This window comes from Paenibacillus sp. NN59 (assembly GCF_057597225.1).
Map to the genome: position 1 here is coordinate 3,979,067 of NZ_CP199678.1, position 57,671 is coordinate 4,036,737.

General features: G+C 46.0%; 47 protein-coding genes and 1 other annotated feature (2 of these 48 running past the window's edge). Of the genes, 8 read left to right on the top strand and 39 right to left on the bottom strand.

What is annotated here, in order from left to right; translation table 11 throughout:
- The 22 genes from gyrA to leuC form a co-directional block, all read right to left on the bottom strand.
- A protein-coding gene (gene gyrA / locus ACT89M_RS17440; RefSeq protein ID WP_308723378.1) for a DNA gyrase subunit A crosses the window boundary here: on the bottom strand, window positions 1-549 show its 5' portion. Its footprint begins 1,914 nt before the window's first position; only the first 549 of its 2,463 coding nucleotides appear in the window; it begins with the start codon at window positions 547-549; the stop codon falls past the left edge of the window.
- 12 nt (window positions 550-561) lie between these two features.
- The gene (parE, locus tag ACT89M_RS17445) at window positions 562-2,541 is read right to left on the bottom strand and encodes a DNA topoisomerase IV subunit B (protein ID WP_090917064.1); all 1,980 of its coding nucleotides are present in this window, start codon (window positions 2,539-2,541) and stop codon (window positions 562-564) included.
- A gap of 76 nt (window positions 2,542-2,617) precedes the next feature.
- The gene (locus ACT89M_RS17450; RefSeq protein WP_090917066.1) at window positions 2,618-3,607 is read right to left on the bottom strand and encodes an ABC transporter permease; all 990 of its coding nucleotides are present in this window, start codon (window positions 3,605-3,607) and stop codon (window positions 2,618-2,620) included.
- A complete protein-coding gene (locus ACT89M_RS17455) occupies window positions 3,600-4,565 on the bottom strand; it encodes an ABC transporter ATP-binding protein (protein ID WP_154890573.1) in 966 nt (321 codons plus the stop codon). The genes ACT89M_RS17450 and ACT89M_RS17455 overlap by 8 nt, the downstream gene beginning before the upstream one ends.
- Window positions 4,566-5,441: a GDSL-type esterase/lipase family protein gene (locus ACT89M_RS17460; RefSeq protein ID WP_154890574.1), complete on the bottom strand. Its 876-nt coding sequence runs from the start codon at window positions 5,439-5,441 to the stop codon at window positions 4,566-4,568. It lies immediately after the preceding gene.
- A 240-nt stretch (window positions 5,442-5,681) separates the two neighbouring features.
- Window positions 5,682-6,410, bottom strand: coding sequence for a CAP domain-containing protein (locus ACT89M_RS17465; RefSeq protein WP_260510802.1), 729 nt, complete (start codon window positions 6,408-6,410; stop codon window positions 5,682-5,684).
- A gap of 290 nt (window positions 6,411-6,700) precedes the next feature.
- Complete coding sequence (locus tag ACT89M_RS17470) at window positions 6,701-7,159, bottom strand: GNAT family N-acetyltransferase (protein ID WP_090917074.1); 459 nt, start codon at window positions 7,157-7,159, stop codon at window positions 6,701-6,703.
- A complete protein-coding gene (gene purT, locus ACT89M_RS17475) occupies window positions 7,149-8,336 on the bottom strand; it encodes a formate-dependent phosphoribosylglycinamide formyltransferase (protein WP_145331682.1) in 1,188 nt (395 codons plus the stop codon). Before purT ends, ACT89M_RS17470 begins: the two co-directional genes overlap by 11 nt.
- Before the next feature lie 238 nt (window positions 8,337-8,574).
- Window positions 8,575-9,612 (bottom strand): NAD(P)/FAD-dependent oxidoreductase, encoded by a 1,038-nt coding sequence (locus ACT89M_RS17480; RefSeq protein WP_308723379.1) that lies wholly within the window; start codon window positions 9,610-9,612, stop codon window positions 8,575-8,577.
- 70 nt (window positions 9,613-9,682) lie between these two features.
- Window positions 9,683-10,684, bottom strand: a complete 1,002-nt coding sequence (locus ACT89M_RS17485) for an ABC transporter substrate-binding protein (RefSeq protein ID WP_154983643.1) — start codon at window positions 10,682-10,684, stop codon at window positions 9,683-9,685.
- 130 nt (window positions 10,685-10,814) lie between these two features.
- The gene (locus tag ACT89M_RS17490; protein ID WP_308723380.1) at window positions 10,815-12,476 is read right to left on the bottom strand and encodes an AraC family transcriptional regulator; all 1,662 of its coding nucleotides are present in this window, start codon (window positions 12,474-12,476) and stop codon (window positions 10,815-10,817) included.
- 248 nt (window positions 12,477-12,724) lie between these two features.
- A complete protein-coding gene (locus tag ACT89M_RS17495; RefSeq protein ID WP_308723381.1) occupies window positions 12,725-14,575 on the bottom strand; it encodes an ABC transporter ATP-binding protein in 1,851 nt (616 codons plus the stop codon).
- Window positions 14,572-16,344, bottom strand: coding sequence for an ABC transporter ATP-binding protein (locus ACT89M_RS17500; protein ID WP_090917085.1), 1,773 nt, complete (start codon window positions 16,342-16,344; stop codon window positions 14,572-14,574). Before ACT89M_RS17500 ends, ACT89M_RS17495 begins: the two co-directional genes overlap by 4 nt.
- Window positions 16,345-16,733: 389 nt before the next feature.
- Complete coding sequence (locus ACT89M_RS17505; RefSeq protein WP_441342910.1) at window positions 16,734-20,405, bottom strand: dynamin family protein; 3,672 nt, start codon at window positions 20,403-20,405, stop codon at window positions 16,734-16,736.
- A 440-nt stretch (window positions 20,406-20,845) separates the two neighbouring features.
- The gene (locus ACT89M_RS17510) at window positions 20,846-21,118 is read right to left on the bottom strand and encodes an NAD/NADP transhydrogenase alpha subunit (protein ID WP_090917088.1); all 273 of its coding nucleotides are present in this window, start codon (window positions 21,116-21,118) and stop codon (window positions 20,846-20,848) included.
- A gap of 20 nt (window positions 21,119-21,138) precedes the next feature.
- The gene (nth, locus tag ACT89M_RS17515) at window positions 21,139-21,837 is read right to left on the bottom strand and encodes an endonuclease III (protein WP_090917090.1); all 699 of its coding nucleotides are present in this window, start codon (window positions 21,835-21,837) and stop codon (window positions 21,139-21,141) included.
- Between the two features lie 163 nt (window positions 21,838-22,000).
- Entirely contained in the window at window positions 22,001-24,739 is a 2,739-nt protein-coding gene (locus tag ACT89M_RS17520; RefSeq protein WP_154890580.1) for an S-layer homology domain-containing protein, read from the bottom strand.
- A 71-nt stretch (window positions 24,740-24,810) separates the two neighbouring features.
- Window positions 24,811-25,506: a GerMN domain-containing protein gene (locus tag ACT89M_RS17525; RefSeq protein WP_154983645.1), complete on the bottom strand. Its 696-nt coding sequence runs from the start codon at window positions 25,504-25,506 to the stop codon at window positions 24,811-24,813.
- Between the two features lie 37 nt (window positions 25,507-25,543).
- Window positions 25,544-26,950: an N-acetylmuramoyl-L-alanine amidase family protein gene (locus ACT89M_RS17530; RefSeq protein WP_154983646.1), complete on the bottom strand. Its 1,407-nt coding sequence runs from the start codon at window positions 26,948-26,950 to the stop codon at window positions 25,544-25,546.
- 259 nt (window positions 26,951-27,209) lie between these two features.
- Window positions 27,210-28,616, bottom strand: a complete 1,407-nt coding sequence (locus tag ACT89M_RS17535; RefSeq protein WP_154957549.1) for an N-acetylmuramoyl-L-alanine amidase family protein — start codon at window positions 28,614-28,616, stop codon at window positions 27,210-27,212.
- A 234-nt stretch (window positions 28,617-28,850) separates the two neighbouring features.
- Window positions 28,851-29,453: a 3-isopropylmalate dehydratase small subunit gene (leuD, locus tag ACT89M_RS17540; RefSeq protein WP_090917100.1), complete on the bottom strand. Its 603-nt coding sequence runs from the start codon at window positions 29,451-29,453 to the stop codon at window positions 28,851-28,853.
- Between the two features lie 31 nt (window positions 29,454-29,484).
- Window positions 29,485-30,906, bottom strand: coding sequence for a 3-isopropylmalate dehydratase large subunit (leuC, locus tag ACT89M_RS17545; protein ID WP_090917102.1), 1,422 nt, complete (start codon window positions 30,904-30,906; stop codon window positions 29,485-29,487).
- A 369-nt stretch (window positions 30,907-31,275) separates the two neighbouring features.
- On the opposite strand from leuC, the gene ACT89M_RS17550 reads away from it, so the two are divergent.
- Window positions 31,276-32,196: a LysR family transcriptional regulator gene (locus ACT89M_RS17550; RefSeq protein ID WP_154957550.1), complete on the top strand. Its 921-nt coding sequence runs from the start codon at window positions 31,276-31,278 to the stop codon at window positions 32,194-32,196.
- A gap of 369 nt (window positions 32,197-32,565) precedes the next feature.
- On the opposite strand, the gene ACT89M_RS17555 is transcribed toward ACT89M_RS17550, so the two are convergent.
- The 4 genes from ACT89M_RS17555 to ACT89M_RS17570 all read right to left on the bottom strand — a co-directional run bounded on the left by ACT89M_RS17555 (window position 32,566) and on the right by ACT89M_RS17570 (window position 36,590).
- Entirely contained in the window at window positions 32,566-32,748 is a 183-nt protein-coding gene (locus ACT89M_RS17555) for a hypothetical protein (protein WP_090917106.1), read from the bottom strand.
- A gap of 89 nt (window positions 32,749-32,837) precedes the next feature.
- Entirely contained in the window at window positions 32,838-33,653 is an 816-nt protein-coding gene (locus ACT89M_RS17560) for a carbon-nitrogen family hydrolase (RefSeq protein ID WP_154890583.1), read from the bottom strand.
- A 68-nt stretch (window positions 33,654-33,721) separates the two neighbouring features.
- Window positions 33,722-35,347 (bottom strand): ABC transporter substrate-binding protein, encoded by a 1,626-nt coding sequence (locus ACT89M_RS17565; protein WP_186812255.1) that lies wholly within the window; start codon window positions 35,345-35,347, stop codon window positions 33,722-33,724.
- Between the two features lie 214 nt (window positions 35,348-35,561).
- Window positions 35,562-36,590, bottom strand: a complete 1,029-nt coding sequence (locus ACT89M_RS17570; protein WP_154983648.1) for an ABC transporter substrate-binding protein — start codon at window positions 36,588-36,590, stop codon at window positions 35,562-35,564.
- A 242-nt stretch (window positions 36,591-36,832) separates the two neighbouring features.
- Between ACT89M_RS17570 and ACT89M_RS17575 the strand changes: the two genes are divergently transcribed.
- The 7 genes from ACT89M_RS17575 to ACT89M_RS17605 all read left to right on the top strand — a co-directional run bounded on the left by ACT89M_RS17575 (window position 36,833) and on the right by ACT89M_RS17605 (window position 44,243).
- Window positions 36,833-38,041: a pyridoxal phosphate-dependent aminotransferase gene (locus tag ACT89M_RS17575; protein WP_308723383.1), complete on the top strand. Its 1,209-nt coding sequence runs from the start codon at window positions 36,833-36,835 to the stop codon at window positions 38,039-38,041.
- Between the two features lie 74 nt (window positions 38,042-38,115).
- Window positions 38,116-38,335, top strand: a binding site (T-box leader).
- 81 nt (window positions 38,336-38,416) lie between these two features.
- A complete protein-coding gene (gene proB / locus ACT89M_RS17580) occupies window positions 38,417-39,520 on the top strand; it encodes a glutamate 5-kinase (protein ID WP_253493513.1) in 1,104 nt (367 codons plus the stop codon).
- A 25-nt stretch (window positions 39,521-39,545) separates the two neighbouring features.
- Entirely contained in the window at window positions 39,546-40,793 is a 1,248-nt protein-coding gene (locus tag ACT89M_RS17585; RefSeq protein ID WP_308723384.1) for a glutamate-5-semialdehyde dehydrogenase, read from the top strand.
- 37 nt (window positions 40,794-40,830) lie between these two features.
- Entirely contained in the window at window positions 40,831-41,697 is an 867-nt protein-coding gene (gene proC / locus ACT89M_RS17590) for a pyrroline-5-carboxylate reductase (protein WP_186811616.1), read from the top strand.
- Window positions 41,690-42,913 (top strand): 2,3-diketo-5-methylthiopentyl-1-phosphate enolase, encoded by a 1,224-nt coding sequence (locus ACT89M_RS17595; protein WP_186812256.1) that lies wholly within the window; start codon window positions 41,690-41,692, stop codon window positions 42,911-42,913. The genes proC and ACT89M_RS17595 overlap by 8 nt, the downstream gene beginning before the upstream one ends.
- Window positions 42,910-43,587 carry a 2-hydroxy-3-keto-5-methylthiopentenyl-1-phosphate phosphatase gene (locus ACT89M_RS17600; protein ID WP_253493501.1) on the top strand — a complete coding sequence of 226 codons (678 nt, stop codon included), beginning with the start codon at window positions 42,910-42,912 and terminating at the stop codon, window positions 43,585-43,587. The genes ACT89M_RS17595 and ACT89M_RS17600 overlap by 4 nt, the downstream gene beginning before the upstream one ends.
- 2 nt (window positions 43,588-43,589) lie before the next feature.
- On the top strand, window positions 43,590-44,243 hold the full coding sequence (locus ACT89M_RS17605; RefSeq protein ID WP_154983654.1) for a methylthioribulose 1-phosphate dehydratase: 654 nt from the start codon (window positions 43,590-43,592) through the stop codon (window positions 44,241-44,243).
- Window positions 44,244-44,320: 77 nt separating this feature from the next.
- On the opposite strand, the gene ACT89M_RS17610 is transcribed toward ACT89M_RS17605, so the two are convergent.
- The 13 genes from ACT89M_RS17610 to dinG form a co-directional block, all read right to left on the bottom strand.
- The gene (locus ACT89M_RS17610) at window positions 44,321-45,646 is read right to left on the bottom strand and encodes a multi-tm2 domain protein (RefSeq protein ID WP_487344767.1); all 1,326 of its coding nucleotides are present in this window, start codon (window positions 45,644-45,646) and stop codon (window positions 44,321-44,323) included.
- A 37-nt stretch (window positions 45,647-45,683) separates the two neighbouring features.
- A complete protein-coding gene (locus ACT89M_RS17615; RefSeq protein ID WP_154890594.1) occupies window positions 45,684-46,136 on the bottom strand; it encodes a hypothetical protein in 453 nt (150 codons plus the stop codon).
- Complete coding sequence (locus ACT89M_RS17620) at window positions 46,129-46,629, bottom strand: RNA polymerase sigma factor (protein WP_090917132.1); 501 nt, start codon at window positions 46,627-46,629, stop codon at window positions 46,129-46,131. The genes ACT89M_RS17615 and ACT89M_RS17620 overlap by 8 nt, the downstream gene beginning before the upstream one ends.
- 307 nt (window positions 46,630-46,936) lie before the next feature.
- Window positions 46,937-47,641 carry a DnaD domain-containing protein gene (locus ACT89M_RS17625; protein WP_090917134.1) on the bottom strand — a complete coding sequence of 235 codons (705 nt, stop codon included), beginning with the start codon at window positions 47,639-47,641 and terminating at the stop codon, window positions 46,937-46,939.
- A 20-nt stretch (window positions 47,642-47,661) separates the two neighbouring features.
- Window positions 47,662-48,957, bottom strand: coding sequence for an asparagine--tRNA ligase (asnS, locus tag ACT89M_RS17630; RefSeq protein ID WP_090917136.1), 1,296 nt, complete (start codon window positions 48,955-48,957; stop codon window positions 47,662-47,664).
- A gap of 102 nt (window positions 48,958-49,059) precedes the next feature.
- Window positions 49,060-50,265 carry an acetate/propionate family kinase gene (locus tag ACT89M_RS17635; protein WP_154890595.1) on the bottom strand — a complete coding sequence of 402 codons (1,206 nt, stop codon included), beginning with the start codon at window positions 50,263-50,265 and terminating at the stop codon, window positions 49,060-49,062.
- Window positions 50,262-51,134, bottom strand: a complete 873-nt coding sequence (locus ACT89M_RS17640; RefSeq protein ID WP_123066052.1) for a 3-hydroxyacyl-CoA dehydrogenase family protein — start codon at window positions 51,132-51,134, stop codon at window positions 50,262-50,264. Before ACT89M_RS17640 ends, ACT89M_RS17635 begins: the two co-directional genes overlap by 4 nt.
- A gap of 133 nt (window positions 51,135-51,267) precedes the next feature.
- Window positions 51,268-52,770, bottom strand: coding sequence for an AAA family ATPase (locus tag ACT89M_RS17645; RefSeq protein WP_154890596.1), 1,503 nt, complete (start codon window positions 52,768-52,770; stop codon window positions 51,268-51,270).
- Window positions 52,763-53,290 carry a hypothetical protein gene (locus ACT89M_RS17650; RefSeq protein ID WP_154890597.1) on the bottom strand — a complete coding sequence of 176 codons (528 nt, stop codon included), beginning with the start codon at window positions 53,288-53,290 and terminating at the stop codon, window positions 52,763-52,765. The genes ACT89M_RS17645 and ACT89M_RS17650 overlap by 8 nt, the downstream gene beginning before the upstream one ends.
- Window positions 53,291-53,623: 333 nt before the next feature.
- A complete protein-coding gene (locus tag ACT89M_RS17655) occupies window positions 53,624-54,154 on the bottom strand; it encodes a DUF5590 domain-containing protein (RefSeq protein ID WP_154890598.1) in 531 nt (176 codons plus the stop codon).
- Window positions 54,155-54,198: 44 nt separating this feature from the next.
- Window positions 54,199-55,506, bottom strand: a complete 1,308-nt coding sequence (locus ACT89M_RS17660; RefSeq protein WP_154890599.1) for an amidohydrolase — start codon at window positions 55,504-55,506, stop codon at window positions 54,199-54,201.
- Window positions 55,490-56,146, bottom strand: a complete 657-nt coding sequence (locus tag ACT89M_RS17665) for a redox-sensing transcriptional repressor Rex (protein ID WP_154890600.1) — start codon at window positions 56,144-56,146, stop codon at window positions 55,490-55,492. Before ACT89M_RS17665 ends, ACT89M_RS17660 begins: the two co-directional genes overlap by 17 nt.
- A 218-nt stretch (window positions 56,147-56,364) precedes the next feature.
- Window positions 56,365-57,671, bottom strand: partial view of an ATP-dependent DNA helicase DinG gene (gene dinG / locus ACT89M_RS17670; RefSeq protein ID WP_154890601.1) — the final stretch only. The gene runs 1,555 nt beyond the window's last position; the window shows 1,307 of its 2,862 coding nt (coding positions 1,556-2,862); its start codon lies beyond the right edge, outside the window; its stop codon occupies window positions 56,365-56,367.

Consider the following 57,671-nt stretch of genomic DNA (forward strand, 5'->3'; position numbering starts at 1 on the left):
CGGTGGAATCTCGGTTGCAAAACCGGAAGAAATTCCGCTTACCCCATTGACCAGCAGGTTGGGATAACGGGAAGGTAACACAACCGGTTCCTTGGCTGTATTATCAAAGTTATCTTTAAACAACACGGTGCGTTTCTCAATATCACGAAGCATCTCCATTGCAATAGATGACAAACGAGCCTCTGTATAACGCATAGCTGCAGCCGGATCATCGTCTTGTGAGCCCCAGTTACCGTGTCCGTCTACAAGCATATGGCCCATTTTCCATGGCTGTGCCATTCGTACCATACCTTCATAGATCGAGGAGTCACCATGAGGGTGATAATTACCCATAACGTCTCCTACCGTTTTGGCAGATTTACGATATGGCTTCTCCGGTGTATTGCCCGAGTCGTACATGGCGTAAAGAATACGCCGCTGTACTGGCTTTAATCCATCCCGCACATCGGGAATCGCTCGATCCTGAATAATATATTTGGAGTAGCGACCAAAACGGTCACCAACGACCTCTTCAAGAAAGGCCGGCATAAATTGTTCTGATAGACTCATTCCAAGCACCTTCTATTCTTCGTACTCTGTAAAGTCGACATTCTCTACAATCCAGCGTTTGCGTGGATCCACTTTGTCACCCATCAATGTAGATACACGACGCTCTGCTTTGGCTGCATCCACAATCTCCACTTTCAACATAGCGCGTGTCTCCGGGTTCATCGTTGTTTCCCACAGTTGATCCGGGTTCATCTCACCAAGTCCTTTATAACGCTGTAATTCGACATTATTTCCGAACTCTTTCATATAATTCGCAAGTTCTTCGTCCGTCCAGGCATATCTTACCGTTGCCATTTTGCCGGATTTACGAGTGAGTTTATATAAAGGCGGTTGCGCAATATATACTTTCCCTGCATCAATTAACGGTTTCATGTAACGGTAAAAGAACGTAAGTAGCAACACCTGGATATGTGCGCCATCCGTATCTGCATCCGTCATGATAATGATTTTGGAATAATTGCTGTCCTCTACGGCAAACTCCGTTCCGATTCCTGCGCCTATTGCTGCTGTAATTGCACGATACTCTTCATTTTTCAAAATATCCGCAAGCTTTGATTTTTCCGGATTCAACGGTTTTCCCTTTAACGGCAGAATCGCCTGTATTTTGGAATCCCGTCCTTGCTTGGCTGAACCACCTGCAGAGTCACCTTCCACAATAAACAATTCATTGCGTGTAAAATCTTTCGATTGCGCAGGCGTCAGCTTGCCATTCAAGTTAGAACTTTCACTGCGCTTTTTCCCTGTTCGCATCTCGTCACGGGCTTTCCGCGCGGCTTCTCTCGCTTTGGACGCCTGCACTGCTTTGCGAATCAAGGTCTGTGCGACCTGCGGGTTCTCTTCCAGAAAACGTTGAATATTTTCGGAGACCACTGAATCAACTGCACTTCGAGCAGAAGCACTTCCGAGCTGATCTTTGGTCTGACCGACAAATTCCACTTCAGACATTTTGACGCTAATTACCGCCATCATGCCTTCACGCAGATCATTACCTTCCAGATTTTTATCTTTTTCCTTGATCATGCTGGTACGCCGAGCGTAGTCGTTCATTACACGGGTATAGGCTGCCCTGAATCCGGTCTCATGCGTTCCTCCACCACGGGTCGGGATCGAATTGACAAAGGAAGCAAGTGTTTCTGTATAACCCGCATTATACTGGATTGCCACTTCTACCTCGATATCGTCCTTATCTGCGTAGAAGTGTATAACGTCATGAAGTACATCTTTATTTTCGTTCAAAAACTCAACAAACTGGCTCGCGCCGCCCTCGTACATATATTCATCCTGGTTGCCTGAACGTTCGTCCTTAAGCACAATTTTGAGACCCGAGTTCAGGAAAGCAATCTCCTGAAGGCGTTCTGCCAGTGTATCATAATTCAACTGAATTCCATTCTGAAAAACGCGAATATCCGGTTTAAACGTAACTTTGGTGCCTGTGCGATTGGTATTACCCAATACTTCAAGACCAGTCACGGGTTCTCCTACATGTTCGACGCCTTTTTTGTCCTGCCAATATTCAAAACGTTGACGATGGATCTTACCATCACGGAAAATTTCGACTTCAAGCCACTCTGACAATGCGTTGGTGACCGAAGCCCCTACACCGTGCAGACCACCTGATTTTTTATATCCTGATCCACCGAACTTACCGCCTGCGTGCAAAATCGTAAACACGACCTGGGGAGTGGGAATCCCTGTTTTATGTATACCTGTCGGAATTCCCCTTCCGTTATCCTGAACTGTAATAGAACCGTCCTTATGCAGCGTGATATCGATTTTGGAGCAGAATTTGGCTAGGTGCTCATCGACAGCGTTGTCTACGATCTCCCATACCAAATGATGTAGACCTGAAGTACTGGTGCTGCCGATGTACATCCCCGGCCTTTTCCGAACCGCTACCAGTCCTTCAAGTACTTGAATGTCGTCCGCGTCGTAGCCCGAGGCGCCCTGTCCTCCGCCTGTCGAACCTGCCGACATATCGATTTGCTCGACCATTCATGCTCCCCCTTCTTAACTTGAAACTACAAAAATGCCTGAAATGCAAACAGATGTTTTCTTATCCTTGTCCATTTTAATTCAAGATATCCCGTTTCGTAAAGACAAGGAATGATACAATGAGTGATGCAACGCCCCAAACACTAAGCACAATAAGGGAAAATCCAAGGTTCATGCCTTCAATTGGTGGCAATCCGCCAGACAAATAATCAGGCAGTTCCAGGTTCACCATAAACAAATACTTCGCTGTTTCCCACGAAGCTGCCATGTTGGTTAGAATCGTTCCAGCGATCAGCGCAGCCATCATAATTACGATACTTGCCGCTGTACTGCGAACAAGAACCGATACCATAAACGCCAGCATCGCCACGATGATACTTACAAACCAGATCAAACCTGCTTGCATCAGCATGTACTGCCATTGACTTACCGCATGTACGGCAGACATATCCACTTCGGTGCCAACCACTTTGAATCCAGTGAAGACAGGCATGCCGAAACCTTTGTAACCAAAAACGGCCCCGGATATCCCGTAACAGATCACATAAGCAGAAACGACGATGATCGAAACAAACATGATCAATGTGATCAGTTTGCTTAGAAGCACTTTCCACCGTCTAACGGGGCGAGTCAGCAACATTTTGATCGTGCCTGTTGTCCGTTCTCCTGACACCAGGTCTGAAGCAATTGCCATAATCAAAAGCGGGATAAACAATCCAACGGCATTGTTCATAAATTCCCTTGTAAACGTCACACCGCCTGGTTCTTTGGGATTAATGTTATTTTCCAGATAGTATTGCATCTGCTGGATATAGACGGTTCTATACTTTTTGTATTCCTCGGGAACCCGATCACTGCCTAGTGAGTTCTGATTATCCGTAATCGCTTGTTGTAATTCAAGCCTCCAGTCACCACCGAACTTGTCTTGATTATTCTGAGCCGATTTCATCTGTGCATACGTGAACATCGGAACAAGGATGGCCAGAACGATAAAAATAATATAAAGGCGTTTCTTCTTGACCATTTTAATGGTCTCATTACGAATGAGCGGCATGATATTATTCAATGGATTCACCTTCTGTCATTTTTAAGAATAGTTGCTCAAGTGTAGGCTGAATCCGTTGTACGCCCTCAACCTGAATGCCTGCTTCAACCATCTGCTGTACCAGCTCCGGTATACGTTCTTCATGCATCTCGGCAACAACAGCATTCGCACCGAGCCCTGCAACAATCGTATCATCCATGACATCACCGGGGCGGCTAACCAGCGTAATCCCCTTATCAAGTAAAAGCTGACGGCCTGCATCAAAAGGTGTAAGATGCCATATCGCCACCTTGGAATGGTCTTCGATCAGTTCATTCACACCACCAACTGCGAGCACACGGCCGGTACTGATTATGGCTACCCGATCACAGAGAAGTTGAATTTCACTTAACAAGTGACTGCTGACGAACACTGCCATCCCCTCACTGGCGAGCTGTTTGATAAATTCACGTAACTCTTTAATCCCTTTGGGATCAAGTCCATTCGTTGGTTCATCCAGAATCAGCAACCGTGGTCTTCCAAGTAATGCCTGGGCAATTCCGAGCCGCTGGCGCATACCTAGTGAGTAGGTTCTAACTTTATCATGAATACGTTGATCCAGACGCACAATATTGACCACTTCCTGAATACGGTCATGATCAACGCCTGGTTGCATCCGGGCAAAGTGCTCCAGGTTTTCCCACCCGGTCAAATATGTATATACCTCAGGATTTTCCACGATGGAACCGACATATTTGAGCGCTCGTTCGGGATCACGATTCACGTCGTAACCACAGACCGAAATTTTTCCTTCTGTAGGTTTAATCAGATCAACCAGCATACGAATCGTTGTCGTTTTCCCCGCACCATTCGGCCCCAAAAAACCGAAAATTTCACCAGGTTTGACATCAAAAGTGACGTCTTTGATAATCCATTTCCGTCCAATTTTTTTCTTCAGGTGTTGTACGGACAAGACGGAATCATACTGCTTCTCTGCCATTTATTTCGCGCTCCCTTCTGCCGGTTTATTCCCTTTATATTCCTGTGCAATGCGAACGGCCATCTGCTGATAACCTTGTCCATTCGGATGGAAGTGATCAGATGAAAGATACTCGTCCAGATGATTCTCAAACAGATCAAAGGTTGGCACAAGTGTCATGTTATCTTCATTGTTCAAGATGGACATCGCCGCGTCATTCCAGGCTGCAACAACAGCATTGCCCGGCTTCTCCAGTTCCTTCACATTACCAAACGGATTATATAATCCGATATATGCAATCTGAGCATTCGGATTGATTTCTTTCACTTTCTTCAAAATTTCCTGTAGACGTTTGGATGTCTCCGGCAAGGCGGCAGCCAGTTTCTCGGCTGTTGGCGGGTCTTCACCTTGAAGAACCTGTCCACCTTGAAACAGGTCATTCGCACCGATAGAGAGTAAAATAAAGTTGGATTGTTGCAAAACATATTGAACCCCTTGTTCATCCAGCTTTTTTAACAACGCATCTGTTCGCAGACCGTTTACACCCAGATTGTTAAGTACCTGTACATCATGACCCTCATCTTTGAGCAGATTAGCCGCCCGTCTAACAAATCCAAGTCCTTCATCATCCCCCGTTCCTCTTGCAAGGGAATCGCCAATGACAGCCATTCGGATTTTGCCGTCTTCTACAATCGCTTTATTGCCCCCATTTTGAGCATCTTTAGCTGGAGCCGCAGCCTTCTGTCCCTCATTTAACGTTGAATCCCCTTGCGGAAAAATAACATCTTTTATGGCGTAAGCAAATCCAAATATCAATAGCAGTGTTGCTACTATGGATATCGTGCTTACACTTCTCCAGATCCAAGGCGCTGAATCAAGATTTTTGTTCTTTTTCATCCATCACATCTCCAGTCAGTTACAAATAATTTATAATGGCTTTCACATCAAGATATTGCTTATTCTAAATAACATAAGTCTTCTGTCGTTAATTTGCAAATTTTGCTGTTATATTCGGAAAGCAGCCATTTCCACAACTCAAAAAATGGAAAAAAGCCATAGTACACACAGCTTTTCGGCTATGTGCACATATGACTTCTTTTATTATAAAATAAGTTATATATTATTCATTTCCAACTCTTATTTACCGATAAACTCTTGAGCCCAATATCCGTTATAGTAGCCTACACCAATTTGCGTAAAGTTTTTGCTCAGGATGTTTGCACGGTGACCCGCACTGTTCATCCAGGCTGTTACAACTTCCTGAGGTGTTTTTTGACCTTTAGCGATATTTTCACCAGCGTAGCTGTACGTTACTCCGAATTGTTTCATCATGTCAAACGGAGAACCGTACGTTGGAGACTGATGATCAAAATAGTTGTTGTTGCTCATATCTTTTACTTTTGCCATAGCGACCTTGTCCAAAAGAGCGTCGGATGTCAATGCACCAAGACCTGCTTTGGCACGTTCAGCGTTCACAAGTTTCACCACTTGTGTAGCAAAATCGGATTGTGTGCTTTGTGTGCCACCGTTATTACCTGTGCTTGAAGGATCTTTAGCTGGTGTGGTCGTAGCTGGTTTTTCTTCTTGTACTGGTTTCGCAGGTGTGCTTGGTTGTTCAGGCTTGGTTACAGGCTGCGTTGTTGGTTGCTCAGCTGTTTGACCTTCCGAGACTTTGTATCCGTTTTGTTTCAGCCATTGCTCAATATAAGCTTTCAAGCTATCCGCATTGACCACTTTATACGTTGTAACCGTCGTTGCTTTATATGTTGAATCTGCAGCAGACGCGGAGGCAGGAAGCATAATCCCTACGGCGAGTGCAGCTGTCAGACTGCCTGTCACAACTTTTTTCATCCAGTTCTTCTTCAAATTCATTCATCTCCTTAGAATTAATTATTACAACTTTGTAATGTCTACTCTAGGAGTATATCAATTCATTAGGAGATTGTGAACCCGTAAATACTGGAAAAATGACTTTTTTGTCATTATTGATTGTTTCAAAGCAACCTTGGACAGTTTATATATATAGGCTCTACGCTCGGCCTTATAAGTCACAAATAACGGAGTTCCTAGTGTGTCTTTTCAATAAAATGATGTACACACCATATAAAAAAAAGGCACTCAGTCAAGTTTTCACTTGCTGAATGCCGTTTCATCTATTATAAAAGAACTTTACTGAAACGATAGCCTTTTTTCTGGAAGCCAATATGCTCATAGAAGGAATACGTCGTTGAAGTTACTTCACGATTCGCCCCAGTGACAAACAATTGCTTACCACCTTGCTTTTTGCCCCAGTCTTCAGCACGAGCCATTAAACGGCGACCAATTCCGCTACCGCGATGTTCCTGACCTACGATCAACGAAGTAATCTGGGCAGCAGGTTCCGGATAGGCATGACTTTGAACACATTGCAAGCCAATCACACCAATAATCTGTTCATCCACTTCGGCAACGAGCATGCACGCGTTCGGATTGCTCTCCAAACCTTCAATGCGTTCTTTCATTACATTGGTGGTTGTCGGATAGCTGACCTCTCGCATCAATCCTGTTACCGCTTCAGCATCTCGCAGTTCACACTCTCGGATCATCAGTACAGGGGCCTCCACATTATTGGACATGATTTACCTCCACTTTCAGCATATTTGCGGCTTGAACCGCTGTTTTACGAGCTTCTTCCACATCTGTTCCAGCACTAAGGGCTACAGCCATTCGGCGTCCTTGTTTCGTTTCAGGTTTGCCAAACACACGAACCTGAGTACGAGGTAATGCAAGTGCATCTTCAATTCCACCTATGGTGAAATCAGATGTTTCGACATCGGCCTTCAGCGTGGCTGAGGCTCCTGGTGTCAGCAAATGTACTTCTGTGACGGGAAATCCAAGAATGGCACGCACGTGAAGCGCGAACTCTGAATTATCCTGTGTAACCATCGTGACCATACCTGTATCATGTGGACGTGGCGAGATTTCACTAAATACCACTCCATCAGCTGTGAGAAAGAGTTCAACGCCAAAAAGGCCGTACCCGCCGAGCTCATCCGTAACCGTTTTTGCGATGTGACAAGCTTGCTTCCATTGCTCCGATGTCATCGCATGAGGTTGCCATGATTCGACATAATCCCCATCTTTTTGAATATGACCGATCGGCGGACAAAATACAGTGCCTGATGCCGATCTGACGGTAAGTAGCGTAATTTCACTCTCAAACTTCACAAAGCTTTCCACGATAACACGAACAGACTTGCCTCTCGCTCCCGAAAGAGCTATGTCCCAGCAGTTTGCTGCATCATCCGGTATACGGCATACACTCTGGCCTTTACCAGATGAACTCATCAATGGTTTGATAACACAAGGTGTACCTAGTTCACGAACAGCCTCTTGCAACTGTTCTAAACTATCCGCAAAGAGATAAGCGGCTGTAGGGAGATTCAATTGTTCGGCCGCCAGACGACGAATGCCTTCACGATCCATAGTCAAACGAGCGGCACGGGCCGTTGGCACGACACAAAAGCCTTCTTCCTCAAGTTCCAGCAATGCTTCAGTAGCAATGGCTTCAATCTCAGGTACGATGTAATGCGGTTGTTCCTTACGGATCAATTGTTTCAATGCCTCGCCATCTAACATGTCGATGCAGTAAGATCGATGTGCGACCTGCATGGCCGGTGCGTTCTCATAACGATCAACAGCGATTGTTTCCACACCGAGACGTGCAGCCTCAATCACGACCTCTTTACCCAATTCTCCGCTGCCTAGCAGCAGCATTTTTTTGGCTTGAGCCGAAAAAGGAGCACCCCACATGTTCTTTCCAATCCTCCCAAAGAGAAATCTTCTATATCTGTCTCTCTATTTTCGGGGTTTTGGTTAAAGATTGCAAGAGTACTCCCTATTTTTCTTGTGAATTTTACAAGATTTTTTGTGTTTTTTCGATCAAATTTTACAAATTACATTCTTGGATTCGATACTCTTTCCATTCCTCCCATTTTTAAGGATATAAAAATTAAAGAAGCATACAACCTAATTTTTCCTTTTTTATAATTTATCCTTTTAATAAGTCACTTTTCTCCAAATCACGATTTTTCTCCCGAAACAGTTCATTATGGGACGAAACGTAGGCCATTCCAGCTGCCGTTGGTTCAACGTATGTTTTGGCACTGTTGACCGCAACAATCGCATCATTAAAAGCTCCTGCGATCAAACGCACTTTGCCTTCGCGTATCGCACAGTCTCCTGCTGTAAAAATACCAGGTATATTGGTTTCACCCCGTTGGTTCATGGCAATCATCCCTTCATCCATATCCAGACCGCAGCGGGCAAGATTGCTTGCTTGACTCGTATAACCATGGCTTACGATGATCTCATCGACTTCTAGTTTTATGTTTTCACCTGTAGCCACATTGGATATGGCAACTTGGTGTATACATTCTCCATTGCCATACAAGCGATCAATCTTAAAGGGTGTGAGCACTTTCGTCCTGCTTTTCATCTGTTTCACATTATGCTCCATTGCACGGAACGCATCCTGTCTATGAACTACGGTTACCGTGTCAGCCAAGTCCGCAAGTTCAAGAGCCCAATCCACGGCGCTATTGCCACCGCCCGAGATTAATACTTTTTTTTCAGCAAAATAGTTCAGATTCTGTACCGTATAATGCAAGTTACTCCGTTCATAATGATGTGCACTGTCCAGTTCAAGTTTCTGCACCTCGGCGATCCCCCGACCAATGGCAACAATGACACTCCTCGTATAATGCACCTCACCTGTAAGTGTGTGTAATGCAATTACTCCATCGTCCCGCCGGGTTATTGCATCAACACTCTGGCCGAACACCAGATTCGGTTCGAAAGTACCCGCTTGCTGAACAAGCCAGTCGATCAGCTTGGCACATTTCATTGGGGGTAATCCGCCCACATCCCATATCGTTTTATCAGAATACGTGTGCAGAAAACCACCTAACTGATCCTTTCCTTCAATCAGCTTCACTTTCATTTCACGCATGCCTGCATAAAAAGCCGCATACATTCCTGCTGGACCACCGCCAATAATCGTTACATCAAAAATATCCTGATCATGCATGACTTAACACCTCCTATCTTATGTTCACCGCTCATATTAACCACAAGGTATCGAAGCCATTTCCAGATGTTTATTTGTTTTTCTCTTCAAAAGCAGCTACAAGATCATCGATTGCATAATTATCTGACATCGGTGCCATTCCAAGATTGAACCACTCTTTGCCGCCTACGAGATACACATGATTGTTTTTAACAGCCTTCAGGTTTTTCCAGATGGATGTACTCATCATGTCATTATATTTCTTCTGAATTTCCGGATTTTCCTCATCATCAAGCTGGATAATCAGGTGATCTGCATCGTATTCTGGCAATACTTCCATCGAAATGGACAGTCCGGTTTCATCTTTTGGAAAATTGCTCACAGGTTTTAAACCCAACCGTTTGTGGACAAAAGCACCCCGAGAAAGATTGGGACCATTCAAAACAATCTCTTTCTCCATCACTCGCGCATATAACACCGTTTCATCACCGATGAGGCTGTGCAGCTTGTCTGCTCCTTCTTTTTCATGTTGCTTAAGATCTTCCAAAACCTGTTTGGCCTCTGTTTCCTTGCCAAAAACCGCAGCGATATCCTGTAGTTCTTCAGGCCATTCTTCACGCTCTGGCAGAAGCACCGTCGGTGCAATACTTGAAAGCTGATCATAATCCTTCTTCGACCACCATGCAGGTGCTATGATCAAGTCCGGATTCGCCTCCAGGATCGCTTCAAAATTGGGTGTTTTCGCAATCCCCATCTTCATTGTATTTTTGAAAGGCTCCTGCAAATACTTAGGGAAGTCCTCATGATAATTTTGAACAGCTACCGGAACAATACCGAGTGAATATAACAGCTCCGGGTATACAACAGATAACCCAACCACACGCTTAGGAGACTTGGGAATCGTGATTTCGCCCATCTCGGTCTGAACGACTTTCACTTCACCTTTGTCATTCGTTGTATTCGTTGCGGCGCTGGATGAGCTTTTTTCGCTCTCTCCAGAAGCAGAAGTGTCTGGCCCAGCAGCCATCCCACATGCACCCAGTAATAACACCATTAACAAGACACCTATAAGAACCCACCATTTTGACTTCACTTCTTATGTACCTCCTATATATGAAAAGATATGATAAGCACCAATCAATAATAATTATCATTATCAATTAGACATAGGAGTAGTATATTAAATAACGGCGTTCCAAGATATTGACGATTCAGACTTTATCTTATGGACGATGTCGCCACAACTTTAACACTTCATCCAGCATCAATTCATGGGTAAAGGCCGTATAATCCAGCAGAACACTAGGGATCAACATATCGATGCAGTCATTTTGAGCCGCTTTTGTCGCCATCCATACCTCTGACTGTTGAATTTTTGCCCACGTCTGTCTTGATTCCTCGTCTTCACTCACAATAAGCAATGCCCTATCAATGGTTAATTCCGCTAGATCACCGATATTAAAATGCGGCTTATGCCAAATATACTCCATACCCTCTGGCGCCCTTAACTGCATATCGTTATAAAACACCGAAGCGATGGTTTGCGGATTCATAACCTGTATTTCCGTACCATGCACACGAAGCACGATTAACCGGTCTTGACGCACCTGCTTGGATAGCTGTGATCTAATTACGTCAGCCTTTTGTTCATATCTTTCGAGCCACACCTCAGCCGCCTCAAACCGATTCATAAATTCAGCTACCGTTCTCAGATGATCCCGCCAATCTCCTTCCGACTGAGTTAACACACAAACAGGTGCGATTGAACTTAAACGCTGCATCATACTCTCAGACATTTCCTCACGAACAGCGACAATATAATCAGGACGAATCGCTTCTAATTGCTGCAAACAGCCATGCTCATTATCGATCAGAGGTATTACCTTATCTGTTTGGTATTTTCGTCTGTAATACGCTGTCCAAGGATGACTAGCTTGAGCAGCGGCAGGAATAATCTGGAGGGCCAGTAATGTTCCAATGCCAAGCGAGTGAACCGCAGCAATACGTTGCTTGCTATTTTGTATAAAAGCTGCTGGCGGGAGACCTGTAATTTGCTTGAATTTTCGGCGGAAGTACATCTCGTCTTGAAACCCTACGCAAGCTGCAATTTCCTTTAGCCTTGGACTATGATCATTCCTCATCATGATCTGAGCCTGTTTGATCCGGTATATTGTCAAATAATCCATTGCGCTACAGCCATACATTTTCTTAAACAACCGCATGAAATGACGAGAACTCATTCGTGCAACCTCAGCCAAATCCTGGATTGTTATTTTTTTCATATACTGCTGTTCGATATAATGTCTAACTTGTTCAATAGGTAATGCTGGTTGGTGGGACTGTACATAAACCATATCATTAAAAATCTTATACAATAGCTCCTGAAAACGAATCTGACCTAAAAAATGCTGCAGCCTGTCTTCCCCACGGATCAGCTGCTCGATTTCCTGACATAACAAATTCACGGCAACCGGTGAGCTACATTGAATCACACGACCATTCGTCTGCGTACACACTTGCTTCATCATCCCCAAAGCGGATACTACGTTTGAATTTGACTGTTCGCCTAAAAAAACGTTAAATCTGATCTGATAGAGTCCTCCTGCTTCTTTTCCCCTAAGCTCTGCTTCAATCAGTTGTCCAGGCAGACCTAGATATACTGCTCCGCTCCGAAGTTCAATAAACTGACCGTCCACCGTAAGCCATCCTTCACCATCAGTAATAAATAGTAACAGATAACGATCCAGGAAGTGTTTTCCGAGACGCCAGTTTGATTCAGAATGACTTGTAACTGCTGACTCCAATTCAACCAACTTGAAATGCAGCAGATCCAGCTGATCAAAAGATGTATATAAATTAGCCTCATCGGTGGCTTTCATCTGCATATTTTCCTCCACATATCTCTATTGTGCTTCCCTCAATTATTTAAAATATAACATAATTTCGTTATTCATTTTTGAACAATAAAAACGATTCATCTTGCACTCAAGTTGATCCAGGAATGCCCAATGATTATATTCAAAAAAACACTTCAGCCTTTGTCTCAGTGTTCTCATCAGGACCGTCCGATGAAAGGGTCACCCAAACAAAATAAGCTGAAGTGTCTGTAAACCTGCGTTACTCGCTATGTTTATTACAAAAACCGATACTGTGCTTCAATCAGACCGTTGTAAACTCCTTGTTTCTGGATAAGCTGTTCATGGTTGCCCTCTTCCTTGATCTCCCCATGATCCAGCACAATAATATGATCGGCATTACGAATGGTGGAGAGGCGGTGAGCCACCATAAAGGACGTTCGCCCCTGAAGTAATACTTTGAGGGCTTCCTGAATTTTCAACTCCGTTTCCGTGTCAATGCTGGCTGTAGCTTCATCCAGAATCAAGATGCGCGGATCAGCGAGCAATGCCCGGGCAAAAGATAACAATTGCCGTTGTCCCATCGACAACACATTACCTCTCTCTTCCACTTCGGTATCATATCCACCCGGAAGCTTCATGATAAACTCGTGCGCGTTAACGGCCTTCGCCGCTTCTTCCACCTCTTCGTTCGTCGCATCCAGCCGTCCAAAACGAATATTATCCCGAATGGTACCTGAGAAAATAAATGTATCCTGCAGCACAATGCTGATCTGACTACGCAGGCTTTCCACCGTCACATCACGCACGTCATGTCCATCGATGGTCAGGCGGCCGCCCGTGATGTCATAGAAACGGCTAATCAGATTGATGATTGTACTTTTACCCGAGCCTGTATGACCGACAAGTGCGATGGATTGCCCTGCCGCCGCCTTGAAGCTAATGCCTTTCAGCGCCTGTCTTCCCTTTTCGTACTCAAATACGACATTGTCGAATACGATATTCCCTTTAATAGAAGGAAGCGGCTTGGCACCTGGTTTGTCAGCGATATTCGGCTCTTCATCCATAAACTCGAAAATTCGTTCAGAAGATGCCATGGCAACCAGCAACTGATTGTACATCTGTCCCAAACGGTTAATCGGGTCCCAGAAGTTGCCGACATAGTTGGCAAAAGCCACGAGCAAACCCACGGTCAACATTTCATTTTGAATGAGATGTGCGCCGTACCAGAACAGAATTAACGTCCCGAAACCACCTGTAATTTCAATCAAAGGACCAAATCCCTGGTTCATTGCTGATGCTTTGTCCCACGACTTTTTGCTGGACATATTCATGTTGTCGAAGTATTTCATATTTTCTTTTTCTTGAGTGTACGCCTGCGTAACCCGGATTCCTTGAATGGATTCATTCAGGTGAGAGTTAATCCGAGAGTTCTTCATACGCACATCCTGCCACGCCCGGCGAATCAGCACCCGTAATTTTGTAGATATAATGAACATAATCGGCACCGTAATAATCACAGCCAGACCGAGTTTCCAGTTAATCAACAGGAGAATGACGATGATACCAAGCAGCTGCACGCAGTCGATCATGACGTTAACCGCACCATTCGTGAACAGATCCTGTAAAGAATTGATGTCATTCGTTACACGTACAAGCACGGAACCTGCGGGTCTTTTATCAAAAAAGTTAAAGGACAGCTTCTGAATATGTTTGAACAAGTCTGAGCGAAGATCGTAAATCACCCGCTGCCCAATAATATTCGTCAGTTTAATACGGTATGTGTTAGCTGCCCACTGGATGAGATACAGTAGCAAGATTGAACCTGCGATAATATACAGCAGTGTCATGCTAGGTACTCCGGTCTGCGGTGCAATAGCTCTATCGATTGCAAGACTGATTAGAAAAGGTACGGCTAATTTCGTAACCGTTCCAAGAATCATCATTAGAATCACAAACGGCAGGAGCTGCCTCGCATACGGTTTCATGTAAGCAAACAATCGTGCAAACTCTTGCCAGTTAAACGGTTTTTCGATCACTTCATCATCCTGATAGACAAATCGTTCATTCATTTTTTTATTCGAGGTTTCCTTAACCTCTCGCCTGTCTGTTATTGTTTCGGCACTCATGAGTTCACCTGCTCCCCAGCCTCCCGCTTCCCGCGGGCAATGTAGTCTGCATATTGAATGTTATAGACATCCTGGTACGGTCCAGGTACTTGAATTAACTCCGTATGTTTGCCGCGTTGTACCACGCGTCCTTCGTCCAGCACCAGAATCTCATCTGCATGTCGCAGCGAAGAGATCCGATGGGCAATGATAAATGTCGTTCTGCCGCGCATAACCTCTTGAAAGCCCGACTGAATCTCATGTTCGGTTTCCATGTCCACGGCACTTGTGGCATCATCAAGGACAAGAATCTTCGGATTTTTCAGCAAAGCCCGCGCAATAGCAATCCGCTGCTTCTGTCCTCCGGAGAGTCCCATACCGCGTTCACCGACGACCGTATCATATCCTTCGGGAAACTCCATGATAAAGTCATGAGCCTTCGCCAGCTTGGCGGCGCGGATAATCTCTTCCATCGTCACATTTTTCAACCCGTAGGAGATGTTGTTACGTATGCTAGAGGAGAACAGGAACGTCTCCTGGAACACGGAAGCAATCTGACTTCGCAAGCTACGAATGCCCATATCTTTAATGTTTCTGCCATCGAGTTTGATCGAACCGGAGTTCACGTTATAGGCACGCATCAAAAGCTGGATAATCGTAGATTTCCCTGATCCTGTTCCTCCGAGGAAACCGATTACAGAACCAGGCGGAGCATCAAAATTAATATCGGTTACAGCAGGCATTTTGTTACCATAAGCAAACGTTACCGATTCAAAGGTCACATGACCTTTCACCTGATCTGTCTCCACAATAACCGGGTCTTCGGTCTCTTGCACATCCACAGGGGTGTTCAGCAACTCAAGCACCCGTTCACCTGAAGCTTTGGACTGAGTGTAGTTGTTAATGTGAAAGCCGAGGCCCCACATTGGACCAATTATGTACCAGATCAAACTGAAGAAGGCAACAAGTTGACCCAAGGTCAGGGTTTGCTGGATTACCATTCTGCCACCGATCACAAGCAGTAGTACAACACTCACCGATGCCAGAATCTCCATAATCGGAAAATAGCGGCTCCACAACGTGGCGGCATGGATCTGATTCGTTTTGTAGCGTTCATTTCGTGTGGAGAACTTCTCCACTTCATAAGGCTCACGTGCAAACGATTTAACCGTTCTTACACCTGTAATGTTTTCTTGCACCGCTGTAGTCAGCGAGCTTAATGCCAATCGCATTTCCTGAAATGCCGGATGAATTCTGGATTCGAATCGAAGCGCAACGAAGGCAAGCAGAGGGATGCAGACGAGCGTCAACAGTGTTAATTTCCAACTCATCGTCATCATCATTATTGCGCCGAATACGACCATTAGAACCATGTTAAGAATCTGGGCGAAACCAAATCCGATAAAGTTACGGATGGCCTCCAAATCTCCCGTGAGGCGGGACATCAGATCACCTGTTTTGGCCGTATCATAATAACGGAAGGATAAAAATTGAAGTTTTTCATAACAGGCATTACGCAGCCGATAAGCTAAATAATTGCCTAGACGTCCACCAAAGAAACCGTGTAAAAATTGCATGCCAGCTTTCAAAATAACAACACCTAACACCGTCAGGGCAAGCATGGGAACGTCTTCAAAATTACGTGGCACAATAACGTCATCGATCAAAATTCGAAGCAGGTTCGGATAGACTAATCCTAGTGCGGTCGCTAAGGCGAGAAACAAGATCGATACCAATAAATACGTTCGCTTCTCCCAAAAATAGGTTTGCAGTTGCCTGAGAACATCCATGTGTCTCCTCCTCTAATGTTGCTTGAAATGATATGAACATTTATGAAGTTTATCACCGTCCCTCATTCGCGGCAAAGCGAATAATAGACCATATTCAGGCGACTTTCAGCTAATTATCGCATTAACGGATGCCAATAGCCGACTTTCAATCAAATGTTTGAATATTCTCTATATTTCAGGTTGTTCATGCCAAAAAAAGGCTCCCTATATGCCTTTGCGGCGGGAGCCTTTTTTGACGCTTTTTTGCAACATTTTCACTGGGTTATGGAAGAAATCAATTATTTTACAAACGTTTCCAAAATATTTGCAGATGTGATCAACCAACCTTGTGGCAATATAGCGTATCACTTGTCAGAAGTTTCACACGGTGATGCAATCCCCATGACCATCTATTCCTGCATTTGTTCAAGCTGTTCGGACAAGGCCACCCATTGCTCAGCCTGGATTCCACTTGCAAGGGTATCCTGTATGCCCGTAACGGCTTCTTCCAGCCTTTCGGTGAGCTGACGAGAGTGATGCTGTACCGATTGATGAATCTGTGTATCATAAAATTGCACCAGCTTCTGTTCTGAGGCTGGAAGCACTTCAATCATCATCTGTTTGAGCACCGGCTCAAGTGCCTCCTGAAGACGCTGACGCCCGTCTCCTTCAAAGAACTGCTTCGGATTCCGGAAGTAACTCCAATAGTTTTTCCAGCCCGACGGTTCTTCTAGCCGGATTTCATCCAGCACAGGAGTACTCCACTTTTCATCCAAGGTTAAGGACAAGTCGATACCGCCTGTCAGCTGCTTCACTTCATTAATACATTCAGTTACTTGCTTGCCAACCCAAGCATGACCAGTCTGCTCCAATCGCAGTGTTGTGGCGAGCAATTCTTGCTCAAGCTCAATGCCGATCATACGCAACAGCTCCCGGCCGCAAGCTGCGAACGCCGTTTTCAAGTTGCCCTGATCTTCACGTAATACGGATGGATGAAACGCTTCTGCCATAAACTGACCCAGTCGGAAGGCTAAACGCTGTCTGACATGGAAAAGCAATTCATTCGTTTCCTGTGACAGTTCATCCTTCATTGATCGCTGCGCTAATCGCTCAATCCGCAAGCGTGACTGCTCCGAGATCGTGCCCAGTTCATCTCGCCGCTGACGCAGTGTTTCTTCCCCCTGTGCCGCATCCTCTGCACGTTGCTTTAACCGCTGAATGACACGCGCCAGCTCTTCGGAGGCTCCACCGACTGCGAGATCAGCCAGTTCCTTGCCTGCAAATTGATTAAACTCTTCTTCGAAACGCATAAAGCCCGATTGTTGCAATCGATCAACGTTTCCATCCATTTTACCTTCCATCGCAAGCATGCTGGATACCGGGAAAAGACGTGGTGAACGAATCCCGTTTTTTCGCAGTTCTGTCCCTACATGATCGAGCACCTGTTCCAATTCTTCTTCCGAGGAAGATAAATCACTCGCATTGACGACAAAGAACATCTGATCCATCGCGGAGCTATCTTTCACTCGCCCAAGTTGATTCAGGAACTGCCGATCTCCCTGGGAGAAGGCGTGATTATAATAAGTTACAAAAATCAAGGCATCTGCATTTTTCATATAATTAAACGTTACGCCTGTATGCCGGGCATTGACTGAATCAGCTCCAGGTGTATCCACAAGCACTATGCCCTGTTCCGTCACTTCACAGCTGTAATACAGATCAATGGAATCTACAAAACAGGATTTCTTCTCATTGGCTACAAAATGGCGATATCCGTTCAAGTCCACCAGCACATCTTGCCCAAGTTGATCCGCTGTTTCCTCCCAGCCAGCCGCAGCAGCCTGTAAGAAGCTGTAATGCGGACGCCCTGCTGGGTGTACATCCTGAGGCGTGAGTGATTGCACCGTCTTTTGCCATTCCGTGCCCGGCTCTCCAAGACCAAGCAGACGGAAGGAATAGGCGAGGTCCTCCTGGAAGGCCTCCCGGGTCTTCATGCGGACCCGGGCAGTACCATGCTCCATGCCACCGGCCGGAGCCATAATACGGTTGATCGCCGCTGTCGTTGGATGCGGCGATACCGGGAGGACCGCTTCGCCCAGCAATGCGTTGGCGAAGGAGGATTTGCCCGCGCTGAACGCACCGAACAGCGCGAGTGTGAACGTGCCACCCGCAAGCGAAGCCGCGCGTGCACGCAAATCCCGTACCGCCGACCCCATGGCGGGGTACGGCTCCACCAGCGCAGCAGCGGCTTCCAGCCGTGCCGCTGCTGCGTCCAAGCGCCGGCGGCGTTCCGCGCCAGCCGCCGCCGGTGCGCCCTGCGCCGCTGCTGCGCGCGGCGGCGCAGGGGCCTGCGTCTGTGGCTGCGCCGCCACAGACGCGGACGTGCCCGCCTGCGAACCGGGAGCTTCGCCCGGTTCAGGCGCGGGCACGTGCGGGCCCTTCACCTCCGGCAATAGCCCGGAGGGGAGGGGGCCCGCAGGAGGCAGCAGGCTGCGCAGCCCTGCTGCCTCTTCGGCGGCGGCGCGCTGGAGCGCCGTGTAGCGCGCCGCCGCCGCGGATTGCGCCAGCAGCGCTGCGCGGCTGGCGTCCAGCGCCTGGAGCGCGGCTTCGCCCTGCGCAGCCAGCGCTTCCAGGATGCGGTCGGCCAGCAGCATGGCCGACTTACGGTACCGGGCCTCAATCTCGCCCCGGACATCTTTGCTGAATTGCATGACATACTCAGGCGATAGTTCTGCACTCGCACTTCGTTTCAGTTCAAGCAATTCTTCATTAATTACAGGCAACTCTATGTTAAGTGCCTGCTCCCACGCGGCATCCCAGACCTGATAAGCTTCCCCTAGCTGTCTGAGCATCGTCCGAATATGAACCTCCACTTGACTGGAAGTCTGATCCTGAAGCAGTCTCACCAGTTCCGAAGCCCGGCGCTGTTTCTCCTGTTCCGTTTTGCCTCCTGAAAAGAGCAGACCTACCCGGAATCCCGGCTTGCGGCTCTCCAAATAATGACCAGCCGAAGTTCGGATATCCGCTGGGGTCAGGTTTGCGTTAGCAAGCAAAGAATCCACCTCAGCCCTGAATTTCTCACGGACTTGCGACGGTTTGGCTCGAAGCTCTGCGACTTGTTCATCCAGTAGAGCAATCTCACGCTCCAAACGTTCGATACCTTCTTGTCCTCCTACTTGTTCAAGCAGTGCAGTTTCTTCATCTTCTCTCTTCCCGGCTTCCCGTCTCAGATGTTGCTCCGTGATATGACTGGCTGAACTGGCTAAACTGTGAGAGATCAGCTCTTCTTTCTTGGTCATCAACTCAGTAATCAGTTCCGGTAATTGACCCCACTGATTATATCGATGCTGCTGGTCACGCAAGGAAGTGAATAACAGACCGTCATAACGGACTTCCCATGCGGCAAAAATCGCCTCTACCCCATCCACATATTGATCAAACGAAAGCTCCCGTTCCCGATGTTTGTCGATCTGATTCACAATCAAAAATAGTGGCTTCCCCCAGTCGGACAAACTTTTGGCAAAAGAAAGATTTGTCTCCGACTGAACATGATTGTAATCCATCACATAGAACACAACATCAGCCAGATGTAGTGCCGAATGCGTAGCCAGGCTATGTCCGCGATCCGTCGAATCCACACCTGGCGTGTCCAGCAATACAGCATCGTCCTGTAGTAGCGGAATATGATCCCATACTTCTATGGAACTGTACGCCCCTCCATTTTTACAATACGTCTCCAGCTCCTCTGGTGAAACTTCCAATGTTCCTGCTTTATTGTCAGCGCTTACGTTCGGTGAAGTATAAATAAGTGCTCTCGGCTTGCCGTTGCGTATTGCGACGACATTGGCACTGGTTGGCACCGGACTTGATGGCAGTACTCGCTTGCCACACAAGCTGTTGATCAAACTCGACTTGCCTGCCGAGAAATGTCCACAGAACGCAATCGTCAGATGTTTCGTTTCAGCCTTGCTGATTAAATCCGTTAGTGCCTCTACAGCGGTATGGTCCCCTGACTGCTTCATTGCTTCACGTAGCGGTAACAAAGGTGTGGCCATTTCTGCTGGGTAATCTGTTCTGGACATGACTGGCCTTCCTCCTGGCTCCTCTAATTTGACATCCGTTTCGACGTCAATCTCTGATTTATCTTCATATAGTTTAACATCATCATGTTTGAATTTGAACGATTTCACTTGAATCTGCATGTAGATGGATTCCAGATCAATATAAGTTCAATTTGAGATGATTTGCCACGCCCGATGATGTCAAAAAATTCTTTCGAACCAACTCATCACGCTAATTTCCACGTTTACGTTTGTTTGGTACGTTAATCCGTTACTATGTATCTATAAAAAAATAAAACCGACATGTCGGTTTTATACAGGTCATACTTTTTAACTCCCACACTAATTAGGGATGTTTATCATCAAGTAACTGGCTGCATGACATGCCTAGCAGCTACATTAACGATCGCTTCTCGGCAATGTCAATGCAACCAGGTTCCTGATCATAGGTTAACAAAAACTTAAGATACTGCGTTTTCCATTGTAGGCAACAGGATTTCAAAAACTTGACCATGTTGCAAAATGGTAATGCCACGGCCTTTGTCTCTCATTACCACAACCTCAGGCTTTGTAGACATACGCTCCAGATAATGCTCAGGCACGTCACCAGAGTGACTCACAGTAATGCCTTCAACTTCTTTTTCTTCATTCTCCGCCATTTCCTGTTCAACGATTTGTTCAAAAATATCGGAGAAGGCTTCAAAATTGTCAGTGTACACGGAAATGCATTTCATCGTTATTCATCCTTTTCTGCTTATGAATTTAATTTTCGTTTTCGGGTGGTGACACGTTCCTTATCTTTCCTGATCTGGGACGTTTTCATACGTTTTTTCCCTTCCCTGCATATGTCTAAGAGCGGACAGATATGGCATTGGGGAGTTTGAGCCTTGCAATGGTAGCGTCCAAAAAATATAAACCGGTGATGAGTTATTGTCCACTCATCCCGAGGTACGCGCTTCATCAGTTTCTTCTCGACTTCAAGTACGGAGTCATCCCAACCCGCGAGCCCCAGTCTCTTCGACACACGTTCAACATGAGTATCTACAGCGATCGCCGGTACTCCAAACGCATTTGAAACGACAACATTCGCGGTTTTACGTCCGACACCTGGCAGGGTGACAAGCTGATCATGTTCCTGCGGTACATCGCCGCCATACTGCTCTATTAAAATTCGGCACATGTTCTGGATATGCTTGGCCTTGTTTCGGTACAATCCAATTCGGCGAATATCCTGCTCCAGCTCTTCAAGAGGAACCATTAGATAATCGGCCGGGCTTTTGTACTTTTGAAACAAATCTGCAGTGACCTTGTTCACCGTTTCGTCTGTGCACTGCGCAGATAAAAGGACCGCTACCGTTAGTTCAAATGCATTGCTGTGATTTAACTCGCAATGTGCATCAGGAAACATGGCTTCCATGGTTTCGAGTATATGTCTTACCGTCGCTGCATTCATGAAGGGCTACCTCCCACAAGTCTGCTCCACACTGTAGAGCCTTACTTCAAGCTTCAGCCAAGTAGCTTGGCGGGGATCCAAAAAGCTTGCAAAAAAAACGTCTTGATGCGGGAAAGATCCCGTATCAAGACGGTCATTCTTTTGATCCTCGAAAAAGAAACGATTACTGTTTTTGAATCTCCATCACGACGTTGTTCAGGAGATACAATACAATATTATCATTATCTCTGAGAGATTGCACGCTTAAAGTATTGTCACCCTGGTGAACAAATACATTAGATCCCAGTGCAAAACGGTAGTTCATGTCTGATGTTGTTTCGCGTTTAACCAAAATCTGGTTACCCACTCCATCATAAGACCAGAACTGTTTACTCATGACAGTAAGCACTCTGAAACGCGTGGAATTATCTGTATCTTTAGTCATTTCCACACGGTCGCCAACCGTGAGGTTAGTCAAAGATGTTAATATCGAACCGGCTTTAACAACTTTAACAGGTCCACTCACAGATACTTTATCTGTCGCACCATTAAACTGTTTCAATGTAACCGAAGTTGCATCCACTGCAGTAACCTCAGCCAGCGTACGTTTAACCACTTGAACAGCCTTCGGTGTAACTCCTTCAAACGTTACATTAATCAAATTGCCTGCAGTCAACTGGGAAGGTGTAATGGATTGACCACTTTCGCCAGTCAATACCGCTTGATCCACATAAAACTGACTTGTAAGCAGATCTGATTTTACCCGAACACGACCGCTGGATTCCATGGAGACCACTTCGAATTGAGCAACTGTTTTCAATGCAATCTTCTGCGCTACATCCTGATTTGTTCCAAGGGTAACCGCAACATTATCCCCTACCTTCAAATCAGACAGACTAGCCGTTGATTTGTTATACATTTCAACCGCTGGTGCTGTCGTATAAGGAACTGTAATCGTCTGGTTGCCAGATAACAAGCTGATTTTTCGGTTTGTTGTATCAATATTACTAATTGTGCCTTCGTATTTGTAAATTACCTTCACAGACAATGCACGAGTTCCCACATAAGTCAGATCCAGTTTGCGTCCGTCATTGAGCAAGGACTCCAGACCTGCCAGTGTCGGTTTGACTGAGTTATAGTCCATTTTTGTTTTTTCATCCAGTGTGAATACATAAGGTTTTTTATTTACATCCAGTACAGTAAGCACTTTGGTCTTACTGTTATAGGATACAACTGTAGCCCCGTTCAGAGGCTCCATTTGCCGGCCAATCACCTGAATGCGCGTTACCTGGTCATCACTGTTTAATGTTAATTCAACTTTGTCACCATTGTTCGCATCTGTAATCAGGTCATTGAGCGTTGCATCTTGAATACCATTGATAATCACTTCCGGTTTCTCGCTCAGCAATTTTGCTTCAAGTGAACCTCCATCACGTTTATACGTCAATGTGGATTGGTTGCCGCCGATCTCAACTAATGTTCCACGAACGGATTGTTCTACGCCCTGATTCAGCTCAATTGTCTGCAGAACACTGTCTTTGACAGTGTATTTCACAGTGCTGCCTGCCTTCAAATCAGCCAAAGACAAAATGCGGTTTTGATAACGTATAATTAGATTATCTGTATACGTATACTGCTCTGTTGCCCCCGCAGCATTCACGAGCTTGATCGTTTTTCCGGAAGTAACCACTTCCGCAACTACACCGCTATCACTCTTGTTAACGATACCGGATTTAACCCGGATGACCACTGTTTTTTTGTCAGCAGAGAACGTCTCGCGCTGTACTTCAATGATGCTGTCCACTGTAATATCAGACAATTTAATTGCTTTTCCGTTCTGATCCATGAATGCAGTATTCTCATCATAAGTATATGTTTCATAGTTTTCGCCTACAAAGAGACCGATTTTGTTCCCGGACAATGCACGCGCAAACGTACCTTCTACGCTCTCCATTTGTTGCTTGGCATCAACAACCTCCACATAGGAAGCTGCACCTGCCGAACCAACGATAAGAACTTTCGTATATAGTTTCACATCCGATGCAGATGCGCGTGTTTCACTATCTTTGGTAAAGTACGGGGTATTGCTGTTCACTGCATAGTTAACCGTTTTACCGTCAACTAGTAGCGTGATCTGCCCGTCTTTCAATCCGGTAACATAACCCGTAGAAGTATTCGGATACTTCGTATCCGTCAATGATTCACCACGACTAAAAAATGTCGCAAGCTGAGCACGAGTTACAGAGCCTGTCGGATTGAACTTGTTGTTTTCCAAACCTTTGGCCAGATCCAAACTAACAGCCAGATTTACATACCCTTTCGCACTGTCTGAAATATTTGCGTTGTCAGCAAATCCAGTGGACTGATTATTCTGTGCTTTCGCTTCAGCATCTTTGTTCAACGAGCGGATTAATAGTTTAGTAATCCATTCACGAGTTGCCGGCTTTTGTCCCCATGTTGTTTTGGAGACATCAGATGATGCTTCTTCCGTTTTATCCACGAGTCCCAATTGAAGTGCAAGCGCAACATATGGCTTAAAGTAGTTTCCTACTTGCATATTTGTCGGTAATGCCGCAGCCGTGCTCGTGTTCAACTGCGATTCCGTATTCATAAAACGGATGGCCATCGTTATCGCTTCTTGTTGCGTTACCGCGTCCCCTGGACGAAACAGGCCGTTATTGCCGAGAAGAATACCTTGATACGCCAGCTTGTATACATGTTTCTCAGCCCAGTATCCAGCCTTGATATCACTAAACAAACCTGTTGGTGCAGCCGTACTTTGTACTGCCGCATTTTGGCCCTGTCCCGTTTCTGTTGTGTCTGCTGCCATAGCAGCTCCACCCGCGCTAAGGGCCATCATGCCTGCAAGCACGGCTGATACTACTTTTTTAGAGTGTGATGGATGGTTATATTTAAAAGTCACCTATGATTCCCCTCTCTCATATAAAAACGACCTCAATCCGTGAGTCTACGGTAACGCACTTGAAGCAAAACTTAATTGGATCTTGTCATTGGATGTTCAAGATCCACATGTCCCATCAAACTTTCAGTTGATTTACCATCTACCAGCAGATCAAGTGATTTTACCTCATCGAACTGGAAGAACGTTTGTTTCAACGCATCGATGGCAAACGATTCACCACCAGCACCAAGACGTGCCGTATCCGGCATATGAATATCCAGTGTCAGTGCTCCATCCTTGAATTGAACTGATTTCAGCTCAATATCCTTGGACCATAGCGGAACGAGCTTCTCATCTTTGCTTTGCTGCAAAGAAGCAAAAGCCTCTTTATATTTGTCATCTTCCGATGCAAACGTAATTTCGGCTGACGCTTTGTGAAGTTCCAGCTCCTCCGGATCGGTATAAAACACTTCGATAGACTTCTTCTCCTTGCTATCGGATGTTGAAGGTTTGTCCGTAGATACTTCACCAGAAGAAGCTCCACCAGAAGACGTTGTTCCCTCCGAGCTTCCGTTCGCTGAGTTAGATGGTGTTGTGTTATCCTCGGAACCAGCCGTAGTAGGGTCGGTAATGACCTGACCGTCCACTTCTGTAGCGCCGTTCCCTGTTTGTGTCTCTGATCCCGCACCTTGTGTCTGGTTTGGAGCAGCTGTCGGTTTACTACCACATCCAGCAGCTACGGCCATAACCGTTACCAGCAAAGCTGCGATCCATATTTTTTTGTTCATTCTAACTCATCCTCCTCAGCATAAGGGTTGTCCCTTATTAAATTCCCAAATACTCCTTGATCCCAGCAACAATACCTTTGGCTACATTGTTCTGGAAATTTTCCGTAAACAATACAGCTTCATCACTCTTGTTGCTAAGGAATCCTCCCTCTAACAGCACCGCAGGCATCGTTGTTTCACGGGTTACGTGGAGACTGGCCATTTTTACTCCCCGGTCTTTTAAACCGGAAGACTTCACGAGATACTTGTGCATAATATTAGCCAGTTCCTTACTAACCGAGCGGGAATAAAAAGTTTCTACCCCCGTTGCCGCGACAGGGCCGCTATTCGCATGAATGGAGATGAAGATATCTGCATTTATGTTCTGTGCAACCTTCACACGTTCTTTCAGTGCGAGAAATGTATCATCACTACGTGTTAATACGACATCGATCTGAGGCTCTTTTTTCAGAAGTGCCTCCACTTTTAATGCCATGGCAAGATTGAAATCTTTTTCTCTTTTGCCTGTAACACCAATCGCTCCAGGGTCTTGATCTCCGTGCCCCGCATCGATGACTACAACTTTCTTGCCATTCCCACCAACGGGCGGAGCAGGTGTGCTACCTTGATTGTTTAGATCAATGATGAGCAATCCTGAATCGTTCTGCACACTGTACCCTTTGGCGCCTGTCAGATCAATAACAAACCGAATGGTAGAAGGACTGTTGCTATATAAGGAATAACGAATTTGAGACACATCTGGATAACCGTTAACAACGAGTTGACCATTTTGATTGCTATCCAGCGCCTGACCTTGACTAAACGAATCCGCAAAAGCCGTATTTGGCAGATCAATTACAATTCGATCCGGGCCGTTCATCGTAAATACGTTCGGCTTTGTGCTTCCACTTGTAGCAATCATGAAACGGTTGTCGCTAAAGCTAATGCCGTTCACTTGTACAAGACCTTCCTGACTCGATCCTCCGCCATCGTTACCAGAGTTCGGGGGAGTGGTTGTCCCGTTTCCGGAACCTGCATTCTGGGTAACTAATGTTACCGTCTTCGTGGTGTTGTTCCAACCCACCTTAAGACCCATTTGCTCTCCGATGAAACGGAGTGGTACTAAAGTCGTACCATTTTTTACGAGGGGCGGGGCATCCAGGTCTACGTTACTGCCGTTCACTGTTGCCGTCTTCTGTCCAACAATCATCTGCATGGCAGTGTTGTCTTTGCTAATCGTCACCGTTTGCGACTGTTGTTTCCAATCGACAGAGTATCCCAAACTTTCGGAAACCGTACGAATCGGAACCATCACCTTACCATTGATGTTATCCGCTTTCGCATCCGAAGGCTGTACGATCTCATTCCCGTCTAGGATAATTTTCGTGTCTGCTGCTGCATGACTATAGCCCGGGAAAACGAGCCCAAAGACAAATAACAGTACCAAAAAACCGAACTTCTTCATCCTTCACCCCTACCAATCTCATATTTTTTTGCCGCATGTTGTAGGCTTGCAACTTTCACTGCGCACTTGGGCATTACCAGACACCTATTAGACGTCTCCCAATCTCAAAAGTTGCGAATATATTCCAACATAACAGAAAAAAAACGTTGTCAGATCAAGCTTTTTTTACATTTTAATGTCTTATTTTTTCCTAATTTATCAATTATGCATCTTGAAACAACGGACTTCCCTACTCTGCATATTTACGAAAAATCCCATTCTACAAACTCAAATAATCTAAAATTCCGTCGACAATCGCTTGAGCACACTGATCCTGATATGACTCTGTAAGCATCAGAGCTTCATCGGTTGGATTGCTCAAAAAACCTAATTCAAGGAGTACAGCCGGCATCGATGTTTCCCGAGTCACGTGCAGACTCGCCACTTTTACGCCGCGATCTTTAAGTCCTGTAACAGGTAATACGTGCTTGTGAAGGATTTCCGCTAAACTTTTACTTTCTTTTCGTGTGTACAATGTTTCTATCCCGTTTGGAACCGGAGTTGTGAATTTGTTTCCATGAATGGACACAAACAGATTCGCCTGGTTCAGCTTCGCTATATCCACACGTTGTTGCAAGGAAAGTTCTGTATCATCCTGACGTGTAATCACGGTCTGAATGTTGGCATGCTGTTCCAGAAGCGCCTTCACTTTAAGTCCTACCGCTAGATTAAAATCTTTTTCGTAAGCACCTGATACACTGACTGCGCCAGACTGACGTCCACCATGTCCAGGGTCAATAACAATCACTGTTTTACCGTTATTCTCCGGTAAGGCTGGCTGACTACCCGATGTTCCATTCGTAGCTGAGAGATCAACGAGCAACACGTTATTCTCTCCAAGTGACCAGTTTGCTGTTGTACTTTGATTTAGATCCAAAACCACTCGCACCGTCGATGGCGACTGGCTGAACATGGCAAATCGGACTTTAGAAACAAGAGATGAGTCCATGACATCGATTTGCCCACTTCCGTCCGGATTCGAAGCCTGTCCCTGTACAAATGTCTGTGAAAAGGTTGTATTCGGCAGATCTACAATAATCCGCTCAGGCCCGCTAATACTAGACACTTTAGGGCTGATGTTTCCATTTGTCGCAACGATTAAACGGTCTCCGCTGTAACTTATGCTTTGCAGTTCCGTCAAACCAACCGGGGCAGGAGTCACCACCGGATCACTGTCAGGCTCCGTATCTACTACAGGTGGAATACTAAACAGGCTAACCGTTTTAGTACCATTGTCCCATCCTACCTGTAGTCCCATGCCCTCACCTACAAAACGCAAAGGTACTAGTGTTGTACCCTGTTTAATCAAGGGAGGTGCATCCAGATTGACGACATTTCCATTAATCGTAGCTGCATCTTTGCCAGCCGTCATCTCGATGGAGCTTTTGCCTCGCTGAACGTGCACCGTTTGCGTTGCCTGTTCCCATTTCACGTCATAACCCAGGTTTTCGGATACAATCCGAATCGGAACCATGACCGTTTTCCCAATATTCTCTGCGGGTGCTCCTACTTTTTGGTCAATGGTGACTCCATCAAGCACGATCGAAGGCGCACGGTCTGCATGAGCCATCACTGGGAAAAGACAAAGGAACAGAAAAAAAATGACTGCTGCCGACCATTTCTTCATTCGTCATCCACCATTCTAGTTAAGTTATGTAGATTTGAGGCCTGATTCACTACCTGTATTACGCTATGTACCCTTCCATAATCTACTATCCAGTCTATCAGATAATGTCTAGTGATCCGGTTACAACGTTGTCATATTTAGTCGGAAAATAACAAATTAAAGAAGCCTCCATCTTGAGCAAAGGAACGTGAACATTCCTTGTCCAGATGGAGGCTTGGTGTTTAATCACTCTATTCAGCCAAAAAGTTTAGCCGCATGGCGCTCTTCATAGGCAGTAATCGCATCATCATGTTGAAGTGTCAGACCGATGTCATCCAGTCCTTGCAACAGGAATTGACGACGGTGTTCGTCCAGATCAAAATCGATATGCAATCCGTGTGCGTCTGTAATCGTTTTGTTTTCCAGATTCACATTCATCTCATAATTTTCATGCTTTGCTGTACGCTGGAACAAGTCTTCTACCTGCTCTTCGGACAGTTTAATCGGCAAAATTCCGTTTTTGAAACAGTTGTTATAGAAGATATCCGCAAAAGATGGTGCAATGACACAACGGAATCCATAATCCATAATTGCCCATGGTGCATGCTCACGGGAAGACCCGCAACCAAAATTAGCACGAGAAATTAGAATTGATGCTCCTTCATAACGAGGCTTGTTCATTTCGAAGGAAGGATTGTTGTTTCCCTCTTCATCAAAACGCCATTCGTAGAACAAAAACTGTCCAAATCCGGTGCGTTCAATCCGCTTCAAAAATTGTTTCGGGATAATTGCGTCTGTATCTACATTGACCCGGTCTACCGGTGCCACGATGCCTTGCAGTGTTTGAAATGCTTCCATATGTTCCGTTCTCCCTTCTGGCGATTATCGCTTAGATCGCTGCTTCTGTTTTGAAATTCCAGTCACGTACGTCTACAAAATGACCTTTAACCGCTGCCGCTGCCGCCATTGCTGGTGACACCAGATGCGTCCGTCCTCCGCGTCCTTGACGCCCTTCAAAGTTACGGTTGGAAGTAGATGCACAACGTTGTCCCGGCTTCAGTACGTCCGGATTCATCGCAAGGCACATACTGCATCCTGCGTCACGCCATTCAAAACCAGCTTCAGTGAAAATTTTGTCCAAACCTTCTTCTTCCGCCTGGATTTTAACACGTCCGGAGCCTGGTACAACAATAGCAGTTACATTACTGGAAACGGTGTGACCTTTGGCCACTTTTGCCGCTGCACGCAGATCTTCAATCCGTCCATTCGTACAAGAACCGATAAATACATAATCAATCGGAATCTCTGCAATCGGTGTTCCAGGTGTAAGTCCCATATATTCAAGCGCTTTTTCAGCCGCTTTACGCTCATTTTCTGTAGGCAGTTCTGCTGGTACAGGAACTTTGGACGAAATATCGGTTCCCATGCCTGGGCTAGTACCCCAGGTTACTTGTGGGATCAGTGATTCCACATCAATTTCAACGACATGGTCAAACTCAGCACCTTCATCCGTCACAAGCTCTTTCCATGCTGCAACAGCTTCATCAAACTTAGCACCTGTAGGAACATACTCGCGTCCACGCAGATATTCAAACGTTGTTTCATCCGGAGCGATCAGTCCTGCTCTTGCTCCACCTTCAATGGACATGTTACATACAGTCATACGCTCTTCCATGCTCAGTTCACGGATGGATTCCCCTGTATACTCGATAACATAACCTGTTGCAAAGTCTGTGCCGTACTTGGCAATGACCGCAAGGATCATGTCTTTCGCCGTAACACCCGGGTTACGTTTGCCGACAAAACGAACTTCCATCGTTTTTGCTTTTGCTTGCTGCAAACATTGTGTTGCCATAACGTGTTCCACTTCACTTGTTCCGATACCAAATGCAAGTGCACCAAATGCCCCGTGAGTAGATGTGTGGCTGTCGCCGCATACAATCGTTTTACCTGGATGAGTCAGGCCCAGCTCAGGTCCCATAACGTGTACTACACCTTGGTCAATCGTGTCCAGATCGTACAACTTCACGCCGAAATCACGGCAGTTCTGAGACAGTGTGTCAATTTGCTGTTTGGAGATCGGATCTGTAATGTTGAAACGATCCTTCGTTGGCACGTTGTGATCCATCGTTGCAAATGTCAGTTCTGGACGGCGAACTTTACGACCGCTCAGACGAAGTCCTTCAAATGCTTGCGGAGATGTTACTTCATGCACCAGGTGCAAGTCGATATACAGGATGCTTGGTTTTCCTTCTTCCTGATGAATTACGTGATTTTCCCAAATTTTCTCAAACATCGTTTTTTTACTCATCATTTTCACCTCATCATAAGTTCGGTCCTTGGAAGAGCTTCGTGCATCTTTGTCTAAAAGTGAAGCTCTTGAATGACCTAAATATATCACCCCGTCCTTCATTGTTCCAAGATATAATATCTATAGATGTGATAGGTTTAACCTATAATAAGACAAACAGCAATGAACCACTGTAGAATACAGAGGTTTTAATTGATAACAATTATCATTATCATGTATAACTTATACTACGTGCATGTCTTGGCCCTGTCAATGCTTTAATTTCTCTTTTTGAATTCTTGTCCGGGCCATGCTTCCCTGATAAGAATAACGAACCCGTGCTCATTAATGTTATAATAACGACATCGATGAAAGGAATGACGTATCATTATGGAATTCAGACAACTTCAATATACACTACAGATTGCTGCTGAACGGAACTTCTCACGAGCCGCAGAAAAATTACATATTGCCCAGCCTTCACTCAGTCAGCAACTGTCCAAACTTGAGAAGGAACTTGGCGTATTGCTTTTTCAACGGAATACCAGCACTGTTGAGCTGACACACGCGGGAGTTACTTTTGTTGAACAGGCCCAAAAGATTGTGGATGCCATTGAGCTGTTGCGTCAGGAAATGTCGGATATCTCGCAGCTTCGCAAAGGAAAGGTTGTTGTAGGCAGTATGCCGATTACCGGTTCTCATCTGCTTCCGCATGTGCTCCCAGCCTTTCAACAAGCGTACCCCGACATCGAAGTAACTTTGTTAGAAGATTCCGGGATTACACTCGAAAAGTTAACAGCCAGCGGCAAAGCTGACCTCAGCCTGCTCTCTCTACCTTTGCAGGAGTCCAGTTTGTCTTATGTCAAGATTGGCGAGGAACGTATAGATCTGGCTGTACCGCCGAACCACCCTTTGGCTCATCGGGGAACCCCGGGCCATCTGCAGCCTGTGCGGATTGATGAGCTTCGGGATGAACCCTTCGTTGTATTAAAAAAAGGACAGGGCTTCCGCAAGCTGACGTTTGATCTCTGCGAACAGGCCGGTTTTGACCCGCAGGTGGTTTTTGAGAGCACCAACATTGAAACATTGCAATCTCTGGTGGCAACAGGCATGGGCATCACTCTGGTTCCCCGTTTTATCGCCCGTGCACCCCGCAGTGAGTTCGTGCCTGTATATGTCCCACTTGCCGATCCAACGCCAAGTCGTACGCTTGTCGTCGCTTATCGTCAAGGGCGCGTCCTATCCAAGGCAGCCGAAGCTTTTATACAGACATTTCGGCAAACCGTTGCCGAGCTTTCCAAAACAGATTAAACCGTTGCTGTAACAAGTTCGTGGATTTATGATTTGCATTGTGTAATCACGTTGACGAGAACACTTATAAGCTCTTACCAAAAAAGCCGTCCACATAGTCTAATGACTACGGGACAGCTTTTTTCGTTTACAGACCAGCTGAACAACTGATCCACAAAAAATGTAGCATGTTTTGTTACAGCACAATGTTGCTTGTTAATACATAAAATTAAGGCAATTCACGCATCAACCTTCATTTCACTGTCACTGTCATACCACTTAACTTGTCTTGTCTCAAATAATTGCATATATATCATAGCTTATCTAGCATGTCTCACATCATCTTGATACGTAACCTTCAGTCATTCTGCGCAAGCATGATTCTATCCTTTACCTTCGCAGATTACGATCACTTGTCAGCCTGTTCTGTTGATCCATGGCACGGCCTTCTTCCTGCGAATTCTCAGGGGGTGACAAGCCTCCTGTCCCATTCTCTAAGAATGCTCTTAAGTGATCTACCCTTCTGTTGCCTTGTTCCAGTCTCCTGAGCGTATCTTTCACATGGTTGTCCATTGATTGATCATCCTCCTTGGTGACGGGATAGTTATTATTACCCGCCTCCTGGAGCGATAAACAGCATATGCCATTTTTTTAGAGAAAAACTATTTCCCGCTAAAATAAATGCTTGGTCTGCGATCCTCAAACACCGGGATACGTCCGCGAACTTCGTCAACCAAACCAGGACGGATGACTCCAGATACAATCTCTTCGCCTTCACCGCCTTCAGCTACGATCTCTCCCCAAGGGTCGATGATCAAGGAGTGTCCAAAAAATTCAGTGTCTCCCCCTTTGCCGACGCGGTTACACGCAATAACATACATCTGGTTCTCAATAGCCCGAGCAGTCAATAATGTGCGCCAGTGATGCAGACGAGGATTAGGCCATTCAGCAGGCACAATTAATGCACGTGCACCATTCAGAGCGAGGGTTCGAGCTAATTCTGGAAACCGAATATCATAACAGATCGATGCCCCCGCCGTCAGACCGTTGCCGAGTTCAAACATTTCAGGCCGTGCACCCGGCTCCAAGTATTTTTCTTCATCCATCAGACGAAACAAATGAAGTTTATCATAACGTGATACTTCTGTTCCTTCCTCACTATAGGCATACATCGTATTGTAGATCTGTCCGTCACGCTTCTCGGCTATAGAACCGCCCACGATGGAGATTTGATGTTTTTTCGCAAAAGCAGACAGCCATTCTCTTGACGTCTTCCCTTCCGGGTCAGCAAGCTCATGAATTTGCGGCAAAGCATATCCAGTGTTCCACATTTCGGGAAGCACGGCCAGCTTTGCATCTGGATATTGCTCCACTGCGCGTTCAAGCAACCTCTGCATATGTTGATGGTTAGCTTCCGGATCTCCCAGTTTAATATCCCCTTGAATCAAAACAACCCGCATTTCCCCTTGTTCAGTCATGACCCAACACTCCTCCGAACTGTAATACTTGATATCATAGCTTGATCCCTAGAAAATTCGCAACCGTATTAACTCAGATGACTACCTAACAGTTCAGGTAACCTCTCCAGCAACTGGTCACATATCTGTGCATCACCTGAATTCCAGGCCAATTCCTCCAAAGGATACACACGCCCTTGTCTTACAGCCGTAAGAGCTCTCCACTCTGGACTCTGTATCAGTTTCTCTGTCGCCTGCCGTGCATCTGGCTCCTGAGGTAGCATGAGGAACAGATAATCTCCAGCATATTCTTGAACCGCATCAGCCGAAATCTCTTTGTATGCTCTGCCTGCTGCAAGAGCTTCCTGAACCTTATGAACAGGCCTGAAACCAAATGGGTGATATAATAATGGCGCAAGTCCGATATTTCCCATCACAAACAAGCGAGCTCCCCGGTGGTATGTGAGTACTGAGGCTGTTTCTCCCAGATGAATTATTTTGCTAATCTTCTCCCACATCTGCAATGTACGTTCTTCATACGAACTCAGCCATCGCTTGGCTTGTTTCTGCCTGCCAAACCAGTCCCCTACTCTCGTCAAACGTTCATGAAGAGGCGCATGCGAATTGTAAGCCAGCGTAGGCGCAATACGCGTTAATTGCTCATACTGATGCTCATCTTCACTATCTATAATGATCAGATCCGGCTTCAAACGAATCGTCTTTTCAACATTGATCGGAGTGCCTGCATTATACTCCTCATCCTCAATTAAATGGATACCTAATACTCGCAAATCCCCCGCAGTATCTCCATAATAGATCACTCGCTCTGGATTAGCGGGAATTCGTACATCGTGTCCTAACCAATCCTGAACCAAGGTCTGTTGTTGAATAGATCTGTCATACTGACGAGGAGATAGTCCGGTAATCTGGCGAAAACGTCTGTTAAAATAATATTCATCTTTGAATCCGACACGGCTCGCGATATCACGTAAAGGCTCATCTGTCTTGCGTAACCAATCTTTGGCATGCTGAATTCGAACATGATTGATGTAATCAAGCGGTTTCTGACCAGTACGTTGCTTGAACATTGTCGTGTATAGTTTAGGACGAACACCAGCCATATTCGCAAGCTTATGGACCGTGATCTCATCTCTGTAACACTCATCAATATACTGAATAGTCCGGGTTAACCTGGACTCCGAATTTGTATCAGTACCTTTTGTGGTATAACGAGTTATGATCCGTTTCATCCATCGCTGAAACCCCACATTTAGATTGCAATACTCCGCATCATTTTTATAATTTCGGGATGCAAACAATTCGACTAACACTCTGCTCACAGACTCATATGTAGCATCGTTGAACTGAGCGCGTTGCTTAAATAAAGGCGGTGAATACAACTTGAGAAGGCCGGAAAAAACCTGAAAAGCATCATATGCCATAACCGTATAAGTCAAATGGTTTGAATTCCTGTGTTCCAGCTGGTATGCCTCGCCAGGAGAAATCGGATAGATACAACCCGCAGTAAAAGGCCAGTATTCCTGGCCGATGTACAAGTGCCCTTCTCCTTCTTCACAGATTAAAAATGTATGTTTATCACACTGCACCTCCAGCATGATTTGATTAGATCGTTCAATTCGTCGCTCCAGATGCTCCAGCCGAAACATGAATGTCGAAAAAAATAACTTATCTTGATTCACATCCAACGTTTTCATGTTCATTTATCTCCTAGCATTACTGAGAATTATTATCATTAAAAACTCTATGGAGTCATTATAGTCTAGTACTAATCTTATATCTAGATCATTTTGTAATGAGCTCCTTACAGATAATTCGTATCAAAAAAGCGCTCAACCAAAGTTGATCGCTTTTGGGAATTTTAAGATTTCATTTGGTGGTGATTCGATTGTCGGATTCCCTTGAACTTTATCATTGAATCATCTGCTCGGGCAGCTCCTTCAATAACCATTCTCTGGACATCGCATCACCCGAAGCTTTGACAATATCAAAATGATACACCTTGCCAGCTTTAACGGCGGGCAGGTTTTTCCATACTGCGCTGTCCATCAATTCCTTGGTGGACTGCTTGGCATCTTCCGTTACTGGTTCGAGGATAAATATCCGATCACCAGCAATTTCTGTCATTTTTTCCGTAGAAATCTCCGCAAATCCCATTCCCTCATTCAATAACTTCTGGATTTCAGGTGTTGGTTCCATCCCATTCTTGCCATATAACAACTGAGGTAACCCGGCTCCAGCCATCACAAAAAGACGATTCCCCGGATACATCGTAAACACCGATGCTGTCTCTCCTTCTTTTAGGCCATGATCATGAAGCTTTTTCCACATTTGCTCTGTTGCGGTTTGATGCGCTGTAATCCAGTCCTCTGCCTCCTTTTTTTTGTTTAACAGGTCGCCTAACGTTCGCATGCGCTCCTCCAATGTTGCGAATGAATCAAAGGTTACTGTAGGTGCGACTTTTGAAATCTGATCATACTGTGCCTCATCACTATTCGAAAAAATAATCAGATCCGGGTTCAGTCCAACGGCCCTCTCTACACTAAACGGAAATCCTACATCTTCCGAATCCGCGACCTGCTCGTCAAACACCATGCCTTCCTGCCGAAGTATGCCCACCGGGATAACGCCCAGTGCGACCAGATCCCCTGTAACTTCGCCATGATAGATTACACGTTGAGGAGTAACAGGCACAGTCACGGTATGACCTGTCCAATCCTTGAACTGTCTTGTCTGTCCGACGTTATCCTCATCTGCAGAAGTTTGTTTTTCGGTTTCCGTGTCTTTACTTGCCTGATTAACCGATATATTACCTGGATTCTCTGAAGCTGGTGCAGATGTCGATGCCTCGTTTGAACATGCGAATAAAAGTACAGACAACGCTGTGACTGTCAATAAAAGGGCCGTATTTCGGAACTTGTTATGGAACTTGCTTTGCATCTCTATTTTTCCCCCTGTTTGATGTGCTCTCAAATTTTCTCAAATGATATTGATTATCATTATCGTAAAATATCTTAACTCATGGATTTTCTGATCTCAATGGATAAACTTGAATTTTGCATTTCCCTTTTGTACAAAAATGTTCTTCCTCACATCTATCTCCCTCTATACAGCTCGGGATTGACGTGATAAATTAATGAGAACGTTTTGCCATATATGAACATCATGGAGTGATATATACGATGACGAATTCAGAACATAGATTTTCTCTTTCAGCCTTTCCAATCCCCTCTGCAAATGTCATGTCACAGTTGCCAACGCAATTTTTTGCGACCCTTGTTCAAAATGTGAACCGCGAGATTGCGAGCGGTCATGATGTCATTAATCTGGGGCAAGGTAATCCTGACACCCCTACTCCACCACATATTGTTCAATCTTTACAGCAATCGGCTGAAAATCCGCTTTATCATAAATATTCTCCGTTCCGCGGGTATGCCTTCCTGAAGGAAGCCGTTGCCAAACGTTACAAAGAAGATTACAACGTTGATCTTGATCCCGAGACCGAGGTCGCTATTCTATTTGGTGGCAAAACCGGACTGGTTCAATTACCTCAAGTCTTATTGAAACCCGGGGATGTATGTCTCGTTCCCGATCCAGGGTATCCTGACTATTGGTCAGGCGTTGCTCTCGCGCAGGCGCGTATGGGCTTTATGCCTCTATTGAAATCCAATGCATTTCTACCCGATTATGAAGCAATCTCCGCTGATGATCGGCAGAAGGCCAAGCTTATGTTCCTGAACTATCCCAACAACCCAACCTCGGCCACCGCTCCGCTATCCTTTTACGAGGACACTGTTGAATTTGCGATTCAGAATCAGATTGTCGTTGCCAGTGATTTTGCTTATGGTGCAATTGGATATGACGGGCGTCGTCCTGTCAGTTTCTTGCAAGCTCCAGGAGCCAAAGAGGTAGGCATCGAGTTCTACACCCTCTCCAAAACATATAATATGGCAGGATGGCGTGTCGGATTTGCACTGGGGAATGCGGAGATCATCTCTAAAATCAATCTGCTACAGGATCATATCTATGTCAGCCTGTTTGGCGGTATCCAAGCTGCCGCTGCGGAAGCTCTGACAGGCCCGCAGGACTGTGTCACTTCACTGGTCGCACGATATGAATCTCGTCGTGATGCATTTTACGAGGCGCTTTCCGCGATCGGTTGGCAAGCGTCCAAGCCGGAAGGTTCATTCTTTGGATGGTTGCCTGTGCCGGAAGGATATACCTCCTCTGGTTTGGCTGAAATTCTGCTACGAGAAGCCAAGGTTGCTGTCGCGCCTGGTATCGGTTTTGGCTCCCACGGAGAAGGTTACGTACGCATAGGTCTTCTGAGTGATGAGCAACGACTGCGTGAAGCGGCGGAGCGAATTGGGAAGCTTCATCTTTTCAAATAAGTGAAAGCTGAACACATGGCTACAATCTCTTTGCATATGCCAACTTTCCATGGTATGTTATAAGAAATAGTAAACGAAACGTGATGACGGGACCAGTAAGAGAGAATCAGTTGCGCACAGAGAGTAAATTCCATCTGGCTGCAAGAATTTACCGCGGCTTCTCTCCGAAACCTACCCCTGAGCGGCCTGTTGTGTACAGGACAGTGCCTTCTGTTACAGGGCATGAGCCGGATGATCTGATCATGATCATCAATAAAGGTGGTACCGCGGAAGTAACGAACTTTCGTCCTTTTTAACCAAAGGACGGGAGTTTTTTTTGTACCTGAGCAGACTGCTTCGCAATCACTGATTAATTATGTTTAAGGAAGTGAAATCATGACTTCACGTATTGTCGTTAAAATCGGAAGCAGCTCATTAACCACCGAAGAAGGCGGATTGGATCGCCAGGCGATATCCTTTTTCGCAGATGAAATGGCCTCTCTTGTTGCTCAGGGCCACGAAGTTCTGCTCGTCACTTCTGGTGCCGTTGCTGCCGGATTCCGGGAGATCGGTTACCCTCAGCGTCCCAAACAACTACATGAGAAACAAGCGGCTGCGGCGGTTGGGCAGGCTTTGCTGATGCAGGCATATCAACAGGCTTTTGCGGCGCACCGCGTTACTACAGCGCAAATATTACTGACCCGCACCGACTTCCACAGCCGTAAACGCATGGGAAATGCCGGTATGACCGTAGAGGAACTGCTCAAGCAAGGGGTCATTCCGATTTTTAACGAAAATGATACTGTATCTGTCGACGAACTAAAATTCGGTGATAACGATTTGTTATCTGCGCTGGTAGCCAATCTGGTGAGGGCACAGCATCTTATTATCGTCACAGATACGAATGGGTTGTACACCGCTGATCCACGTAAAGACCCTGCCGCGAAACGATATGACCGTATTCCTGAAATCACAGCCGAGATATATGCATATGCCGGCGGTTCGGGATCAGCTGTAGGCACAGGCGGTATGCGCTCCAAGGTGGATGCGGCCAAAGTCGCCACACGCGGAGGTGTTCCTGTTTTTGTAGGCAGTGTGAAAGAACCTGGGGACATGCAACTCGCTTTGGATGGAATCGGAAAAGGAACTTATTTTGAGACCAAGCTGGCCTCACTCTCTCGCAAAAAACAATGGCTTGGCTTCATGTCCACTCCGCTTGGGACAGTTGTTGTTGATCATGGTGCTGAGGAAGCGCTCGTTCACGGTGGGCACAGTCTGCTTCCCGTAGGCGTAAAGCGAGTTCTGGGAACATTCCATGCGGGCGATGTGGTCGAAGTACTTGGCCCCGATGAGTCGCTACTCGGACGTGGCATCGTCAATTACGATGATGATCAGCTTCGTCAGATTGCGGGACTGCCAAGCGGCGAGGTCATGAAACAGCTGAACAGCATCCATAGACTTGAAGTGATTCATCGCGATGAATGGATTACCTTGAAATAATAGCTGAACTAGAGGAGGATTTAAGATGAGTGAAGTTAGAGAAAAAGCAAGTAAAGCCAAAGCTGTCGTCACCGAATTAAATCGGCTGAGTACGGAACAGAAGAACGCCGCACTGCGCACTATGGCTGACGCCTTGATTGCTTCGGCGGATGCCATCATTACTGCAAATGTGGAAGATCTGGATCGCGGCAGAGAACAAGGCACTCCTGAATCCATGCTGGATCGTCTGGCACTGAATAAAGAGCGCATCACAGGCATCGCTGAAGGCTTACGTCAGATCGCGGAATTACCCGATCCTGTGGGCGAAGTGCTGGAAACTTTTACACGTCCGAATGGCCTGCACATCGAAAAATCAAGAGTTCCGATTGGCCTGATTGGCATTATTTATGAAGCTCGTCCTAACGTGACGGTTGACGCTGCAGGCCTTTGTCTCAAAACAGGCAATGCTGTACTTCTGCGCGGCGGCTCTTCTGCTCTCTCCTCCAATCGAAAAATTGTTGAGGCGCTACATCAAGCGCTGGCAACTACGGCAATGCCTGCAGATGCACTTCAGTTGGTAGAAGACGCAGACCGTGCTTCCGTTGACGAAATGCTCAAGCTGAACGGACTGCTGGACGTTATCATCCCACGTGGTGGTGCTTCACTGATTCGCACTGTCGTAGCGAACGCAACCGTACCGGTCATTGAGACGGGTGCTGGCATCTGTCATACCTATGTGGATGAATCAGCGGACGAAGCCATGGCAACCGATATTGCTATCAATGCCAAAGCACAGCGCCCATCGGTATGTAACTCTATGGAAACCTTGCTACTACATGCGAACTATGCAGAAAAGCATCTCCCAACTCTGGCTGAGCGCTTCCGTGAAGCAAGTGTCGTTCTAAAAGGTTGTGAAACGGTGCGTCGCCTTGTTCCGACAGCGGCCCAGGCCACAGAGGAAGATTACGCAACAGAGTATAACGATTATATTTTGAACATCCGAGTTGTTGAAAATCTGGATGAAGCTTTGCAGCATATTGCACACTATGGAACGAAGCATTCCGAATGCATTGTGACCCGTGATGCCGCGCATGCAGAACGGTTTATGCAAGAAGTCGATGCGGCGGCTGTCTATCATAATGCTTCCACTCGTTTCACCGACGGATTCGAATTCGGATACGGTGCCGAGATTGGAATCAGTACACAGAAGTTGCATGCACGGGGCCCAATGGGACTGCCTGCACTAACGTCAAGTAAATACCGGATTACAGGCAATGGTCAGATTCGTCAATAATTTTTAAGCAACCAGTTATATAGGAGGAACGATATACATGAGCCAAGAGCAACAGACACTACTACAACAAAAGATTACTTTCCACGGAGCAGGTGCGATGGCTGAAGCCATCGTGCGTGGGCTCATTTCCCGCCTTGTCGTTCGTCCTCAGGATATTACGATGCTGAATCGCAGCAACTTGAAACGTCAGGAGGAACTGAGCACCCGTTATGCCGTGCATACCGGAACAGCCTCAAAATCAATGGATATCCTTTCCTCTTCCCCTGTGATTGTGCTGTGTATGAAACCCAAAGATGCCGCGGCGGCGCTTCGTGAACTGGGACCCCTGTTGTCTCCAAACCAGCTAATCGTATCCGTTATAGCTGGACTATCGATCCGTACGATGCAGAGCCTGCTTGGCCGCAAACAGCCGATTGCAAGAACGATGCCTAACACCTCCAGCACCATTGGACTTGGTGCCACTGGACTTGCTTTCTCTGCGGAGATTACCGATGAACAGCGTAGTACAGTCATGTCCCTTTTCGAAGCTGTAGGCATCGTAACGATTGTGCCAGAAGACAAACTCGAAGTGCTTACGGGTATTTCCGGCAGCGGACCTGCTTATGTATACTACCTAATGGAAGCCATGATTGCAGCCGGAATCCGCGGCGGATTGTCTGGTCAACAGTCTCGTGATCTAACCGTTCAGACGGTGCTTGGTGCAGCACGCATGGTGCAACAGACGGGCATGGAACCGATGAAACTGCGCAGTGATGTAACCTCGCCTGGAGGTGCAACACAGGCAGCTCTGAAAACGTTGGATGAAGGAGACTTCTTTGAAAATGTCATTGCGGCCGTGAGCCGCTGTGCAGAACGTTCTCGCGAGATGGGAGCTGCGTTGGAAGGAGATTTAAAACATGAATAACATGTGTACTGCCACATATCGTCTGCATGATGATCATGCCGATTTTCACAAAAAAGCTCAATCGATTGCCATAGGTATGACCGTGGGCAGTTGGACGGAGCTACCTCAGGCGCAGCGGGAAGCCATGCAAAAACATCTGGGTGAAGTGATCAAGGTCGAGGTACACGAAGCGGAAGGATTAGCACCTGGAGAACGTTATGCAGATATCACCATTGGATACCCGGATATTAACTTTAGTCAAGATATCCCGGCTTTGCTTGTCACCGTTTTTGGCAAAATCTCGATGGACGGACGCATCAAGCTGAATCATCTCGGATTTTCAGATAACTTCTTGCGCGCTTTCCCGGGACCGAAGTTTGGACTGAGCGGTGTGCGGGATCTGCTTGGAGTTCATGATCGTCCTTTGCTGATGAGTATTTTCAAATCGGTTATTGGACTGAATGCCGAAGAACTGCGGGAGCAGTTTATCCGTCAGGCTCTTGGGGGCGTTGATCTGATCAAAGACGATGAAATCCTGTTTGAGAACAAGCTTACACCGATTGAAAAAAGAGTTGAGGTCTGCATGAAGGCTGCCGAACAGGCTCGCCAAGAAACAGGCAAAAAACTTCTGTACGCCACCAATTTGACGGGACCTACCTCCCGTTTGAAACAACAAGCTGAACGTGCGATCAGTGCAGGTGCGAATGCGTTACTCTTCAATGTGCTCTCCTATGGTTATGATGTGTTGCATGAACTAAGCAGTGATCCTGACATTAACGTGCCAATCATGGCTCACCCGGCACTTGCCGGTGCTTTGTATCCATCACCGCATTACGGTATTTCTGCGTCTGTTGTATTGGGACAGTTGATGCGTCTCGCCGGTGCTGATCTCGTGCTCTTCCCTTCACCTTACGGTTCGGTTACGATGCCGAAGGAAGAAAATATGGCGATCACTGAGCAATTGCTCACATCTGATCTACCTGTAAGAACAAGTATGCCCGTGCCTTCAGCAGGAATTCATCCAGGGCTTGTTCCGATGATTCTGAGAGACTTCGGCAAGGATGTGATCGTCAATGCCGGCGGAGGAATTCACGGACATCCCATGGGAACCGAAGCAGGTGGACGTGCGTTCTTGCAAGCCATTGAAGCCGCTGGGCGCTCCATTCCACTGGCCGAGTATGCTTCCGAGCACCCCGAGCTGAAAAGCGCACTTGATCTGTGGGGTGGAGAACGATGAGATCAGATAAGAAAACAGCAATTTTCTGTGATTTTGATGGAACCATTACGCTCTCAGACAACATTGTCGCCATTATGAAACACTTCAAACCAGAAGGTATCGATGCCATCATGAAAGACACGATTGAACAAAAAATATCTCTTCGCGAAGGGGTGGGAGCCATGTTTGCTCTCCTGCCTTCCTCGCGAAAAGATGAAATTGTTGAATTTGTTCTTGGACAAGCAGGCATTCGTGAAGGATTCCAAGCATTTCTGGAGTATGTTCGCAGTGAGGACATCGAATTTAATGTGACCAGCGGTGGCATGGACTTCTTCATTGAGCCCTTACTCGCCCCCTTCGACATTCCGCAGGATCATGTATACTGTAACGGTGCAGATTTCTCCGGTGAACACATTCGCATTGAATGGCCGCATCCCTGTCAGCCCCCTTGCAACAACGGTTGCGGGATGTGTAAAACGACCGTAATTCGTACGTTTCCGGAAGAACAGTATAACCGGATTCTGATCGGAGACAGTCTAACAGACTTCGAAGGAGCTAAAATCGCTGATCTGGTCTACTCCCGCTCCATTCTGACGGATAAATGTGTGGAACTTGGTGTAGATCATGTGCCTTTTACGACCTTTTATGACATCATCGAAGATATGAAGCAGAAGCAATTACAAGGAGTGCTGTAAAGATGGGTTTTGAAAAGATTACACTGGAACATAAACGTCAGGTTCTGGAAGAACTGGCGGATGTCAAAGCATTGTTCGCAAGCCGAAACTGGTTTCCAGGTACAAGTGGCAACCTGTCGATGCGGGTGGGTGATTTCGACCCGGAACAATTTTATTTTGCGGTGACGGCCTCAGGCAAAGACAAGTCCCTGCGTACGCCGGAAGATTTCCTTTTTGTTGATAAGGAAGGCAAAGCGATCGAAGCGACTACGTTGAAGCCGAGCGCCGAAACGTTGATTCACTGTGAAATCTATCGTTTAACCGGTTGTGGCGCGGTATTCCATGTGCATACGGTGTTTAACAACCTCATCAGCGAATTTTTCGGTGAAGATGGTCATGTGCCGATTCAAGGTATTGAATTGATCAAAGCCTTTAACATTTGGGAAGAAAATGCAGCCATTCGTGTTCCTGTTCTGCCCAACTTCGCACATATTCCTTCCATCGCTGAATTGGTACCGGGTGCACTAGACGCTAATGTTCCTGGAATTCTGCTGCGTAACCACGGGATTTATGCGTGGGGTAAGGATGCTTTTGAGGCGAAACGTCATCTGGAAGCTTTTGAATTTTTGTTCGAAGTGATGTACCGTCAGCTTTTGCTGAAAGGCGCACAAAAATAGATTATTAAAAAAACACACCAGCGGCTTGAGATCAGTCCTGGTGTGTTTTGCTTTTTATACTGTTTCTTGTAAACGAATCATCGTTTATCTCGATCCTTGAATAAAAAGAGACTTTCCAATTCATCATCCTTCGTGTGGTTTGCATTGGCCATCGATGCCTCAGCAGTAGACTCACGCTGTTTTCCAAATAACAACTTTAACCCACCAAAGATGAGCAAAAAGGAAACGATAACTGTGTTCAAATACGAACGAATCTCATACGTCAGGAACACATTCGGAAACATCTCGTTTAATTGCGGAATAATCAGGCGGATCGTCAAATAGTACAAACCGAGAGCCGCGATTCCCATCCCGATAAAACGCTGATGTTTAACCCAGTCTTTGAAGACCGGCTGATCATTAAGCGGTTCACGTCCATACCGACTTGAGCATTGAAGTCCGTCAAAGAAGCTATAGAACCAGATCAGTGGAATCATAAACAGGAACACAGATAAACGAAGCAGGTCCAGAATGTAGATGCTACCAAGGAACAAAAACATAAGTTGCAGACCTCTTTTTTGCAATCCGAGATACATATGCCCCGCACCCGGAAAAGCGGAGAGCAGTGTAGCCAGCAATTTGCTGCGCTTGCCCATAATTCTGCCTGTCTCGAGCTCTTCAAATAACGTTCGATCCTGTAACACTTCACCAGCCTGCTTGCGATGTACATGCTGGACCGCATCGAACATGCAGTACACCCAGATTACAGGCAGAATGAGCAAAAACATCAAAAATATAGATTCGTTTGTAATGGCGGATACGAACACCATCATGGCGAATGAACCAAAAAATGCGATCAAAAAGGATAAGCCCCGGTGAAGCAATCCAAGATGTAAATGTCCAAGACCAGGCACAAATGAAAGCAAAATGGTGAAAAAACGCTCCCCTTCACTTCCCTTACGGTACATGGGGTGAGGTCCCGTATAGGTTGCCCCACCAGGAAATCCGCCATATTCATGCTCATCCTCAGCACCCTGGCGATGCATGTCATTCTGATTTATAGCCCCCATTGGTCCTTGTTCTCTAACATAACCCTCTGGATAGGTTGAACCTTGATGATGTTCAGGATGACCATAATGCATACCTTGTCCGTTGTAATACATTTCTCGGACGGAAGGTGCAGAGAGCAACACAATAATCATGTCTAGCATACTGAGACACCAGATAAAGATCACACCTAATAATCCAAAGACTAGTAGATCCTTATCACCGACCAAATAGGTCAGCATGACAAAACCAATGCCCGTTCCAAAAAATAATAACGGGTAAACTACAGCTCGAGCCGTTCGCCGCCAATAGAGGAACCCAAGCCCAGGGAACAGATTTAATAAAAATGCAAGTAATTTATTACGATCTGAATGCACAGTCGTCATCCTTTCTATTCAGGCCATGTGAAACCAATCAAGGTTTGGGTTTGAAATTATCCAGCCATGAGGTAGCTGCCTCAGTCCATTTCTCGGTAAATGAGCCTGAAGTGTCACCTTCTTGGAATTTATGATAAGGAGCCACCTTGTCAAACAGTCCGGAAGAGAGAAAAATCAATGTTAAACAGGCTGCTACAGCGTAGTGAAATACTCTATGTTCAAACCATCGGCGGTTTCGTTCACCTCTAGAATGTCGTGTCTTGCCATCGGGCGCCATACTCTCAATTCGCTTCATGACGGAGTCGGTAAAATCCGCTGAATTCGGTAATGCAGGGCAGTTTCGCTCCATATCTAAAGCTTCAAGATAATCTTGCATTGCGTCTGGTTCATTCAAAAGAAACTGCTCCATCAGAATCGCCTGTTTGCCGCTGATTCGGCCTTCGATATAATCCGTCCATTGCTGGATGGTATACATTTCTTTTTTACTCACGCCACTCTTCCTCCTTCCAATGATTTCGAATCCACTGTCTAGCTCGGTATAACCTTGATTCAACCGTTTTTACAGCAACCTGAGCCTCATGGGCAATTTGCTCATAATTTTTCTCGCTCAGATAATAAGCGGTAATAATATCCCGGTGCTGGGCAGGCAGCTGATTAATCCGCTCACGAAGTTTCTCCTGCCGTTCTTCACGAATGACACGGGCTAGAACGTCTTCATCCCGTCCAGGCAGATTAACTACCATTTCATCTCCGCCCAGATCTTCAGCACTCCTTCTGCCCAGCTTGCGTTTGGCATCAATAGCCTTGTGAAAAGCAATCCGTGTGATCCACGTCTTGAACCCTTCGGATCGGTAGTCGGGGAGAGATTTATAAATCTGAATGAACGCCTCCTGAGCGGCATCCTGTGCATCCTGATCGTTACGTAAGACAGAATACGCCACATGATAGACATGCTGACTGTATTTGTCGATCAGAACACGCATTTGAGATGCATCCCCTTGACGGATTTGTTCAATTACGAGCGCTTCGTCAATAACTCTCCCCTCCTCTCCAATTCTATAGACGACGACTGGTCAACTGACCCCTGCAATTTTTATTAACTTTTTATAATTAGTATTCCTTGGGGTATTGAAGTTATATTTCTTGCTCCGACTGAAAGACCAGTTAAACTATTAAAATCCCCTCGAAAAAACGTGATATAGATTTAGATATAGCTAATAAGAAGTATATTATGGAGCAAAATAATATCAAAAAACAGGCACAGAATGAATTCTGGCCTGTTTATTTAATTTAACGTCCGCCATTGCGGAAACGTTGCGTGTACGCTTTGGCATCCTGCACATTTTTAACACGATTCCTGCTCCACTCCAGCAAAATTCGGTCGATGTACCTGAAATGCACTTTTCCTGCAAATACCGCTTCCTTCAAAGCCATCAGAATAAGCTCTTCCTGATAGCGATCCTGATCCAGCCAGCTGGATATCGTTTCACACTCCATTGGCGAGAGAGGACGACCAAATTCTTTTTCAAAAATAGAGAACATATTTCGCTCTTCCTCTTCTTTTTGAACACTGTTCGAATCTGGACGTGAAGTATTGGCTTTTTGTTGTTCTGACCGGGCATGAGCTGCATCTTCCGCTGTACACATCGCAAGCTTGGCATACAAGCCGTGCAGGTCATAACGTTCATACTGAATATCCCGTTCTTCGTCCCGATGCTCATCTATCGTAATGTATCCATCCCTCATCAGACGCTGCAACATTCTGGCAATGCCTTCAGGAGCAAGTCCCATTCGTGTAGCAAGCTCTTCAAGGGTTGGAAACTCATTGAATTCCGCCTGACGGAAGCCCAGTAATTGAATGAGAAGCAGAACCTCAGTATCGGACAATCCAAGCTGATGATAAAAACGTAGTAAGGCATACGGTAGTTGAGCAGTACCTGAAGCCATACCGTAAGCTGCACCGCTTAACCAGGCTTTGGAGGACGCGTCTTCCATATACTCTTTTCCGTTAAGCATTAAGGGTACAGACGATAGAGCATACGAGGGAATGCGATAGTCTCACGAACATGGTCAAGTCCACAGATCCAAGCTACCGTGCGCTCCAATCCCAGACCGAAACCGGAGTGAGGAACCGATCCGTATTTACGCAGATCCAGGTACCATTGGTACGCTTCATCCGAAAGGTTGTGCTCTTCAAAACGCTGTTGCATCAGTTCTGGATCATCGATACGCTGTGATCCACCAATGATCTCGCCATAACCTTCCGGCGCAATCATATCTGCACACAGAACAACTTCAGGGCGATTTGGATCTGGTTTCATGTAAAATGCTTTGATTCCAGCTGGGTAATGCGTAATAAATACAGGAGTATTGTATTTTTCCGCAATCGCTGTTTCATGTGGTGCACCGAAATCTTCGCCCCAAGGAATGTCAAAGCCTTGTCCATTCAGGAACTCAATCGCTTCGTCATACGTAATACGGGGAAACGGAGCTGTAATGCCTTCCAGTTTGGAGACGTCACGTCCGATAGACTCGAGCTCAGCTCGGCAATTTTTCACCACGGATTGAACAACATGTGCGATGAATTTCTCTTGTACGCGCAAGCTTTCCTCGTGATCGACAAATGCCATCTCCGGCTCAATCATCCAGAACTCAATCAGGTGACGGCGGGTTTTGGATTTCTCTGCACGGAAGGTCGGACCGAAGGAATATACTTTACCAAGCGCCATCGCTGCGGCTTCCATGTACAATTGTCCACTTTGTGTCAGATACGCATCCTCATCAAAGTATTTGATATGGAACAGATTCGTTGTCCCTTCAGCAGATGAAGGCGTCAAGATCGGCGGGTCCACCTGCGTGAATCCGTTACCATCAAAAAACTGCTGAACAGCACGAATAATCTCTGCACGAATCACCATTACGGCACGTTGCTTGGTGGAACGAAGCCATAGATGACGATGATCCATCAAGAAATCCACACCATGCTCTTTCGGTGTAATAGGATAGTTTTCTGTCAAATGAATGATTTTCACGCCAGTAACGGTCATCTCATACCCGGACGCGCTCCGTGGCTCTTCACGGATAATACCTGTCACGTAGACTGAGCTCTCCTGAGTCAGGCTTTTGGCATCATTCCAGATGTCTTCACTGACTTCACTCTTAACCACTACACCTTGAATATATCCAGTTCCATCACGGAGTTGCAAAAACTGAATTTTACCGCTGGAGCGTTTGTTATTAATCCAAGCGCCGATGGTAACTGTCTCACCCACGTGCTCGTTCACATTACGAATTACACAATTCGTATCCATGCCCATATCTCCCCTTGATTCCATAAATTTGAAAATGCAGCGGACAGGTTCGCACCTGCCCTCTGCACTTCATTGTCATCCTGTATTTACTTTACAGTTAGATTACTTAGAATTCAATACGATTCGGTGTGTATCTCGTGCGATGACCAATTCTTCGTTCGTAGGTACGACAAGAACGTCCACTTTTGAATTTTCAGTTGTAATGCGGCGTGGCTCGCCGGAACGGATCGCATTTAATGCTTCATCCAGTTCAACGCCGAGGTATGTCAATTGCTCACATACTTTCTGACGAAGAACAACGGAGTTTTCACCCACACCTGCTGTAAATACGATCACGTCTACACCGTTCATCGCCGCAGCATAAGAACCGATATATTTACGCAAACGATACTCATACATTTCAAAAGCCAGCGTCGAATTAGGCTCGCCTTTTTCCATGCCTTCTGTAATTTCACGCATATCACTGCTGATTCCGGAAATCGCCAGAAGTCCGCTGTGTTTGTTCAACATGGAGCTAACTTCGCTTACGCTAAGTTCTTCCTTGTTCATAACATAAGGCACAATCGCTGGATCAAGGTCACCACTACGAGTTCCCATCATCAGACCTTCAAGTGGAGTCATACCCATCGATGTATCCACTGATACGCCGCCTTTAACAGCAGTTACACTACCACCGTTACCTACGTGACAAGTGATGATTTTCAAGTCTTCCACCGGACGACCGAGATACTCGGCTGCCGCTTTGCTTACGTAATCATGGGAGGTACCATGGGCGCCGTAACGACGTACTTTGTATTTTTTGTAAAGTACACGTGGAATAGCATATAGATAAGCATGTTCAGGCATCGTTTGGTGGAACGCTGTATCAAACACCATTACCTGAGGCACACCTGGCATATTCAATTCCGCCGCACGGATACCCATCATTGCTGCCGGGTTATGAAGCGGAGCTAAGTCAAACAAACGACGGATTTCGGTTTTTGCAGCGTCGTCTACCAGTGAAGATTCTTTAAACGCTTCACCGCCGTGTACTACACGGTGACCTACAGCCTGAATTTCACTAACAGAAGCAACCACGCCGTGTTCCTTGTGTGTCAACAAATCAATGACTTTACGAATCGCAGTCGTATGTTCCAGAATCTCACTAACTTCCGTAACTTCCTCACGGCCAGTCGGTTTATGTGTCAGAATGGAAGAATCCATCCCGATCCGCTCTACCAGACCTTTTGCAAGTACCGATTCATCTTCCATGTTGTACAATTGATATTTGAGCGAGGAACTCCCCGCGTTAATTACGAGTATATTCACAGACGGTCACCATCCTTGTCGTACTTGAAGAATCCTTCTCCTGTTTTCACGCCCAGATGACCTGCACGCACCATTTTTTTCAGGACAATCGAAGGACGATATTTCAGTTCTCCGAATTCACGGAACATTCTTTCGAGGGCTGCCTCAACGGAATCCAGTCCGAAACGGTCAGCCATTTCAAGCGGTCCATGTTGGAAATTATAACCGATACGCATTGCATCATCGATGTCCTCAGCAGAAGCTACACCTTCTTGCAGGACATGAAGCGCTTCGTTGATCAGCAAGCAGATCAGACGGGAGGTTACAAATCCAGGGGATTCGTAGATCATAACGCCTTTTTTGTCTACGACTTCTTCAACAAAGCGGCGAGTTTCTTCGAATGTTGTATCGGATGTTTTCAGACCACGAATAATCTCAACAAGATCAACCCGGGATACCGGGTGAATAAAGTGCATACCAATAACACGCTCCGGGTACTTGGTCGAGCTTGCAAGCTCGGTCAAACTCAGCGTGGACGTGTTACTTGCCAAAATCACATTGCTTGGACATACCTGATCCAATTGATTAAAGACTGCTTTTTTAGCTTCCAGATCTTCCGAGATCGTCTCAATAACCATATCGCAAGAGCCCAGTTCAGCCAAGTGCGCTACTTTCGTAATACGGGAGAGAATCAATTTCTTCTCCGCTTTGGTAATCGCCCATTTCTCGAGCTGTTTATCCAAATTTGTTTCAATCATGTCATATGCATGATCAAGCTTCTTAGTCGTATGCTCCACTAGAAGCACATCAAGTCCTTTGGCTGCGAGCATCTGGGAAATTCCTTGCCCCATCGTACCGCCGCCGACAACTCCTATTTTTTTGAAAAACATGGTTCTGCTCCATCCTTTCGGTTCTCTATTTCTCTATTGTACCCTGTTCGCCGAAAATTACAAATTTCGACCCAACAACTAATAATATCTTAGCACGACTGAAATGTAAAAAAAAATAACCAGCATAAAGAAATTATGCTGGTAAACGTGCACTGTCACGAAATTGACAACGAAATTGTTCTCCTGACAAAACTTCCTCACGCATCAGAATGTCGAGCGAATTGTCGAAAATTGACCGTTGCTCTTCAAGCCGGCGTTTCGTCTGCTCCATCAGTTCCTGTAAAATAACTTTATTTTCTCTCATCAGTTCTTCGGTAGTGACCATATCCATATTTACAATCCCGAGTGACGTCAAACCGGAAGCCATCATCGTCTGTACAACATTCGTCGCTTGTTCAAAGTCATTGCGTGAACCTGTAGAACGACCACCATAGTACATTTCTTCGGCGGCTGCACCACCCAGTGCAATCATGATCTGCTCCTCCAGAAAACGCTTCGTATACAGAAACTGCTCCTGTTGCGGGTTATGACGCACGTACCCAAGTGCCTGTCCACGCGGACTAAGGGCTACCTGGCTTACGCTCCCAGGACGCACAAGCTCAGCCATAATGGCATGTCCAAGTTCATGAATGGCCACTCTTTTCTTTTCCTCAACGCTCGACTCGCGATCGGTTTTCTCACCCATCATCACTTTGTCAATCGCAAGAGATAAATGACGCTGTTCGATGGTAAGCAAGCCCTCACGCATCGCATAGATCGCAGCTTCATTCATGACACTTTCGAGCTGTGCGCCTGAGAAACCGTAAGACTCTTCCGCTGTTTTATCCAGGCTCACGCCCTGTGTAAGTGGTTTGTTCACTGCATGTAGCTCCAAGATGTGTTTTCTACCTTTTTTATCTGGTAAATCCACCTGAATATGACGGTCAAAGCGCCCTGGACGTGTCAGTGCACTATCGAGCATCTCTTTACGGTTGGTAGCTGCAATCAGCAATATCCTAGGCGTCTCGGAAGTGTATATGCCATCCATCTCCGTCAGCAACTGATTTAAGGTCTGATCATACTCACGTTGCTGTCCACCTTCACGTTTACCACCGATCACATCAATCTCATCAATAAAAATGATCGCATTTTCCTTGTTTTCCTTCGCTGCCCGTGTTCTGGCATCCTTAAACAAATCCCGGATTCTGCTGGCACCTACACCGACATACATTTCAACAAACTCACTGCCTGATGCAGCTACGAACACCGAATCCGTGTAGTGAGCCGCGGCTTTAGCCATCAACGTTTTCCCAGTTCCCGGAGGGCCCGTCAGCAAAATGCCTTTCATCGGCCTTATCCCAAACTTCTGTATTTCTTCATGACGGATCAGAAAGTCAAGTGCCTCTCTTAATTCCTGCTTGGCACTGTCCTGACCTCCAATTTCTTCGAACGTCAGTTTTGAAGGTCCTTTTTTCTTCCGTTTACGCTCTTGTCCAGCACCTACCGTAATCCCGCCGCGCATCTGCATCATGAATAACAACCCACCAACCAACAATGCTGCGATCAGAATCGGAACAATATTCACACCGATAAAAGCAAGAAAAATGATAACAACGGGGACAATTCCTATGGCTGCTTCTTTTGTCCATTTAGGCATTAGGCCACACTCCTATCTGACCGGGTACACGCGGCAGTATAATAAACTTGCTGGCTTCTCCGTCTCGCAGACTTACATAAACATTGTTGTCATCCATCGCCGTATTGACTTGAATTCCTCCTGTAGCCATCTTGGACAACGTCGGAGTAATCTCGGCGTATTGTTTGTTCTCCATCGCCTGGGCTACGGTAAACATGGCATCTCCCCACCAGTTTTCAAGCGCCTCATTGGAGTGGTCTACGACATCCAGTTTGAGCACTCGGGAGCCGATCAGGTTCTGTCCTTCTCTATGAATATATTGCACCAGTCTACCTAAATCTACATTCGGCTTTAAATCAAGTTTCATTTGTACATCATTGCGGTTAATAGTTAACTGAACACTATTAACACCTTCGTACTGAGTAACCATCTTTTCAATCGGACTCTGTACGGCTACTTGACGGTATATGAACCAACCTCCAAACAACAGGACGGCAGAAACTACGGCGGTTAGAACAATAGGCAATACTTTCAGCTTCAAATGAATTACCCCTCCCAAAATGAGCCCGTCCTTAATCTACAGGCTTGTATATTTAGCTGTACATCATGTCTGCAACGTTTATTGCAGATTTGTTTGCGTTGTTCGTTAACTTCAGTACATATCTGAGTATATCACATCGTATATACAATTTCGAAGGCGAAAATATGAATAAATTAATAATTTTAACTATTTCATTTGATGTTCAATGGTTGGAATGCCAAAAAACCGGTTCAGTCGGTATCCCTTCTGCCGGTTTTTTGGCTTATTGTTATGTGCAACTATCTATGAATTGACCGTTTTATTCATCATCATAATGGAAGAAGAAGTATGAAGTCAGCTGTTCGGTAACGTATATACCAGATCGACTTGCTCTCCGTTGCTAAATCGGTAAAAGCGATAATAGTTATGCGTATCATCGTTATAGTACACTTGCCACACATAGATATTGTTCACAACACCTGGCATGATCCGTTTGATCTCACCGCCTGGAACGTCTGAGCTGAAACGGTTGCGAATCTGCGTTTCGGACATCCCGTTCTGCAATAACTCACTGTGCACACCTGCCGCGCCTTGTACAGGCTGATTATTATTATCAAACTTAACCCAAACCATAATGTCCTGATTATCTTTGTTTTTAGCTGTCATCGTCCAGTAAATGTTGTCAGCGCCAGTCTTTTCGCCCCACACGTACTTCCGCAGTTCATCAGGTGCTGTAATGCCCAGCTGGTTCTGTGCCGATTCAATCGCCAATGCTTCTTCCTGCCGCTGATCCTGCGTGACATAGACGTAATATCGCTGAAGTCCAATCAAGATCAGAACGAGAATGAGCAGCGATATCCATATCCACTTCTTTTTTTTCTTCAAGAGTTGAACTTCCTTTCCCTAAAAATGCGCATTGGAGTTGCCTCTTAACGCGCAAGCAATTGATCAAAGGCCAACTGGGATTCCCGCAAAATGCGCTCTTCATCCAGTGTTAAACATTCACCATGTTTTACGACTTGTTTGCCATCCACCCATACATGTTCCACATCTTTCGCCGAAGCCGAGTAGATGGCATGTGAAATCAAATCCGTGTGTGGATAGAAGTGAGCCTGTTCAATGTTGAGTGCAATAAAATCAGCCTTTTTACCAACTTGCAAAGCTCCAGTATCGTTCAGGAAGATGGACTTCGCACCGTAAGCTGTTCCAAGAAGCAACGCTTCCCCGGCAGGTACGGCGGTAGGATCACCGGATACTCCTTTATGAATTAAAGCTGCAAGTCTCATTTCCTCAAACATATCGAGATTGTTGTTACTTGCCGGTCCGTCTGTTCCCAAAGATACAGTAACTCCTGCTTTCAACAAAGCGGGAACACGAGCTACACCCGATGCAAGCTTCAAATTACTACCCGGATTATGGGATACAGCGACATCATGACGTGCCAAGATCTCGATCTCTTCATCGTTGAGATGCACAGCATGCGCTACGAGTGAAGGACGTGAGAAAAAGCCATGCTTCTCCAAATGTGCCACTGGACGCATGCCATAATCTGATACATTCTGCTCCACTTCACGAAGCGTCTCTGACATGTGCGTATGGAGAGGCAGGTTTAGATCATGCGCAACTTGAACAAGCTTCTCTATGTAATCTGGAGGGCATGTGTAAGGCGCGTGCGGAGAGATTACGGTTGTGATGCGTCCATCCGCCTGTCCATTCCATTCACGAGCAAATGCTGCGGACTCTTCCAGCTTTCTCATCTGCTCTTCTTCCGAACACAGTCCAATGACACCGCGAGCCAGCGCAGCTCTAGCTCCTGACTGTTCAACCACTTTTGCTACCTGATCCATGTGGTCATACATGTCCAGGAAAGCTGTTGTTCCGCCTTTTAACATCTCAAGCACCGAAAGGGATGCTCCCCAATACACGTCCTCAGAAGTCATTTTGGCTTCCATTGGCCACATTTTTTCTTGTAACCACACTTGTAATGCCAGGTCATCACCATGACCTCGAAGCAGAGACATTGCCGCATGACCATGCGTATTGATCAGACCCGGCAGGAAGAGCAGTCCTTTTCCATCCACTTTAGGCAGGTTCTCGTCACCATCCGGCAGCGTCTCACCAATATGCACAATCTTGTCATTTTCAACGACCATATACCCTTGAATCACAGTCCAATTGGCACCTTCTTTTACAGCAAATTTACCATTTTGGATTACCCATTTATTCGTTGTTGTCATCAAGCTCATCTTCCTTCCCGTTCTCCAAATAATAAGCCAAACTGAGCAAATCCGTTGTAAAGTCTGCATGATGAATCCGCACATGTGAAGGCGTTTTTAGAATCGTTGGCGCAAAATTCAGAATCGCCTCAATGCCCGATTGAATCAGTTGATCGGCAACATTCTGAGCTTCCGTGTCCGGCACCGTGATGATCCCGATACGAATGTTATCTTTCTGAACCGCTTCTGTAAGTTCTTCCATAGGTTTGACCGTCAGGCTATTAATTTTACTGCCAATCTTTGGCCCAAACGCATCAAAAATAGCGACAATTTTCATATTGTCCTTCAAATAAGCATTATAATTCGATAAGGCATGTCCGAGATTACCGGCCCCTACCAGAGCCACATTAATTTGCTGATCAATTTTCAAAATGTGACGAATCTTCTCGATCAGGTAAGACACATCATACCCGATTCCTTTACGACCAAAATCACCGAAATAAGCTAAATCTTTACGGATTTGAGCTGGATTCAAATCCAGTCGCTGTCCTAGCTCCTGCGAGGAAACCGTTGTCACCTCACGCTGAACCAACTCGTTTAAATAACGCAAATATACAGGCAGACGCCGTACTACCGCTTCTGATATTTTATCCGATTTCATCCTTGCTCCCCCTTACCATCGCCACGATTAAATAAATATTGAAAAGATGAGCATTCTGTATACATGCAATATCCATGCATGATGTCCTCATACAGAATGCCCGAATTATTAGGAATATAAGTTCATTAAAGCGCTGCCCTGTTCGAACTTTGTGAAGTCTTCTTCAAAGTTTAACGCCATGGTGAAGTCCAATGCAATGTTATAGCTTTACATCGTAATTATTTTTGAGTTTCTGCAGGTCGATCTAACCATTCAGCAATACGGGGAACCATCTGTTCTGTCAGCATATGCTCCATCTTTGGTCCCGGTAGCGAATACAGGAAGTACTTGCCGTAATAAGCTTCAATTACACGCGTATCATACACAATGACGATTCCGCGATCTTTGCCTGTCCGAACAAGCCTGCCGAACCCCTGCTTGAAGCGAATGACGGCCTGCGGCACAGAAAGCTTCATAAATGGATTTTTCTTCTGCTCTTGCAACAGTTCACTCTTCGCTTCCAGAAGCGGATGGTTAGGCGGCTGGAAAGGCAGTCTCACAATCGCAAGACAGGTCAGCGCTTCACCCGGAATATCCACGCCCTCCCAGAAGCTACTCGTACCCAGCAGGACTGCTGCTTTGGCATCTTGGAAGCGTCGGGTCAACTTCGAACGATTCCCGCTGTCAACACCTTGCCCCAGTAGCGAGATGTCATTCCCGGACAAAGCCTCTTTCAGTGATTCATAGACTTGTCGAAGCATTTTATAAGAGGTAAACAGCACCATCATACGTCCTTGAGTTGCAATCGCCGTCTCAGCAAGAGAGTGCACCAGCATCTGTACAAAGTGCGCGTCCCCTACGCTCCCCTTCAGACTCGGGAAATCCCGCGGGATTACTAACAAAGCTTGTTCCCGATAATTGAATGGGGAAGGTAGCACCGAGGTCAGAAGCCGATTATTGTCGGCAGCTTCCTGCAAACCCAGTTGCTCAATCATGAACTGGAATGACTTATCCACCGACAGCGTAGCCGATGTAAGAACAACGCTTTTCTTTTTATCGAAAAACATCTCTTTCAATTGTGCGCTCACATCCACCGGAACAGCGTATAGCTGGAGTGACTTGCTACGGAACTGTCCGCTGGCCTCCATCCAGTACACGGTCTTGGCATCATCCATACGCATGAAGAATCTTAAATTCTCCTTCATCGTCGTCAGATCTTTCAAGAGCCCGGTGATATCAGTGATCAGACTGTCGGACTGATAATCATCCTGATCTTCTTTTACTTCGAGCAACAGTTTGTCACCCTTACGAACCAAATCACCCAATGTCACATAGATCTGGTTCTCCAAATCCTGCAACTCCTGCCACTTGGCAGGCTTCTGAGACGCTTTAAGCCGCAGCGAGAACTGTCCGGTCTCCCCTGGAGAAGCATCACTCCGTTCAGGCAAAAGACCAAACAGAGCATCGCTCAGACGATCCCACATTTCCTTCACTTCCACGGCGAGAGGAAACATCTGATCCACCATTGAACCCCACTGTACACCGT

Excerpts from the sequence above, each read along its gene's own strand:
- parE (WP_090917064.1), bottom strand. The coding sequence starts at position 2,541 with ATGGTCGAGCAAATCGATATGTCGGCAGGTTCGACAGGCGGAGGACAG.
- ACT89M_RS17455 (WP_154890573.1), bottom strand. The coding sequence starts at position 4,565 with ATGGCAGAGAAGCAGTATGATTCCGTCTTGTCCGTACAACACCTGAAG.
- ACT89M_RS17460 (WP_154890574.1), bottom strand. The coding sequence starts at position 5,441 with ATGAAAAAGAACAAAAATCTTGATTCAGCGCCTTGGATCTGGAGAAGT.
- ACT89M_RS17470 (WP_090917074.1), bottom strand. The coding sequence starts at position 7,159 with ATGTCCAATAATGTGGAGGCCCCTGTACTGATGATCCGAGAGTGTGAA.
- purT (WP_145331682.1), bottom strand. The coding sequence starts at position 8,336 with ATGTGGGGTGCTCCTTTTTCGGCTCAAGCCAAAAAAATGCTGCTGCTA.
- ACT89M_RS17480 (WP_308723379.1), bottom strand. The coding sequence starts at position 9,612 with ATGCATGATCAGGATATTTTTGATGTAACGATTATTGGCGGTGGTCCA.
- ACT89M_RS17490 (WP_308723380.1), bottom strand. The coding sequence starts at position 12,476 with ATGCAGATGAAAGCCACCGATGAGGCTAATTTATATACATCTTTTGAT.
- ACT89M_RS17495 (WP_308723381.1), bottom strand. The coding sequence starts at position 14,575 with ATGAGTGCCGAAACAATAACAGACAGGCGAGAGGTTAAGGAAACCTCG.
- ACT89M_RS17500 (WP_090917085.1), bottom strand. The coding sequence starts at position 16,344 with ATGGATGTTCTCAGGCAACTGCAAACCTATTTTTGGGAGAAGCGAACG.
- ACT89M_RS17505 (WP_441342910.1), bottom strand. The coding sequence starts at position 20,405 with ATGTCCAGAACAGATTACCCAGCAGAAATGGCCACACCTTTGTTACCG.
- ACT89M_RS17510 (WP_090917088.1), bottom strand. The coding sequence starts at position 21,118 with ATGAAATGCATTTCCGTGTACACTGACAATTTTGAAGCCTTCTCCGAT.
- nth (WP_090917090.1), bottom strand. The coding sequence starts at position 21,837 with ATGAATGCAGCGACGGTAAGACATATACTCGAAACCATGGAAGCCATG.
- ACT89M_RS17525 (WP_154983645.1), bottom strand. The coding sequence starts at position 25,506 with ATGAACAAAAAAATATGGATCGCAGCTTTGCTGGTAACGGTTATGGCC.
- ACT89M_RS17530 (WP_154983646.1), bottom strand. The coding sequence starts at position 26,950 with ATGAAGAAGTTCGGTTTTTTGGTACTGTTATTTGTCTTTGGGCTCGTT.
- ACT89M_RS17535 (WP_154957549.1), bottom strand. The coding sequence starts at position 28,616 with ATGAAGAAATGGTCGGCAGCAGTCATTTTTTTTCTGTTCCTTTGTCTT.
- leuD (WP_090917100.1), bottom strand. The coding sequence starts at position 29,453 with ATGGAAGCATTTCAAACACTGCAAGGCATCGTGGCACCGGTAGACCGG.
- leuC (WP_090917102.1), bottom strand. The coding sequence starts at position 30,906 with ATGAGTAAAAAAACGATGTTTGAGAAAATTTGGGAAAATCACGTAATT.
- ACT89M_RS17550 (WP_154957550.1), top strand. The coding sequence starts at position 31,276 with ATGGAATTCAGACAACTTCAATATACACTACAGATTGCTGCTGAACGG.
- ACT89M_RS17555 (WP_090917106.1), bottom strand. The coding sequence starts at position 32,748 with ATGGACAACCATGTGAAAGATACGCTCAGGAGACTGGAACAAGGCAAC.
- ACT89M_RS17560 (WP_154890583.1), bottom strand. The coding sequence starts at position 33,653 with ATGACTGAACAAGGGGAAATGCGGGTTGTTTTGATTCAAGGGGATATT.
- ACT89M_RS17565 (WP_186812255.1), bottom strand. The coding sequence starts at position 35,347 with ATGAAAACGTTGGATGTGAATCAAGATAAGTTATTTTTTTCGACATTC.
- ACT89M_RS17570 (WP_154983648.1), bottom strand. The coding sequence starts at position 36,590 with ATGCAAAGCAAGTTCCATAACAAGTTCCGAAATACGGCCCTTTTATTG.
- ACT89M_RS17575 (WP_308723383.1), top strand. The coding sequence starts at position 36,833 with ATGACGAATTCAGAACATAGATTTTCTCTTTCAGCCTTTCCAATCCCC.
- proB (WP_253493513.1), top strand. The coding sequence starts at position 38,417 with ATGACTTCACGTATTGTCGTTAAAATCGGAAGCAGCTCATTAACCACC.
- ACT89M_RS17585 (WP_308723384.1), top strand. The coding sequence starts at position 39,546 with ATGAGTGAAGTTAGAGAAAAAGCAAGTAAAGCCAAAGCTGTCGTCACC.
- proC (WP_186811616.1), top strand. The coding sequence starts at position 40,831 with ATGAGCCAAGAGCAACAGACACTACTACAACAAAAGATTACTTTCCAC.
- ACT89M_RS17595 (WP_186812256.1), top strand. The coding sequence starts at position 41,690 with ATGAATAACATGTGTACTGCCACATATCGTCTGCATGATGATCATGCC.
- ACT89M_RS17600 (WP_253493501.1), top strand. The coding sequence starts at position 42,910 with ATGAGATCAGATAAGAAAACAGCAATTTTCTGTGATTTTGATGGAACC.
- ACT89M_RS17605 (WP_154983654.1), top strand. The coding sequence starts at position 43,590 with ATGGGTTTTGAAAAGATTACACTGGAACATAAACGTCAGGTTCTGGAA.
- ACT89M_RS17620 (WP_090917132.1), bottom strand. The coding sequence starts at position 46,629 with ATGCGTGTTCTGATCGACAAATACAGTCAGCATGTCTATCATGTGGCG.
- ACT89M_RS17625 (WP_090917134.1), bottom strand. The coding sequence starts at position 47,641 with ATGGAAGACGCGTCCTCCAAAGCCTGGTTAAGCGGTGCAGCTTACGGT.
- asnS (WP_090917136.1), bottom strand. The coding sequence starts at position 48,957 with ATGGATACGAATTGTGTAATTCGTAATGTGAACGAGCACGTGGGTGAG.
- ACT89M_RS17640 (WP_123066052.1), bottom strand. The coding sequence starts at position 51,134 with ATGTTTTTCAAAAAAATAGGAGTTGTCGGCGGCGGTACGATGGGGCAA.
- ACT89M_RS17645 (WP_154890596.1), bottom strand. The coding sequence starts at position 52,770 with ATGCCTAAATGGACAAAAGAAGCAGCCATAGGAATTGTCCCCGTTGTT.
- ACT89M_RS17660 (WP_154890599.1), bottom strand. The coding sequence starts at position 55,506 with ATGACAACAACGAATAAATGGGTAATCCAAAATGGTAAATTTGCTGTA.
- ACT89M_RS17665 (WP_154890600.1), bottom strand. The coding sequence starts at position 56,146 with ATGAAATCGGATAAAATATCAGAAGCGGTAGTACGGCGTCTGCCTGTA.